General features: G+C 59.4%; 49 protein-coding genes, 3 tRNA genes and 4 rRNA genes (2 of these 56 running past the window's edge). 32 read left to right on the plus strand and 24 right to left on the minus strand.

What is annotated here, in order from left to right; translation table 11 throughout:
- Together QZH45_RS01520 and QZH45_RS01525 are read right to left on the minus strand one after the other, a co-directional pair.
- Window positions 1–477 carry the 5' portion of a carbonic anhydrase gene (locus QZH45_RS01520; RefSeq protein ID WP_024778462.1) on the minus strand. The gene continues 255 nt to the left of window position 1, outside the view, so the window shows 477 of its 732 coding nt (coding positions 1–477); it begins with the start codon at window positions 475–477; its stop codon lies off the left edge, out of view.
- Between the two features lie 196 nt (window positions 478–673).
- Window positions 674–1,732 (minus strand): PA0069 family radical SAM protein, encoded by a 1,059-nt coding sequence (locus QZH45_RS01525; RefSeq protein ID WP_024778463.1) that lies wholly within the window; start codon window positions 1,730–1,732, stop codon window positions 674–676.
- 196 nt (window positions 1,733–1,928) lie between these two features.
- Here QZH45_RS01525 and QZH45_RS01530 point away from each other — a divergent pair, with 196 nt between their 5' ends.
- Window positions 1,929–2,609 carry a phosphatase domain-containing protein gene (locus QZH45_RS01530; protein ID WP_055135863.1) on the plus strand — a complete coding sequence of 227 codons (681 nt, stop codon included), beginning with the start codon at window positions 1,929–1,931 and terminating at the stop codon, window positions 2,607–2,609.
- Here QZH45_RS01530 and QZH45_RS01535 read toward each other — a convergent pair.
- The 3 genes from QZH45_RS01535 to prlC all read right to left on the minus strand — a co-directional run bounded on the left by QZH45_RS01535 (window position 2,590) and on the right by prlC (window position 7,026).
- Window positions 2,590–4,587, minus strand: coding sequence for a M3 family metallopeptidase (locus QZH45_RS01535; RefSeq protein WP_055135862.1), 1,998 nt, complete (start codon window positions 4,585–4,587; stop codon window positions 2,590–2,592). The genes QZH45_RS01530 and QZH45_RS01535 overlap by 20 nt on opposite strands.
- Before the next feature lie 112 nt (window positions 4,588–4,699).
- Window positions 4,700–4,978, minus strand: coding sequence for a YheV family putative zinc ribbon protein (locus QZH45_RS01540; protein WP_024778466.1), 279 nt, complete (start codon window positions 4,976–4,978; stop codon window positions 4,700–4,702).
- The gene (gene prlC / locus QZH45_RS01545; protein ID WP_055135866.1) at window positions 4,975–7,026 is read right to left on the minus strand and encodes an oligopeptidase A; all 2,052 of its coding nucleotides are present in this window, start codon (window positions 7,024–7,026) and stop codon (window positions 4,975–4,977) included. Before prlC ends, QZH45_RS01540 begins: the two co-directional genes overlap by 4 nt.
- 99 nt (window positions 7,027–7,125) lie before the next feature.
- On the opposite strand from prlC, the gene QZH45_RS01550 reads away from it, so the two are divergent.
- The 3 genes from QZH45_RS01550 to QZH45_RS01560 all read left to right on the plus strand — a co-directional run bounded on the left by QZH45_RS01550 (window position 7,126) and on the right by QZH45_RS01560 (window position 9,160).
- Window positions 7,126–7,671, plus strand: coding sequence for a gamma carbonic anhydrase family protein (locus QZH45_RS01550; RefSeq protein WP_024778468.1), 546 nt, complete (start codon window positions 7,126–7,128; stop codon window positions 7,669–7,671).
- A 192-nt stretch (window positions 7,672–7,863) separates the two neighbouring features.
- Window positions 7,864–8,514, plus strand: coding sequence for an HAD family hydrolase (locus tag QZH45_RS01555; RefSeq protein ID WP_055135861.1), 651 nt, complete (start codon window positions 7,864–7,866; stop codon window positions 8,512–8,514).
- A gap of 187 nt (window positions 8,515–8,701) precedes the next feature.
- Window positions 8,702–9,160, plus strand: coding sequence for an REP-associated tyrosine transposase (locus QZH45_RS01560; RefSeq protein WP_024778470.1), 459 nt, complete (start codon window positions 8,702–8,704; stop codon window positions 9,158–9,160).
- Between the two features lie 136 nt (window positions 9,161–9,296).
- Here QZH45_RS01560 and QZH45_RS01565 read toward each other — a convergent pair whose 3' ends face one another.
- On the minus strand, window positions 9,297–10,373 hold the full coding sequence (locus QZH45_RS01565; protein ID WP_055135859.1) for an aminopeptidase: 1,077 nt from the start codon (window positions 10,371–10,373) through the stop codon (window positions 9,297–9,299).
- 60 nt (window positions 10,374–10,433) lie between these two features.
- On the opposite strand from QZH45_RS01565, the gene QZH45_RS01570 reads away from it, so the two are divergent.
- Complete coding sequence (locus QZH45_RS01570; protein WP_024778472.1) at window positions 10,434–10,847, plus strand: hypothetical protein; 414 nt, start codon at window positions 10,434–10,436, stop codon at window positions 10,845–10,847.
- Between the two features lie 39 nt (window positions 10,848–10,886).
- Window positions 10,887–11,312 (plus strand): hypothetical protein, encoded by a 426-nt coding sequence (locus QZH45_RS01575; RefSeq protein ID WP_024778473.1) that lies wholly within the window; start codon window positions 10,887–10,889, stop codon window positions 11,310–11,312.
- Here QZH45_RS01575 and QZH45_RS01580 read toward each other — a convergent pair.
- Together QZH45_RS01580 and QZH45_RS01585 are read right to left on the minus strand one after the other, a co-directional pair.
- Window positions 11,309–11,542, minus strand: coding sequence for a DUF1161 domain-containing protein (locus QZH45_RS01580; RefSeq protein ID WP_024778474.1), 234 nt, complete (start codon window positions 11,540–11,542; stop codon window positions 11,309–11,311). The two genes, QZH45_RS01575 and QZH45_RS01580, sit on opposite strands and share 4 nt — an antisense overlap.
- Window positions 11,543–11,672: 130 nt before the next feature.
- Window positions 11,673–12,104 (minus strand): OsmC family protein, encoded by a 432-nt coding sequence (locus QZH45_RS01585; RefSeq protein ID WP_024778475.1) that lies wholly within the window; start codon window positions 12,102–12,104, stop codon window positions 11,673–11,675.
- A gap of 233 nt (window positions 12,105–12,337) precedes the next feature.
- Between QZH45_RS01585 and QZH45_RS01590 the strand changes: the two genes are divergently transcribed.
- On the plus strand, window positions 12,338–13,339 hold the full coding sequence (locus QZH45_RS01590) for an LLM class flavin-dependent oxidoreductase (RefSeq protein WP_024778476.1): 1,002 nt from the start codon (window positions 12,338–12,340) through the stop codon (window positions 13,337–13,339).
- A 52-nt stretch (window positions 13,340–13,391) separates the two neighbouring features.
- On the opposite strand, the gene QZH45_RS01595 is transcribed toward QZH45_RS01590, so the two are convergent.
- Window positions 13,392–13,613: a DUF1161 domain-containing protein gene (locus tag QZH45_RS01595; RefSeq protein WP_024778477.1), complete on the minus strand. Its 222-nt coding sequence runs from the start codon at window positions 13,611–13,613 to the stop codon at window positions 13,392–13,394.
- A 115-nt stretch (window positions 13,614–13,728) separates the two neighbouring features.
- On the minus strand, window positions 13,729–13,944 hold the full coding sequence (locus tag QZH45_RS01600; RefSeq protein WP_024778478.1) for a dodecin: 216 nt from the start codon (window positions 13,942–13,944) through the stop codon (window positions 13,729–13,731).
- A 170-nt stretch (window positions 13,945–14,114) separates the two neighbouring features.
- On the opposite strand from QZH45_RS01600, the gene QZH45_RS01605 reads away from it, so the two are divergent.
- Window positions 14,115–14,441: a DUF883 family protein gene (locus QZH45_RS01605; RefSeq protein ID WP_024778479.1), complete on the plus strand. Its 327-nt coding sequence runs from the start codon at window positions 14,115–14,117 to the stop codon at window positions 14,439–14,441.
- Here QZH45_RS01605 and QZH45_RS01610 read toward each other — a convergent pair.
- Window positions 14,438–15,331, minus strand: a complete 894-nt coding sequence (locus QZH45_RS01610; RefSeq protein ID WP_055135858.1) for a LysR family transcriptional regulator — start codon at window positions 15,329–15,331, stop codon at window positions 14,438–14,440. The two genes, QZH45_RS01605 and QZH45_RS01610, sit on opposite strands and share 4 nt — an antisense overlap.
- A 112-nt stretch (window positions 15,332–15,443) precedes the next feature.
- Here QZH45_RS01610 and trpB point away from each other — a divergent pair, with 112 nt between their 5' ends.
- Together trpB and trpA are read left to right on the plus strand one after the other, a co-directional pair.
- Window positions 15,444–16,676: a tryptophan synthase subunit beta gene (trpB, locus tag QZH45_RS01615; protein WP_024778481.1), complete on the plus strand. Its 1,233-nt coding sequence runs from the start codon at window positions 15,444–15,446 to the stop codon at window positions 16,674–16,676.
- Complete coding sequence (gene trpA / locus QZH45_RS01620) at window positions 16,676–17,488, plus strand: tryptophan synthase subunit alpha (RefSeq protein ID WP_024778482.1); 813 nt, start codon at window positions 16,676–16,678, stop codon at window positions 17,486–17,488. Before trpB ends, trpA begins: the two co-directional genes overlap by 1 nt.
- 60 nt (window positions 17,489–17,548) lie before the next feature.
- Here the strand turns inward: trpA and QZH45_RS01625 are convergent, their stop codons facing one another.
- The 10 genes from QZH45_RS01625 to QZH45_RS01670 form a co-directional block, all read right to left on the minus strand.
- The gene (locus tag QZH45_RS01625; RefSeq protein WP_024778483.1) at window positions 17,549–19,510 is read right to left on the minus strand and encodes a DUF4105 domain-containing protein; all 1,962 of its coding nucleotides are present in this window, start codon (window positions 19,508–19,510) and stop codon (window positions 17,549–17,551) included.
- A complete protein-coding gene (locus QZH45_RS01630) occupies window positions 19,507–19,827 on the minus strand; it encodes a DUF2388 domain-containing protein (RefSeq protein WP_003187020.1) in 321 nt (106 codons plus the stop codon). Before QZH45_RS01630 ends, QZH45_RS01625 begins: the two co-directional genes overlap by 4 nt.
- A 26-nt stretch (window positions 19,828–19,853) precedes the next feature.
- On the minus strand, window positions 19,854–20,162 hold the full coding sequence (locus QZH45_RS01635; protein WP_053191898.1) for a DUF2388 domain-containing protein: 309 nt from the start codon (window positions 20,160–20,162) through the stop codon (window positions 19,854–19,856).
- Between the two features lie 107 nt (window positions 20,163–20,269).
- The gene (locus QZH45_RS01640; RefSeq protein ID WP_024778485.1) at window positions 20,270–20,587 is read right to left on the minus strand and encodes a DUF2388 domain-containing protein; all 318 of its coding nucleotides are present in this window, start codon (window positions 20,585–20,587) and stop codon (window positions 20,270–20,272) included.
- Window positions 20,588–20,914: 327 nt separating this feature from the next.
- Window positions 20,915–21,130, minus strand: a complete 216-nt coding sequence (locus QZH45_RS01645; protein ID WP_024778486.1) for a DUF1127 domain-containing protein — start codon at window positions 21,128–21,130, stop codon at window positions 20,915–20,917.
- A 324-nt stretch (window positions 21,131–21,454) separates the two neighbouring features.
- Window positions 21,455–22,948: an acetyl-CoA hydrolase/transferase family protein gene (locus tag QZH45_RS01650; RefSeq protein ID WP_055135857.1), complete on the minus strand. Its 1,494-nt coding sequence runs from the start codon at window positions 22,946–22,948 to the stop codon at window positions 21,455–21,457.
- Between the two features lie 198 nt (window positions 22,949–23,146).
- Entirely contained in the window at window positions 23,147–24,583 is a 1,437-nt protein-coding gene (locus QZH45_RS01655; RefSeq protein WP_024778488.1) for an NAD(P)(+) transhydrogenase (Re/Si-specific) subunit beta, read from the minus strand.
- A complete protein-coding gene (locus QZH45_RS01660; RefSeq protein ID WP_003220416.1) occupies window positions 24,583–24,903 on the minus strand; it encodes an NAD(P) transhydrogenase subunit alpha in 321 nt (106 codons plus the stop codon). The genes QZH45_RS01655 and QZH45_RS01660 overlap by 1 nt, the downstream gene beginning before the upstream one ends.
- A 15-nt stretch (window positions 24,904–24,918) precedes the next feature.
- Window positions 24,919–26,040: a Re/Si-specific NAD(P)(+) transhydrogenase subunit alpha gene (locus QZH45_RS01665; protein ID WP_024778489.1), complete on the minus strand. Its 1,122-nt coding sequence runs from the start codon at window positions 26,038–26,040 to the stop codon at window positions 24,919–24,921.
- 435 nt (window positions 26,041–26,475) lie between these two features.
- On the minus strand, window positions 26,476–27,372 hold the full coding sequence (locus QZH45_RS01670) for a LysR family transcriptional regulator (protein WP_024778490.1): 897 nt from the start codon (window positions 27,370–27,372) through the stop codon (window positions 26,476–26,478).
- Between the two features lie 157 nt (window positions 27,373–27,529).
- Here QZH45_RS01670 and QZH45_RS01675 point away from each other — a divergent pair, with 157 nt between their 5' ends.
- From QZH45_RS01675 to pgaD, 14 genes are all read left to right on the plus strand, one after another.
- The gene (locus QZH45_RS01675; RefSeq protein ID WP_024778491.1) at window positions 27,530–28,711 is read left to right on the plus strand and encodes an acyl-CoA dehydrogenase; all 1,182 of its coding nucleotides are present in this window, start codon (window positions 27,530–27,532) and stop codon (window positions 28,709–28,711) included.
- 13 nt (window positions 28,712–28,724) lie between these two features.
- A complete protein-coding gene (locus QZH45_RS01680; protein ID WP_024778492.1) occupies window positions 28,725–29,945 on the plus strand; it encodes a CaiB/BaiF CoA transferase family protein in 1,221 nt (406 codons plus the stop codon).
- 641 nt (window positions 29,946–30,586) lie between these two features.
- A 16S ribosomal RNA gene (locus tag QZH45_RS01685) occupies window positions 30,587–32,123 on the plus strand.
- A 65-nt stretch (window positions 32,124–32,188) separates the two neighbouring features.
- Window positions 32,189–32,265, plus strand: a tRNA-Ile gene (locus QZH45_RS01690).
- 26 nt (window positions 32,266–32,291) lie between these two features.
- Window positions 32,292–32,367: transfer RNA gene (locus QZH45_RS01695), tRNA-Ala, on the plus strand.
- 252 nt (window positions 32,368–32,619) lie between these two features.
- Window positions 32,620–35,511: ribosomal RNA gene (locus tag QZH45_RS01700) — 23S ribosomal RNA — on the plus strand.
- A gap of 170 nt (window positions 35,512–35,681) precedes the next feature.
- A 5S ribosomal RNA gene (gene rrf / locus QZH45_RS01705) occupies window positions 35,682–35,797 on the plus strand.
- 107 nt (window positions 35,798–35,904) lie between these two features.
- Window positions 35,905–36,020: ribosomal RNA gene (rrf, locus tag QZH45_RS01710) — 5S ribosomal RNA — on the plus strand.
- The 16S, 23S and 5S rRNA genes sit together here with 2 tRNA genes alongside, the layout of an rRNA operon.
- Window positions 36,021–36,215: 195 nt before the next feature.
- Entirely contained in the window at window positions 36,216–36,851 is a 636-nt protein-coding gene (locus QZH45_RS01715; protein WP_024780378.1) for a hypothetical protein, read from the plus strand.
- Window positions 36,852–37,010: 159 nt separating this feature from the next.
- Window positions 37,011–38,516: a YdgA family protein gene (locus QZH45_RS01720; protein ID WP_069018373.1), complete on the plus strand. Its 1,506-nt coding sequence runs from the start codon at window positions 37,011–37,013 to the stop codon at window positions 38,514–38,516.
- Window positions 38,517–38,752: 236 nt separating this feature from the next.
- A complete protein-coding gene (pgaA, locus tag QZH45_RS01725; protein ID WP_055135925.1) occupies window positions 38,753–41,233 on the plus strand; it encodes a poly-beta-1,6 N-acetyl-D-glucosamine export porin PgaA in 2,481 nt (826 codons plus the stop codon).
- A gap of 12 nt (window positions 41,234–41,245) precedes the next feature.
- On the plus strand, window positions 41,246–43,243 hold the full coding sequence (gene pgaB, locus QZH45_RS01730) for a poly-beta-1,6-N-acetyl-D-glucosamine N-deacetylase PgaB (protein WP_055135926.1): 1,998 nt from the start codon (window positions 41,246–41,248) through the stop codon (window positions 43,241–43,243).
- Between the two features lies 1 nt (window position 43,244).
- Window positions 43,245–44,600 carry a poly-beta-1,6-N-acetyl-D-glucosamine synthase gene (gene pgaC / locus QZH45_RS01735; protein WP_024780374.1) on the plus strand — a complete coding sequence of 452 codons (1,356 nt, stop codon included), beginning with the start codon at window positions 43,245–43,247 and terminating at the stop codon, window positions 44,598–44,600.
- Window positions 44,597–45,100, plus strand: a complete 504-nt coding sequence (gene pgaD, locus QZH45_RS01740) for a poly-beta-1,6-N-acetyl-D-glucosamine biosynthesis protein PgaD (protein WP_024780373.1) — start codon at window positions 44,597–44,599, stop codon at window positions 45,098–45,100. Before pgaC ends, pgaD begins: the two co-directional genes overlap by 4 nt.
- A gap of 105 nt (window positions 45,101–45,205) precedes the next feature.
- Here the strand turns inward: pgaD and QZH45_RS01745 are convergent, their stop codons facing one another.
- Entirely contained in the window at window positions 45,206–46,741 is a 1,536-nt protein-coding gene (locus QZH45_RS01745) for an FAD-dependent oxidoreductase (RefSeq protein WP_024780372.1), read from the minus strand.
- A 138-nt stretch (window positions 46,742–46,879) separates the two neighbouring features.
- On the opposite strand from QZH45_RS01745, the gene QZH45_RS01750 reads away from it, so the two are divergent.
- Both QZH45_RS01750 and QZH45_RS01755 read left to right on the plus strand, forming a co-directional pair.
- Complete coding sequence (locus QZH45_RS01750; RefSeq protein WP_024780371.1) at window positions 46,880–47,440, plus strand: YbhB/YbcL family Raf kinase inhibitor-like protein; 561 nt, start codon at window positions 46,880–46,882, stop codon at window positions 47,438–47,440.
- A gap of 175 nt (window positions 47,441–47,615) precedes the next feature.
- Window positions 47,616–48,929: an MFS transporter gene (locus QZH45_RS01755; RefSeq protein WP_055135927.1), complete on the plus strand. Its 1,314-nt coding sequence runs from the start codon at window positions 47,616–47,618 to the stop codon at window positions 48,927–48,929.
- 38 nt (window positions 48,930–48,967) lie between these two features.
- Here the strand turns inward: QZH45_RS01755 and QZH45_RS01760 are convergent, their stop codons facing one another.
- Window positions 48,968–49,846: a LysR family transcriptional regulator gene (locus QZH45_RS01760; protein WP_024780369.1), complete on the minus strand. Its 879-nt coding sequence runs from the start codon at window positions 49,844–49,846 to the stop codon at window positions 48,968–48,970.
- Between the two features lie 107 nt (window positions 49,847–49,953).
- On the opposite strand from QZH45_RS01760, the gene QZH45_RS01765 reads away from it, so the two are divergent.
- From QZH45_RS01765 to QZH45_RS01780, 4 genes are all read left to right on the plus strand, one after another.
- Window positions 49,954–50,955 carry a zinc-dependent alcohol dehydrogenase family protein gene (locus QZH45_RS01765; protein ID WP_024780368.1) on the plus strand — a complete coding sequence of 334 codons (1,002 nt, stop codon included), beginning with the start codon at window positions 49,954–49,956 and terminating at the stop codon, window positions 50,953–50,955.
- A 180-nt stretch (window positions 50,956–51,135) separates the two neighbouring features.
- The gene (locus tag QZH45_RS01770; protein ID WP_024780367.1) at window positions 51,136–52,815 is read left to right on the plus strand and encodes a vWA domain-containing protein; all 1,680 of its coding nucleotides are present in this window, start codon (window positions 51,136–51,138) and stop codon (window positions 52,813–52,815) included.
- Between the two features lie 238 nt (window positions 52,816–53,053).
- Window positions 53,054–53,626, plus strand: coding sequence for an RNA polymerase sigma factor (locus tag QZH45_RS01775; protein ID WP_024780366.1), 573 nt, complete (start codon window positions 53,054–53,056; stop codon window positions 53,624–53,626).
- Window positions 53,623–54,237, plus strand: coding sequence for a hypothetical protein (locus tag QZH45_RS01780; RefSeq protein ID WP_024780365.1), 615 nt, complete (start codon window positions 53,623–53,625; stop codon window positions 54,235–54,237). The genes QZH45_RS01775 and QZH45_RS01780 overlap by 4 nt, the downstream gene beginning before the upstream one ends.
- Window positions 54,238–54,299: 62 nt before the next feature.
- Here the strand turns inward: QZH45_RS01780 and QZH45_RS01785 are convergent.
- Window positions 54,300–54,376, minus strand: a tRNA-Arg gene (locus QZH45_RS01785).
- A gap of 349 nt (window positions 54,377–54,725) precedes the next feature.
- On the opposite strand from QZH45_RS01785, the gene gabD reads away from it, so the two are divergent.
- A complete protein-coding gene (gene gabD, locus QZH45_RS01790) occupies window positions 54,726–56,168 on the plus strand; it encodes an NADP-dependent succinate-semialdehyde dehydrogenase (protein WP_053190479.1) in 1,443 nt (480 codons plus the stop codon).
- Between the two features lie 177 nt (window positions 56,169–56,345).
- On the plus strand, window positions 56,346–56,622 hold the start of the coding sequence (gabT, locus tag QZH45_RS01795) for a 4-aminobutyrate--2-oxoglutarate transaminase (RefSeq protein WP_024780857.1). It continues 1,001 nt past the right edge of the window; the window shows 277 of its 1,278 coding nt (coding positions 1–277); its start codon is at window positions 56,346–56,348; its stop codon lies beyond the right edge, outside the window.

Consider the following 56,622-nt stretch of genomic DNA (forward strand, 5'->3'; position numbering starts at 1 on the left):
GTGGACCATGGTCTTGGCCACCTCGGCGTGGCGCAACCAGGCTTTGACCGTGGGCATTTTTTCCAGGGTTTGGGGATTGAGCACCGCGCGCATGGCACCGCAGTCGGAGTGGCCGCACACAATGATGTGCTGCACCCCAAGGGCCAGCACGGCGTATTCGATGGCGGTGGAGACGCCGCCATTCATTTGTCCATAAGGCGGAACGACGTTGCCGACGTTGCGGGTCACGAACAAGTCGCCTGGAGAGCTGTGGGTGATCAGCTCGGGCACGATGCGCGAATCGGCGCAGGTGATGAACATTGCCCTGGGCGATTGGGCGGTGGCGAGTTTCTTGAAGAGTTCTTCCTGCTGCGGGAAGACTTCGTGATGGAAATGCAAAAAGCCGTCAACAATATGCTGCAGCGCTGCATCGGCGGTTTCCGCCTCGGGTTGGGCTGAAGCCGACGCAGCCAACGGCTGTTTATCCTTGTCACTCATGATTCATCCTCATAACGCCAGTGGCTGGTTAAAAAACATCCAGGTCGAAGGGGTCGACCCGTCAGTCACTCGATGAGCAAGGTAGCGGTCGAAACTTAACTCAAACTGAATCGAAGGCTCTAGGACAACGATTACGGACATGACCTAAAGTGCAGGTGCCATCCTGTCCGGCTTGTGCTGCCGGGGTCTGCTTCGATCAAATCAACGACATCTGTCGGCCTGGCGGACAAAAGGCTTCGCAGTCGAGATGGTAGCCATCGCGCCGGTCGAGCCCCAAGCGCTTGATCGCCTTGGTGAAGCGCTGGGCCAGCAAGTCGGCAAAGGGACCTTCGCCGCGCATGCGTTTGCCGAACTGGCTGTCGTACAACTCCCCACCACGGCTCTGGCGGACCAGGCTCAGCACGTGGGCGGCGCGCTGGGGGTAGTGGGCCTGCAACCACTCCTCGAACAGCGGCGCGACTTCCAGCGGCAGGCGCAACATGATGTAGGAGGCACTTTGGGCTCCGGCGGCATGGGCTTCGCTCAGCAGGCTTTCGATTTCGCTGTCGTTGATCATCGGAATCATCGGCGCGCACAACACACCCACGGGAATGCCTGCCTCCCGCATCACCCTGATCGCTCGCAGCCGTGCCTTGGGTGCCGCAGCGCGGGGTTCGAGAATACGCTTGAGCTCGTCGTCCAGGGTGGTGAGGCTGATCATCACCGCCACCAGTCGTTGTCGGGCCAGCTCGGTGAGCAGGTCCAGGTCCCGCAGAATCAGCGAGCCTTTGGTCACGATGGTCACCGGATGGCGATATCGCAGCAGCACCTCCAGGATCCGGCGGGTGATGCGCTGTTCGCGTTCGATGGGTTGGTAAGGGTCGGTATTGGAGCCCAGGTTGATCGGCGCGCATTGATAGCCGCGCTTGGACAACTGCTCCTCCAGCACATCGGCGGCGTTGCTTTTGGCGATCAGCCTGGTCTCGAAATCCAGCCCTGGCGACATGTCCCAGTACGCATGGCTGGGCCGGGCATAGCAGTAGATACAGCCGTGTTCACAGCCCCGATAAGGATTGATCGAGCGATCAAAAGGGATATCCGGCGAGGTATTGCGGGTGATGATGGTCTTCGCCGTTTCGAAGCGTACTTCGGTGCTTTGGGTCAGTGGTACTTCCTGGTACCAGCCGTCATCTTCGACCACCGAGCGATTTGGGGCGAAGCGGTTGTGCGGGTTGGCAGCGGTGCCACGGCCGCGAGGCGGAAGGGAGGCCGACATGAGGAATGCTCCATAGCTGTATGCGTATACAGTATCTCCGGTATTCGGATTGAACCAGTGCCATTCAGCGCCTGAGCGGAGGTGGCACATGTGCCGGTGATAATTCACAACACTTTGACGTCCTTGTTACGGCTTTTTTACCGGTACGAGTCGAAACTGCTCCACCTCCAACCCTTCTGTTTCCGGTCATCCGTGCATGCTCAAGCTCCGCTCCCGTTCACTGTGTTGTCTGGCCTTGCTGATAGGGCTGGCCGGATCCTGCGCCCAGGCCGCTGATGTCGTACAGACGAGGCCCGCTGAGTGGGCCCAGCCGGTGGAAATGGATTACAACCTCTATCGGATGTCCCCCACCCTTTACCGCAGCTCCTTACCGGATGGTGGAGCCCTGCCCCTGCTGACGAAACTCAAGATCGGCACGGTCATTACCTTCCTGCCGGAATCGGATGCGCGCTGGCTTTCCACCCCCGGCGTCGAGCAGGTACGGTTGCCTTATCGCACCAATCATGTCGACGACAGCGACATTCTCCGGGCCTTGCGTGCCGTCCAGGCCGCCGAAGCCAAGGGCCCCGTGTTGATGCACTGCAAGCACGGCTCGGACCGCACCGGACTGGTGGCGGCGATGTACAGGGTGGTGGTGCAGGGCTGGAGTAAAGAGGACGCGTTGAACGAAATGACCGAAGGCGGTTTCGGTGACAGCCATCACTTCAAGGACGGGATCCGTTACATGATGCAGGCCGATGTGGAAAAGCTCCGTCTTGCGTTGGCGAATGGTGAATGCAGCACCAGTGTGTTTGCCCTTTGCTCCTTGAAGAGCTGGGTCAATTCGACCACTACAGCCCATCACCTTGAGCCGCAGCTCACCCTGCCGGGGAGCTGATCGGTGGCGTGCCTGAGAAGGCGGCGATGGAGACCGACAGCGGTCGCGAGTCACCCGGCGCAAAAACAGTTTCACGCAACGCGCGACCGGTTGCCGGGTTGAACACCCCGTCGCGTTTGAATCGCTGGAACACAGTCACAGCCAACTCCTTTGACCAGACGTAGGCGTAGATAGTCGCCCCATAACCGGTCACCAGGTAGTCCAGGCCATTGGGCCAGCGCTCGTTCGCGAATACAGGCAGATGCCCGACCTGTGCGCTGGCCTGGTCAAATACCTGCTGGACGGTTCGCCCATCACCGTGGGTGCGATGTAACTCCATGTCGAATAACGCGTTGCGCAACAACGCCGCGGTTTCCCAACTGGTCTGGGTCCCGGCAAAGGTCAACAGTTGAGTGGCGACCTCGTCAGGCATCTTTCTTCCGGTCTGGTAGTGCTTCGAGATCCGCACCAGGCATTGTCGGGAAAAGCACCATTGTTCGAGCAGGATTCCGGCAAACTCGGCGGCATCGTGAGACAGGCTATTGATGCCTGACAGGTCGCGATATTCGGCGCGGGTCAGGACATGCTGCAGGCAATGGCCGAACTCATGGAAAAGGACTCGCAGCTGCCGGTGATCGAGCAGGACCGGGTCTGCACCTTCACTGCGCGGCAACCACGCATGCAACGTTGCGATGGGATGCCAAGGGCGTCCCTCGGCGGTGATATGGCGGCTTCGCAGGGTGGTGGTACTGGGAAAACCGTCTCGGTTTTGATCCGAAAACGGATCGAAATAAATGTAGCCAATGACCGCGCCCCACTCGCTGACTTCGAACAGTCGCACGTCCGGGTGCCAGGTCACCACATCCTGGCGTTCGACGAAGTCGACGCCGAACAACTCCGTCGCCATCCGCAATAGTTGGGCAAACGTCGGTTCCAATGCAAACCAGACACTCAGCGCTTCCTTGGAGACCCCTGCCGCTTGCTGGCGAAGTTGATTCACCAGGTAGGGGTAGTCCCAGGGCTGGAGGTCGCTGAGACCTTGCTGCGTGGCAAAGGCCTTGAGTTGGTCGGCGTCCCGCTTGAAGTGGCGCTGCTGTCGTTCTAGCTGTGCCCGCAGGAACGTCATGACTTCCTCAGTGGAGGCGGCTTGCTCAGGCTCGATCGCCAGTTGGGCAAAGTTCGGATAGCCCAGGGAGGTGGCGTACTGATGACGGTCTTCGAGCAATTGCCTGAGTACGTCGGCATTGTCGAACCGGCCTGCTTGTGGGCCTTGATCTGACGCGCGCGTGCTGTAGGCCTCGTACACCTGTTGGCGCAGAAGACGGTCGTCAGCGTTGTGGGTGACGATGCCAAACGATTCATCGCTGAGCGTCAGCAACCAACCCGTGCGCCCGGCTTCCCGCGCCTGGCGGGCCATCTGTTGCTTGAACCGCGACGGCAACCCGCTCAGCCGGGCTTCATCGTCGAACGTTTTGTGCCAGGCCTGGTTGGCCATTTGCAGGTTTTCCAGGAATAACCCCTGGACCTCCTTGATGCGCAGCTTCAGCAGGCTCAGGCCTGCCGGCATGTTCTGGTGAAACTGGCGCAGGATTTTCTTCAGGACCCGGGTGCGAGTCGGTGCGAAATGCCTGGCGATCTGGCTGTCCGCCAAGCGCTGATAGAGCTCGAACAGCGTGGGGTGTTGTTTCAGCGAGGCCTGGAAATCATGCAATCGTTCACTGCAATCCAGGGAGGCCCGCGCCCAGGCGTCCTCTGTTCTGGTCGTGGTCAGAAGGTGCAGCAGGTAACCGAAGCCTTCCAGTCGTGTGTGGATTTCATCCATGGCCAACACGAGGTCATCCCAGGTAGGGAAGGGCGTCTGGGTCTGGATGATGTGGGCCACCTGATTGCGACTTTCGGCAAGCAGTCGGTCGAGGGCGGGTAAGAAATGTTCGGCTTGAATCTGCGAAAAAGGCGGCAGGTCATACACCTGCAGCAGCGGATTATCGTCGTGGGGCATGAGGAGCCTTCCTGTCTGTCTGGGCGACCAGTCTGGGGAGGAAGGCGTGAAGCCTGGCGGTATATATGTATCGCTTCCGGGCCGGGTGGCCCGGAAGGTGATGCCGGACATGTCAGTCGGTTTTTTTCTTCAACTTGGGGTTGGGAAAGAACTGCACTGCCTGGACCTTGGCGTCCGGCACTTTAAGCGCCGACGTATTGACCCGGGTGCCCAGTTCCTTGGGCACTGACAGGCCTTGTTCGTTGAGCGTGTCGGAATACCCGCAGGCGACGCACTCGCGGTGCGGCACGCCGTCTTCGTTCCACATCATCAACTTGTCCGGCTCGCTGCACGCCGGGCAGACCGCCCCGGCGATAAAGCGTTTTTTCGTGATCACAGGCCCCTCGCTCATGCTGCCGCGTCCTCGCTCAGGCCGCTATGGCGCAAGAGTGCGTCAATCGACGGCTCACGGCCACGGAAGTCGACGAACAGCACCATCGGTTCCTGGGAACCGCCACGGGCCAGGATCGCCTCGCGGAAAGCGCGACCGGTATCGGCGTTGAGCACGCCGTCTTCCTCGAACTTCGAGAACGCGTCGGCCGACAGCACTTCCGCCCACTTATAACTGTAGTAGCCCGCCGCGTAGCCGCCGGCGAAAATGTGGGCAAAGCTGTTGGGGAAGCGGTTGTAGGCCGGTGGACGCATGACCGACACCTCGTCGCGCACACCTTCGAGCACTTGCAGCACGCTGCGGCCGTCGCCATGGGTGGCGTGCAGTTCGAAGTCGAACAGCGAGAATTCCAGCTGGCGGACCATCATCAGGCCGGACTGGAAGTTTTTCGCCGCGAGCATCTTCTCCAGCAGGTCCTGGGGCAGCGGTTCGCCGGTCTCGTAGTGACCGGAGATCAGCGCCAGGCCTTCAGGCTCCCAGCACCAGTTCTCCATGAACTGGCTTGGCAGCTCCACGGCATCCCAGGCCACGCCGTTGATGCCGGATACGCCGGCGTGCTCGACGCGGGTCAACAGGTGGTGCAGGCCATGGCCGAACTCGTGGAACAGCGTGGTGACTTCGTCGTGGGTCAGCAGGGCCGGTTTGCCACTGTCGGCCGGGGTGAAGTTGCACACCAGGTTGGCGACCGGGCTTTGCAGCACGCCATCGATCGTGCGACGACGGTCCCGGGCGCCGTCCATCCAGGCGCCACCACGCTTGTTGGCGCGGGCATAGAGATCGAAGAAGAAGCGTCCGACGTGCTGGCCGTTCTCCTTGATCTCGAACAGGCGCACGTCCGGGTGCCAGGCGTCGAAGCCTTTCAGCTCGGTGATCTCGATGCCGTAGAGGCGTTGCACGATGGCGAACAGACCGCTCAGTACCTTGTCGATCGGGAAGTACGCGCGCAGGGCTTCCTGGGCGACGCTGTAGCGTTGCTGGCGCAGTTTTTCACCGTAGAAACCGCTGTCCCAGCTTTGCAGGTCGGGGCAGCCTTGCTCGGCGGCGAAGGCTTTCAGTTGTTCCAGATCCTGGGCGGCAAACGGTTTGCTGCGCTTGGCCAGGTCACGCAGGAAGCTGAGGACCTGGTCGCTGGACTCGGCCATCTTGGTCGCCAGGCTCAACTCGGCGAAATTGGCGAAGCCCAGCAATTGGGCCAGCTCCTGGCGCAGGTCGAGGATCTGTTCCATCACCGGGCCGTTATCGTTCTGACCGGCATTCGGGCCTTGGTCCGACGCGCGGGTGCAGTAGGCCGCGTAGACTTCTTCACGCAGGGCGCGGTCTTCGGCGTAGGTCATCACCGCGTAGTAGCTAGGGAATTCCAGGTTGATCAGCCAGCCGTCCAGCTCTTTGGCCTGGGCGGCCGCGGCCATTTGTGCCTTGGCCGAATCGGTCAGGCCGGCGAGAGCCGCTTCGTCGGTGACGTGCTTGGTCCAGGCCTGGGTGGCGTCCAGCAGTTGGTTGGAGAACCGGCTGCCCAGCTCGGACAACTTGCTTTGCACCTCGGCGTAGCGTTTCTGCTGCTCCGGCGGCAGGTCGATACCCGACAGACGGAAGTCCCGCAGGGAGTGTTCCAGGATGGTTTTTTGCGCCACGTCGAAACCGGCGGCCTCGGGGCTGTTCGCCAAGGCTTCGAAGGCCTGGAACAACTCACGGTTCTGGCCCAACTCGGTAGAGTAGGCGCTCAGAGCTGGCAGGCAGGCTTCATAGGCTTCACGCAGTTCAGGGCTGTTGCGCACCGCGTTCAAGTGGCTCACCGGGCTCCAGGCGGCGCCCAGGCGATCGTTGAGCTCGTCCATCGCCAGCACCAGGCCCGCCCAGCTTGGCTGTTGGCCTTGGGTCTTGAGGATCTGCGCGATGGCGGCACGGTTGTCAGCCAGGATCTGCTCGATGGCCGGTTGCACGTGCTCGGCACGGATCGCCGAGAATGGCGGCAGGTCATAGGGCTGTAAAAGAGGGTTGTTCACGCTCACGGTTGGCACCTTGGCTGGAAGAAACATCGGCCCATCTTAATTACAATCGACCTTCACCGCAGCTAGCAGCGACTATCAGTAGAAAAGAGAGAGCCTATCGTGACCCTTCGCACGTATCAGAACCACACCCCACGGCTTGCCCGAGGCGCTTTTGTCGACAGCACTGCGGTGGTGATCGGCGACGTTGAAATCGGCGAAGACAGCTCCGTCTGGCCATTGACGGTCATTCGCGGTGACATGCACCGCATCCGCATCGGCGCCCGTACCAGCGTCCAGGACGGCTGTGTGCTGCACATTACCCACGCCGGCCCTTTCAATCCCGATGGCTTTCCATTGCTGATCGGCGATGACGTGACCATCGCCCACAAGGTCATGCTCCATGGCTGCTCCGTAGGCAGCCGGGTGCTGATCGGCATGGGCAGCATCGTCATGGACGGCGCCGTGGTCGAGGATGATGTGATCATTGGTGCCGGCAGCCTCGTACCGCCGGGCAAACGCCTGGAGAGTGGCTTCCTGTATGTGGGCAGCCCGGTGAAACAGGCCCGGCCGCTGACTGACAAGGAGCGCGCCTTCTTCACCTACAGCGCGGCGAACTATGTGAAGCTCAAGGACCTGCATCTGGCCGAAGGTTACGACCAGCCCTGAAACATCTGTTGAATCACTGTGGCGAGGGGATTTATCCCCGCTGGGCTGCGCAGCAGCCCCAATGAAGCAGATTGCAATCCTTCCTGACATACCGCGACTTTTGGTTTGGGGCTGCTACGCAACCCCGCGGGGATAAATCCCCTCGCCACAGATGACCCCCTTGCTACTGATTCATTCACCTCGGGAGCTTGCATGCACTACCAAACCGTACTGTTCGACCTCGACGGTACCCTCACCGACCCGCGTGAAGGCATCACCCGTTCGATCCAGTTCGCCTTGAGCCAACTGGGCATCGACGAGCCCGACCTGACCCGCCTCGAACCTTTCATCGGCCCGCCGCTGCTGCAGGCCTTCATGCAGTTCTATGGCTTCGACGAAGCGAAGGCCTGGGAGGCGGTGAATTTCTACCGCGAGCGCTTCAAAGTCACCGGCCTGTACGAAAACCGCGTTTTCGAGGGGGTGATGCCGCTGCTGGATACCCTGGTGGGGCAGGGGCGGCAGTTGTACATCGCCACTTCCAAGCCTTGGGTCTTTGCCCGGGAAATCGCCCGGCATTTTGATTTTGCGCGGCACTTCAAGGTGATCTACGGCAGCGAGCTGGACGGCACCCGCACCGACAAGGTCGAATTGATCGCCCACCTGCTGGCTGAAGAAGGCCTCGACCCGGCGAAGACCCTGATGATCGGCGACCGTAAACATGACCTGATCGGCGCGCGCAGCAATAGCCTGGATGCGGCGGCGGTGGGGTATGGGTTTGGCAGTCGTGAGGAGCTCATCGCCGAGAATCCGGCGCATCACTTTCAGACGGTGGATGAGCTGCATCAGGCGTTTTTGCGGGGTTAGTTCAATAGTCGTCGCGGGCAAGCCTTGCTCCCACAGATTCCATCCGGCATGAGGGAATTGTCGGTTCTGTGGGAGCAAGGCTTGCCCGCGATGAGGCCACCCAGACACATCCTGCTCCAACTTTTCAGATCAGATCCGCTTCTGCTGTCTAGCCTTAGGACAAAGACAGATCAAGGAGGATCCCCCATTGAAAACCCAGGCACATTCCAATCGATTGCGTTTCGGGCGTTATTCGCAATCCGGACAAATATATCTATTGACGGTAGTAGCGCTCCGTCGCGATCCGGTTTTCAATCGCTTCGAGACAGGACGTTTGGTAGTGGACGCCTTTCGAAAAGCTCAGCAAGAACAATTCGCCCGTTCCCTGGCCTGGGTTGTCATGCCGGACCATTTTCATTGGCTGATTGAATTGCAGGATATAGGGCTTTCGAAATTGATTGCGCGCACGAAGTCCCGGACCACCGTAGCCTTCAATCGACAGATGCAGCGTCAAGGACCGCTTTGGCAAGAAGGTTTCCACGACCGGGCCATTCGCAAGGAAGAAGATTTGCAAACCGTGGCGCGTTATATCGTGGCAAACCCTCTGCGAGCAGGGTTGGTTAAGCGGATAGGGGATTATCCGTTGTGGGATGCAGCATGGATCTGAGTCGGCTTATGCGGTGTTCATAACGGCCTCATCGCGGGCAAGCCTTGCTCCCACAGAATCCATCCGGCATGAGGGAATTGTCGGTTCTGTGGGAGCAAGGCTTGCCCGCGATGAGGCCGGTCCAATTACCCGAAATCTATGACCCTGCCAACGCCTTCAACGCCGCCTTACGCTCATCCATTGACAGCTTGCCCAGTTTTTCCACCGCGGCATAAAACGCCACCCAGTCACCCGATTCCTGTCGGAACAAGGCCGCAAACGCCGGCACCCATTGGTCATACAAGCCAAACGGTAGTAATCGCGCATTGTTCAGTGGCGCATAGACCCAGGCGTCATAACGTTTGTCGCCGGCCCACTGGCTGTCACGTAGCTGCGCATATTCGGCGCGCAGGCGTTCGAATGCCTGGGCCTTTTGCTGACGCATCTGTTCGATCGGCAAGGGCTGTGCGTAGAGCTTTTCCAGTCGTTGACGGGTGTCGAGGATCAGCTGGATGAACTGGTCGCGCTGAAGTATCTGCTTGCCATCATCCGGTGCCAGCCCGCGGCTGGCGCGCCATTGCCGGGTGCCTTCCTGTTCGACGAAGGTGGCGAAGGACTCGTTGAACTCGGTGTCGTCCTGTACATAGAACCGCTGGTGCGCCAGTTCATGAAAAATCAGCGTGGCCAGGCGTTCGTCGCCCCAGTGCATCATTGAGCTCAGGATCGGGTCGTTGAACCAGCCCAGCGTCGAATAAGCCTCTACCCCGCCAATCGACACATCCATGCCACGCAAACGTTGCAAGGCGGCTTCGCCACGGGCGGCACTCTGGCTGTAGAAGCCGCGATACGCCACGCAACCGGCGATGGGAAAGCAGTGGTTTTGCGGGGCCAGGGAAAATTCCGGCGTGGCGAAGACATTCCAGACTACGTAAGGCCGGCCAATGTCCGCATACAGGCGGTAACTTTTGTTATCCGGCAGATGCAGGTGAGCGCTGGCGAATGTTCGCGCCTCACGCGCCTTGGCCAAATGCTCCCGCAACCGGGCGTCGCGAGTGGGGTCGGCAATCACCTGGTCGACCGGCTCCCGAGCCTGCAACAGCCGCAGCTGTCCGCTGACGAGCTGGCCGTAATAACCGACGTTGGAACAACCGTTGAGTAACAAAAGCAGGAGGCCCGGAAACAAAAGCCTGAAAACACGGTCGAGTAACCGATGGCTGGAACGCGGCCTGATCAATTGGAATCACCTTGGGAAAAGTCTGCCCACAAGACTATCCCGCCTGCCCGGAGCTTCGCTATGCGCATGTTGCTGCTGACGAGTGGCCTGTTGCTGTTGACCGGTTGTGCCAGCTTGCCCGACCCTGATCCTGCGCAAGCGTGGATCGATCTTGGCAACCATCAGGACACGGCGTTGCAAGCGCTGGAAGTCGATGACAAGACGTCCGTGGACAAACGTTATTTCGAAGTACAGCCCGGTGCCCATGAGCTGACCGTGCGTTATCAATTTGCCGTTGAGCCTGGAAACATTGGCCCGGATGCCGAGCCGCTGTGGCGCGATTGTCGGTTGAATGTGAAATTCAAGGACTTCAACGCAGGCCAGCGTTACCAGTTGCAGGCCGGCAGCATCGGTTTCCGACCATGGGCGAAGCTCTATGACCAGCGGCGCAAAGTCGTGGGCCAAGGTACACCGGCGGGCTGCCAGCAGAGTTGATTGGCGCTATGCTCAAACCCTGACTTCAGGAAATCCACCATGCGTCTTCATATCCTGTTACTGGCTTTTGTCTCGGTGAGCGGTTGTGCATCAAGTCCGCTGCCCCCGGTCGATCCGAATATGGCCTGGGTCGATTTTGCGACCCCCATGCCGGGTGGCAAGATGCTCATGGCCGAGGGCCTGGATGGGCAACGTCTGCGAGATGGGCGGTTCTTCCAGGTTTCGCCGGGCAGCCATGAGCTGAAAGTGCGCTTCGACTTCGAGGTCATGAGCGGTGGTGGACTGGGTATGCAAGCCGAACCGCAGGAGCGGTTGTGCTACATGATCGTGCGCTACGATCATTTCGAGGCCGGCCAGCGTTATCGTCTGGAAGCCCGCAACCTGGCATTTACTCCAAGCGCCCGGCTCTACAATGCCAAGCGTGAAATTGTCGCCGAGGAACGGCAGGTCAACTGCATTCCTTAGCTGTCATTCCTCTGGTAGATGATTTTCTTCGTACCGTTTTCGCAGGTGCCGACCACCATGTTCTGATCGTGGACGTCTTCGTTCGTGACGATTTCCAACGTGTAGGACGACACCTTATTCGCCTGGATCTTCGCCTCGATTTCCGCTTTCAGTTCTTCGCAGGATTTTGGCGCCGCCAGGGCCGACGTGGTCAAGGCGCAACCGATGATGACCAGAGCAAACCGTTTCATGCTCGAACTCCTCGCTGCAGCACGTACCGCATATACGTTGAAACTGCCTACTGCATTCGATCACACATTGCTTGCCGGGTAACAGAGGAAAGATCGCAGCCTTCGGCGACTGCGATCCTGATGCGGGGCGTCAATTCAGCAGCGTGGCATCCAGGGTGATCCTGGCGTTCAGCACCTTGGAAACGGGGCATCCTTCCTTGGCCTTGTTACTCAGTTCTTCAAACTGCTGCTGACTGGCGCCGGGAATCTTCGCCTTGAGGATCAGGTTCACCGCAGTGATGGCAAAGCCGCCGTCGACTTGGTCGAGGGTCACTTCGGCATGGGTATCGATACTGTCGGCCTTGAGCCCGGCATCCCCCAGGATCATCGAAAACGCCATGGAGAAGCACCCGGCATGGGCCGCTCCGATCAGTTCTTCGGGGTTGGTGCCGCGGCCGCCTTCGAAACGGGCCTTGAAACCATAAGGTGCTTCGCGCAGCACGCCGGTTTCGGTGGAGATGGAGCCGATACCGGTTTTCAGGTCGCCTTCCCAGTGAGCCGATGCTTTCTTAATGATAGCCATATGTATGCCTCCTCAAGATCCGGCGCGAGGGTATGCGCCGGGTGTTTTTTAACTGTCAGGCTTGTGAGGATAGACCGCTCGATAAAGTTCACCTCATCGATTAGTCGACTAATTTAGTAGGAAAATTTGTTGTAGCTATTGAAACTCGGGTATATGCCCACATTGCAGGGAACACACCTACTGAAAACGGCAGGCTTTTGCCCGCAGGAAAGCCCCGTTGGAGACGCCGGCCCATGAAACAGCTGTCCGAAGTGAAATTCTCAACCCTCGACCTCGTGCCTGTACGCGCGGATGGCAACGCCGCCCGCTCCTTGCGTAACTCGCTGGATCTGGCGCAGCACGTGGAAAAATTCGGCTACACCCGTTTCTGGGTGGCTGAGCACCACAACATGGATGGCATTGCCAGCTCCGCGACGGCGGTGTTGCTGAGTTATCTGGCCGGTGGTACTTCGACCATTCGTGTCGGCTCCGGCGGGGTGATGTTGCCCAACCATGCGCCGTTGATCATCGCCGAGCAGTTCGGCACCCTGGAAAGCCTCTTCCCGGGTCGGATCGATCTGGGACTGGGTCGTGCACCCGGTTCCGATCAACTGACCGCCCGGGCCTTGCGTCGTGAGCGCTCCGGTAGCGCCGACGACTTCCCTGACGACGTGGCCGAGCTGATGCGCTATCTCGGCCCGCGCACGCCTGATCAGCGCATCATCGCCATGCCCGGCACTGGGACCAACGTACCGGTGTGGTTGCTGGGCTCCAGCCTGTTCAGTGCGCAACTGGCCGGTGAACGCGGTTTGCCCTACGCCTTTGCCTCCCATTTCGCGCCGCGCTATATGCATGAGGCGATTCGCATCTATCGCAACCATTTCAAACCGTCGGCGGTACTCGACAAACCCTACGTGATGCTCGGCGTGCCGTTGGTGGCAGCGGATACCGATGAGCAGGCTGATTATCTGGCGACCTCGGTGTATCAGCGGATCCTTGCGCTGATGCGCGGCCAGAGTCTGGTGCAGCGTCCGCCCGTCGAAACCATGAACGGTCTCTGGTTGCCTCATGAGAAAGAAGCGGTGGGCGATTTCCTTGGCCTGGCGATGGTCGGTGGTCCGCAGAAGATCCGCGCCCGCCTCGAGGTGCTGATCGAGCAGACTCAGGCCGATGAGCTGATTTTCACCAGCGATCTGTATGAGCATGCCGACCGTTTGCGTTCATATGAATTGTTGGCGCAGGTCATGAAGGGCTGAATCGTGCCCATGAAAAGCCGACGCATGCGTCGGCTTTGACATTCGAGCAGCATCAGCGCTTGTAGACGATTTCCTTCGTACCACCCTCACATGTACCGACGACCTTCCCATCACTCGCCGTACCTTTATCGACTATTTCCAGCGAATAACCTGACACCTGCTTGGCATCAAGCTTCGCTGCAATTTCGTTTTTCAACTCCTCGCAGGGCTTGCCGGCGGCAAATACAGAACCGGCAAGGCTCAGCAAACCTACAGCAACCATCAACTTTTTCATCGCTCGCACTCCTTGGTCGGATCAATCAGGCTGGTATCAAACAGGAGGGATGCGCTTACCGGATAGCGCATCGCCATTCCTATGGCACTCCGCCAGCCTGCAAGTTCCAGGCACCTCAGCTATTTGCGATCCGGAACCCGACCTTTAGGGTCACCTGAAAGTGCGCGGCCCGGCCGTTTTCAATATGCCCGCGGGTTTCGGTGACTTCGAACCATTCCAGGTGCTTGAGGCTTTTGCTGGCTTCGGCCAGGGCGTTATTGATGGCGTCTTCTATGCTGGTGGAGGACGAGCCGACCAGCTCGACCTTTTTGTATGTGTGATGATCTGTCATGACGTTCTCCAGGGTTATCTCTGGCCGCTTGGTTATCAAAAAGCCTAGCAGTGATTTTTCGCCTTACATGTGGTGCCGTTCATGCGCTGAAGTTCAGATTTACTGCACTTTCAGAAACGGTGGCAGTCCCAACTTTCACACGCACTCAACCACTGCAGGAGAGAACCATCATGGCCAGCAATTCATTACGCAAAGCCTCGTTGCAAAGCATGGAAGCGGAAATCGAGAATCTGCTCAAGTCGCTGGAAAGCCTGAAGGACGACGCTTCGGACGAGTCGCGTAAGACCCTCAAATCGCTCAAGGCAAACGCCGAAAATGCATTGAAGCATTCCCGTCATCTGCTCAGCGATGCGTATGAAGAGGTCAAGGTGAAAACCCGCGAAACCGGGCTCGCCACACGCGATTACGCTCAAGAGCACCCTTGGACGACCGCCGGTGTCGCGGTCGGGGCTCTTGGTCTGTTGGCCGCTTATCTGCTGTGCAAGCGCGGTGATTAAGCCGGTTGGCTCAGCTCATGCCTGAGCCACTGGGCCAGTTGCCGGGCGCGGCCGTCCGCGGCGCGCTTGGGTAGCCACAACGCCAGTCGCGCCGGGGTTTCGCCGAAGCCCCATGGCGCGACGAGGCGTCCGGCACGCACATCCTCGGCCACCAATGGCTCGGGAGCGATGGCCACACCCAGCCCAGCTACCGCGGCCTCCAACAAATAATACAAATGCTCGAAACCCTGGCCGAATTTCAACGCCTGGGGATCGAGGTTGTTCTGCCGTGCCCAGGTCGGCCAAGCTTGAGGACGCGACGTGGTATGCAGCAACGACTCGCCCAGCAGCGCATCGACCGGGGCGCCGTTCAGGTCGACGAAACCGGCGTAACGCGGGCTCATGACCGGGCCGATCCGCTCGCTGACCAACTCGTACACCTGCATGTCTGCCGGCCAGGGCGGCTCGGCAAATACCAGCAAAGCGTCCAGCCCTGGGCGCCTGGGGTCCAGATCGCCTTCGCCGGCGGACAGATGCAAGCGCAAGTCCGGCAGATCGGCATTGAGCCGGCCCAGGCGAGGAATAAACCAGCGTGCCAACAGGCTACCCGAACAGCCCAGTACAAACGGAGCATCCGCCGTGCGTTGGGTCAGCTCGGCGCAGACAGTGCGTAGCCGCTCGAAAGCCTCGGCGCTGGCATCGCGTAGGCGCAGGCCCGCATCTGTGAGTTTCAGGCCGCGTCCATCCTTGACGAACAGGCTGACACCCAAATGCTCCTCCAGCAACTTCAACTGTCGGCTGACCGCGCCATGGGTGACGTGAAGCTGTTCGGCCGCCTGGCTTACGCTGTTCAGGCGAGCAGTGGCTTCGAAGGCACGCAAGGCGTTGAGCGGGGGAAGATCATGGCTCATGGTATCTGTGAGTTTTCCTGACAGGTTGCGGCGATCTTATCGGTTTTCAGGGCGAGATGTCAGGGGTAGAGTGAGCCTCATTGTCTTCTCATGCATTTGCCTGGAGCGTTCCATGACCCAGTCTACGACCCCTTTCAACCTGCGCAGCGGTCCCGACGCCAACGGCCTGTTCGGTGCGTTCGGCGGCCGCTATGTGGCCGAAACCCTCATGCCGTTGATCCTCGATCTGGCCCGTGAATACGAAGTCGCGAAGGAAGATCCGGCGTTCCTCGAGGAATTGGCCTACTTCCAGCGGGACTACGTCGGTCGTCCGAGCCCGCTCTACTTCGCTGAACGTCTGACTGAATACTGTGGTGGCGCGAAGATCTATCTCAAGCGTGAAGAGCTGAACCACACTGGCGCGCACAAGATCAACAATTGCATTGGTCAGATTCTGCTGGCGCGGCGCATGGGCAAAAAACGCATCATCGCCGAGACCGGCGCCGGCATGCATGGCGTGGCCACTGCCACCGTGGCCGCACGTTTCGGCCTGGATTGTGTAATCTACATGGGCACCACCGACATCGAGCGCCAACAGGCCAACGTGTTCCGCATGAAATTGCTTGGCGCCGAGGTCATTCCGGTGGTCGCCGGTACCGGGACCCTGAAGGATGCCATGAACGAGGCGCTGCGCGACTGGGTCACTAACGTCGACAGCACGTTCTACCTGATCGGCACCGTGGCTGGCCCGCACCCGTATCCGGCCATGGTTCGTGACTTCCAGGCAGTGATCGGCAAGGAAACCCGCGATCAACTGCAAGCACAAGAAGGTCGCCTGCCGGACAGCCTGGTGGCGTGCATTGGCGGCGGCTCCAATGCGATGGGCCTGTTCCACCCGTTCCTGGATGATAAGAGCGTCGACATCATCGGCGTCGAAGCGGCTGGTTATGGCATTGAAACCGGCAAGCACGCGGCGAGCCTGAACGGCGGTATCCCCGGTGTATTGCACGGCAATCGCACCTTCCTGTTGCAGGACGATGATGGCCAGATCATCGACGCTCATTCGATTTCCGCCGGCCTCGACTACCCGGGGATCGGTCCGGAACACGCCTGGTTGCACGACATCGGCCGTGTCCAGTACACCTCGATCACCGATACCGAGGCTCTGGACGCCTTCCACAAATGCTGCCGCCTGGAGGGCATCATTCCTGCGCTGGAAAGCTCCCATGCCCTGGCTGAAGTGTTCAAGCGTGCGCCGAACCTGCCCAAGGATCACCTGATGGTGGTCAACCTGTCCGGCCGTGGCGACAAAGACATGCAAACCGTGATGCACCACATGGAACAGTCCCAGCAGGAGAAACACTGATGAGCCGCCTGCAAACCCGCTTTGCCGAACTCAAGCAACAGAATCGCGCCGCCTTGGTGACTTTCGTGACCGCTGGCGACCCGAACTACGACACTTCGCTGGCGATCCTCAAGGGACTGCCTGCGGCCGGTGCCGATGTGATCGAACTGGGCATGCCGTTCACCGATCCGATGGCCGATGGCCCGGCGATCCAGTTGGCGAACATCCGTGCGTTGGGAGCCCAACAGAACCTGGCGAAAACCCTGCAGATGGTTCGCGAGTTCCGTAAAGGCAACACCGAAACACCGCTGGTGCTGATGGGCTACTTCAACCCGATCCATCGTTATGGGGTGCAGCGCTTCATTGGCGAGGCGCTGGATTCCGGCGTTGATGGTCTGATCGTGGTGGACATGCCGCCCGAGCACAACGGCGAACTGTGCGATCCGGCCCAGGCTGCGGGCCTGGACTTCATCCGCCTGACCACACCGACCACTGATGATGTGCGGTTGCCGACCGTGCTCAATGGCAGCTCGGGCTTTGTGTACTACGTGTCTGTGGCGGGTGTGACCGGCGCCGGTGCCGCGACGCTCGAGCATGTGGAAGAAGCCGTGGCGCGTCTGCGTCGCCATACCGATCTGCCGATCAGCATCGGTTTTGGTATCCGCACGCCGGAGCAGGCCGCCGCCATTGCTCGGTTGGCCGATGGCGTGGTGGTAGGCTCGGCGTTGATCGACCATATCGCCAGCGCCGAGACCTCGGAGCAGGCTGTCGATGGTGTGCTGAGCTTGTGCGCCGCCTTGGCTGACGGTGTGCGTAAGGCGCGCGTGAGCTGATTTATTGCTGAAAAAAAGGGTTCAGAACCAAGTTCTGAACCCTTTCTTATGCCTGGGACACTAGGGCAATTCCAACCCACCGCTCGCCTTGTGCAGCTTGCGCAAATGCTCACCAAGCTCCTTGACGTTGGCCTCGCTCGCGGCGATTTCAGCAGCGCGGCTAGGCTCGAGCAGCGCCCGGACTTCCTTGTCCAGATCTCCCGTCAGTGTTTGAAGCTGTTTCTGGCGCAGGCTGCTTTCCGATTCCAGTCGCTGCCACTCGCTGGGTTGTGGCAACCCGTAGCCGCTACTGCCCAGCAACTCCGCGGGGCGGCTCAGGAAACCGCTGTTGGCGAGGATCTGTTGCAGCGTCGCGTTGGCCCGTTCCATGCCTCCGTTCTGCAATTCCCGGGCACCGAGGTAACGTTGTTTGACTTCATCCTGGGCCAGCAGCAGTTGCCGGCGATAACTGGCCTGTTCCAGCAGCAGCAACGCTGCGCTGGTGCGCAGGTCGGCCTGTTCGAACCAGACACGACGCTCGGCGGCATCCAGGGCCAGCCAGTCCTCCACCGATTGTTGTTTGATCGGCAGGTACTTTTTCAGCACATTGAACATCGCCTGATATCGATCGCGAAATGAGTCGAAGCGGTAGCCCAGGCGCAGGGCTTCCTTGGGATCGTCCAACACGCTGGTATCCGCCAGGCCCCGCCCCTTGAGCACTTCCAACAATCCGTTGGGCATGATGCTGTCGAGGCCCTTGAGTTGCTCGTTATTGCTGCCGCTGCGCAGCAGCTTCAAGCTCTCTACCGCGCAGTTATTGGACAGGAAGTAATAGTTGCCGTCGTAGCTCCAATGCATTTCGGCGGCATGTTCGACCGTCTCCTCAATCTCGGTCCGTGACAGGTTCAGCGGCACGGACGCCAGGCTGCGCAGTTCAGTCTTGGTGTATTCGTCGATCACCTGGGCCAGCGGCAATACAAACAGGCGCGACGGGTACTTGCCCACCAGGCCATCCCAACTGGACAACTGCACATCACCCACGAAGGCGCGGTACGAGAGAACCAGGTGTTGGTCCAGATCCAATCGGCAATCCGGCCCACGTGGTCGGCCGGGTGCGCAGATCACCAACCGGAGCATGCTGTGCCCCCAGCGGCTGACCCAATTCTGGTTGGCTTCGGCCAATAGGTAATCGATGGCGTAGACCCGTTCCGGGTCGACCTTGCCCAGTGGGGTCCTGGCGAAGTCGTTGCCGGCATTGAGGAAGGCGAACGACTTGGCGCAGGTGTCCTTGGCGGGTGGAGCCCACCCAAAGTGTTCCTGGTAATAGCGGTACAGCGCGGGCCTTCGGCAGGCATAGCTCGGGTCGAGGAGAAAGTACTCCATATTGACCGCAACGAATTCCTTGGGGCTGCTGGTCTCGTAGAGATCCGGACTGCGGGCGACCTGGCGGTTGTGCTGCTCCCGTTCGCCGCGACGACCGACGTACTGCGGCCAGCCGGCCAGGTCCAGCAGGCGGGGATCGTCACTGAGGGTGAAGCGGCGGTCGTTCTGGCCCCGACACTCATCTGGAAGGCCGATCAGCCCGGCGCTGCTGTGGCGTCGCGTGCAGCGCTGGATCAACGCGCGCTCGGCATCCGGCCATAAACGCGCGCGGTCGTAGATGTGGGTCAGTTCATGCAGGACGGTGGCGAGCATTTCCCGCCGCACGGTGCCGTGGGGACGATGAGTCTTCTGGGTAGCGGCGCTGCCGTCCGTGAGGCTGTCGAGCAGATTGCTATTGAGATCGAGCTGCGACACCAGCGAGGCTTGGCCATAGGCGTTGGCGGGCATCTGGTCGGTCCAGCCGACATCGATACGACGGTTCAGTTGCTCGATGAAGCGTGGCGGCAAGGCTGCCATGGCTTCATCGAGCAGTGCCTGGCTGGCTTGCTGCTGCGCGGGGCTCAGGCCTTCGCCGTTGAGGTGCAGTCGCAGGCCGGCCTGGACAGTGCCGCCCATGAGCAGCAGGACTCCGGCCGCCAGCCAGGCGGCGAGCCGCCTCACAGTGCGAGGATGGCTTCGGCGAGGACCTGGTCACTGGCATCGCGGGCTTCCGGCACGCGGGTACGCAAGGTATCAAAGGCGGCTTCGAGGTGAGCTCCGCGGATTTCACCGTTGCTGGCGACGAAGCTGGCGGCATCGTCATGGGCTTCGCGGACGATTTTCGAATCACGGATGGAAGTGGTGGTGTCGGAGGTGAAATCGATCGTGCGCTGCGAGGCGCGAACGATGATGTTACTGGTGGCTACCAGGGTATGTGCCTGGGCCACATCGGCCAATACCAGCAGGCCTAGGGCGGCAGCAATCAGCGGGCTACGCATGGAACGACTCCGGAAAGTAGGGATAACTATTGGACGAGAATTGCCTGTGCCAGTTCAAGGTCGCTGACATGAAGTTTTGGCTGGGTCTGGCGTAGATAAGCCAAGGCCGACTCCAGTCGTGCGCCTCGCAACTGTCCGTCACTGGCAACGAACGCCGCTGCGTCATCGCGAGCGGCGACGATCAGTTTATGGTCGAAGGGCGCGGAGGTCACCATGCTCGTGGCATAACCGCTCACAACCACCTGTTGGGTGGATACATCGAAGGCATGAGCCGAAACGGACCAGCAGGAAGCGACCAGGAACAAAGCGATAGGCAGATCTGAAATAAAACGCATGGCACTCGACGGTTGATGGCGAACCTGAAGGCTAGCGCAAACCGTCGGGCCAGAGCCAGCGCTGAAACATCGGGATTACCTTCGGCAGCCCGATGTTTCATGTTGGATCAGATCACCAGGATCGCCTGGGCCAACTGTGCATCGGTGGCGTTCAATTGCGGTGCCTGCTGGCGGATCAGATCGAGGGCACTTTCCAGCTTTACGCCACGGATAGCGCCTTCGCTGGCGACGAAACTGGCGGCATCGTCACGGGCTGCCTGGACAATTTTGTTGTCCCGCAGCGACGAAGTCGCATCAGATGACGCGTCAGACGTGGCCTTGAGCGCCCCCACGATGGAGTCGGTGGTGACGATGAAGCTACTGGCATTGGCCTGGGCGGCTACGGCCAGCAAGGCTGCAACGCTGAGCAGACGAAGACGGATCATGATGAGGCTCCTTGGATGATGGGAATGCCGATTCTTGTTGCGGGAAAGGAGGCGCCTGTCCGACTCGCTTCGCCACGCTCGACTGGATAGTAAGTCAGATCGCGAAGCAGGACAGCTTCGATATGGACGTCCTTTCTTGCGCTTTTTGGATGCAGGTTGAACTGTACCTGCAATAATTCATCTTATGGAAACTGTACCTATTCTGGAGCCAGCACCGAAATCCAGGCTCCGAAACGACAAGACCCGTCGCGGTTTCCCGCGACGGGTCTTGTTTGTTCAATTCGGTGCTGGCGGTGGACCCGATGGGTCAGGGCCAGCGACGCTGAGTTAGCGCCAGAACGGCTTGCTCAGCTCTTCGTAGCGTTGTGCTTCGCTGATACCAGCGTCAGCCAGCAGGCGGGCATCCAGACGAGCCAGTTGATGGCGGCTGGCGATGCGGCGCTGCCACAACATCAGGTTGGCAATAACGCGAAGAGGCAGGGAAGCTTGGTTTTTTGCAGCGTTGTCTTCGAAAAACAGCTCGGAACTGAGTGTACGTTCCATGGTTGACATCCTTCCGCTTATGGCGGGATTAGGTAGTGGTTTAACTTTAACTGGTGCCCATGATCCTCTCGTTTGGCCAGACACTGTAGATACAGTTCTCTAGTATTGTGCGCGACCAGTTAACTGTTAAAGGGTGGTGTACTGGTCTATATCGAGGCAACTGTACCTATCTGCACTGTTGTGGTGCAATTTGTGAAGGGGTGGAGGGTTGAACAGTAAAAATGGCCAGGAAAACACCGGTACAGCAGTACAGTTTTTGTAGGATCTGGCTGCGAGTCTTTGACCGATCCAAACTGTACGTGCTGTAGCGTTGTTCCAGCTGTATCAAACGGCCAACATACGCCCGGTCTCTTCCAGGTTCAGGTGCCAACTCAATGCTTCGCGCAGGATGTGCGGCGTATGCCCACCCAAGGCGCACGCCGCGTCAAAATACTCCTTCAAGGCCTGACGATAGGTCGGGTGCACGCAATGGTCGATGATCACCCGTGCCCGTTCACGCGGTGCCAGACCTCGCAGGTCGGCCAAGCCGACCTCGGTGACCAGGATATCGACATCATGCTCGGTGTGGTCCACGTGGCTGACCATGGGGACGACGCTGGAGATGGCGCCTCCCTTCGCGATCGACTTGGTCACGAAGATCGCCAGGTGCGCATTGCGGGCAAAGTCTCCTGAGCCGCCGATGCCATTCATCATCCGTGTACCGCAGACATGGGTAGAGTTGACGTTGCCGTACAGGTCGAACTCCAGGGCGGTATTGATGGCGATGATGCCCAGGCGGCGGACGATTTCAGGATGATTGGAAATCTCTTGTGGTCGCAGGACCAGTTTGTCCTTGTACTTCTCCAGGTTGGCGAACACATCGGCATTGCGCCGGCTCGACAGCGTGATGGAGCTGCCTGAGGCGAAGCTCAGTTTGCCGGCGTCGATCAGGTCGAAAGTGGAGTCCTGCAGTACCTCGGAGTACATGGTCAGTTCTTCGAAGGGCGAATCGATCAAACCGCACATCACGGCATTGGCAATGTTGCCGATACCGGCCTGCAGGGGGCCAAGCTTGTTGGTCATGCGCCCGGCTGCGACTTCCCGCTTGAAGAATTCGATCAGGTGATCGGCAATGGCCTGGGTGTCGTTGTCCGGTGGTGTGACGGTCGACGGTGAGTCGCCTTGGTCGGTAATGACTATGGCAGCGATTTTTTCCGGAGGGATCGGGATGGCGGTACTGCCGATACGGTCGTCGACTTTTACCAGTGGAATCGGCGTGCGGGTCGGGCGATAGGTTGGGATATAGATGTCGTGCAATCCTTCCAGGTCCGGGTTGTGGGCCAGGTTGATTTCAACGATCACTTGTCGGGCGAAGATGGCAAAACTGGCGGAGTTACCTACTGATGTGGTCGGGACGATGTGGCCTTGCTCGGTGATGGCGACTGCTTCGATCACGGCAATGTCAGGTAGCTTGAGTTGGGCATTGCGCAACTGCTCGACGGTTTCCGAAAGATGCTGATCGATGAACATCACCTCGCCTGCATTGATCGCCTTGCGCAAGGTGCTGTCGACCTGGAACGGCATGCGTCGAGCCAGCACACCGGCTTGAGTGAGCTCCTTGTCGAGGTCGTTACCCAGGCTGGCGCCGGTCATCAGGCTGATTTTCAGCGGGCTGACCTTGGCGCGCTCGGCCAGGGCGTGGGGGACTGCTTTCGCTTCACCGGCGCGGGTGAAGCCGCTCATGCCGACGGTCATGCCGTCCTCGATCAACAACGCTGCGTCGGCAGCGCTCATCACTTTATCCAACAAGGAAGGCAGGCGAATGCGGTCACGGTACATGAAGTGTTTTCTCGGGCTGGGAGCATGGATGCGCAGTCTAGTGAATTCGCGCCGTACCCGACCCGCGACAAAAGTCGCATTTTAGGCGTCTATTACGAGGGTTTCAGGCAAAACATCATTACCGGATCGGTAACATCGGGCCTTGATACAAATCAAAACGCCCCGACAAGTCGGGGCGTTTCAGTGAAGCAGAGAGCGTTATTCCACCGCTTTGACCATGTCTTCGATGACTTTCTTGGCGTCACCGAACACCATCATGGTCTTGTCCAGATAGAACAGCTCGTTGTCCAGGCCGGCATAGCCGCTGGCCATGGAGCGCTTGTTGACGATGATGGTCTTGGCCTTGAAGGCTTCGAGGATCGGCATACCGGCAATCGGCGATTTCGGATCGTTCTTCGCTGCCGGGTTGACCACGTCGTTGGCGCCAAGCACCAGGACCACGTCGGCCTGGCCGAACTCGGAGTTGATGTCCTCCATCTCGAACACCTGGTCGTATGGCACCTCGGCCTCGGCCAGCAACACGTTCATGTGTCCGGGCATGCGACCGGCCACCGGGTGGATCGCGTACTTCACGGTCACGCCATGGTGAGTCAACTTCTCGGTCAGCTCTTTCAAGGCATGCTGCGCCCGGGCCACCGCCAAGCCATAGCCCGGCACGATGATCACGGTATCGGCGTTGGTCAGCAGGAACGTTGCGTCATCCGCGGAGCCCGACTTCACCGGACGCGCTTCTTTCGAACCAGCCGGGCCCGCCGCATCGGCGCTATTGCCGAAGCCGCCCAGCAGTACGTTGAAGAACGAACGGTTCATGGCCTTGCACATGATGTAGGAGAGGATCGCACCGCTGGAGCCCACCAGGGAGCCGGCGATGATCAGCATCGAGTTGTTCAGCGAGAAACCGATACCGGCCGCGGCCCAGCCCGAATAGCTGTTGAGCATCGACACCACCACCGGCATGTCCGCACCGCCGATGGGGATGATGATCAGCACGCCCAGCACGAATGCCAAGGCCAGCATCAGGGCGAACGCGCCGAGGTTGCCCGTGACCATGAACGTCACGCCCAGTCCCAGCGTGGCCAGGCCCAGGATCAGGTTGAGCTTGTGCTGGCCGCCGAACTGCACCGGCGCCCCCTGGAACAGGCGGAACTTGTATTTGCCGGACAGCTTGCCGAAGGCGATCACGGAACCTGAGAAGGTGATTGCGCCGATCGCCGCGCCGAGGAACAGCTCCAGGCGGTTACCGGCCGGAATCGAGTCGCCCAGTTGCTTGACGATGCCCAGGGATTGCGGCTCGACGACAGCAGCGATGGCAATGAACACGGCCGCCAGGCCGATCATGCTGTGCATGAACGCCACCAGCTCCGGCATCTTGGTCATCTCGACGCGTTTGGCCATGATCGAACCGGCGGTGCCGCCGATCAGCAGGCCGACGATGACATAACCGATGCCTGCGGTGGCAAGCTCGGCCCCCAGCTTATAGATGAGGCCCACGGTCGTGGCGATCGCCAGCGCCATGCCGAGCATGCCGAACAGGTTTCCGCGACGGGATGTGGTCGGGTGCGACAGGCCCTTGAGGGCCTGGATGAAACAGATCGACGCGATCAGGTACAGCGTCGTTACCAGGTTCATGCTCATTACTTGGGCGCCTCTTCTTTTGCTTTCGGGGCTTTTTTCTTGAACATCTCAAGCATGCGGCGCGTCACCAGGAAGCCACCGAATACGTTTACGGCAGCCAGGGCCACAGCCAGGGTGCCCATGGTCTTGCCCAGCGGCGTCACGGTCAGCGCGGCGGCGAGCATCGCGCCGACGATCACGATCGCCGAAATGGCGTTGGTCACCGCCATCAAGGGGGTGTGCAGTGCAGGCGTTACGTTCCAGACCACGTGATAACCGACATAAATCGCCAGCACGAAGATGATCAGGTTGTAGATACCGGGGGAGATAAGCTCTTCCATTGTCTGAATCCCTGCTTAGGCGTTTTTGCGGATGACTTGGCCGTCGCGGCACATCAGGCACGCGGCGACGATGTCGTCTTCCAGGTTCACGTCGAACTGACCTTCCTTGGTGAAGACCAGCTTCAGGAAGTCCAGCAGGTTACGGGCGTACAGCGCCGAAGCATCGGCTGCGACTTCGCCGGCCAGGTTGGTCGGGCCGACGATGGTCACGCCGTTCTCGACAACCACCTGATCGGCCACGGTCAGCGGGCAGTTGCCGCCCTGGGCTGCCGCGAGGTCAATCACCACCGAGCCGGGTTTCATCTGTGCCACGGTTTCGGCGCTCAGCAAGGTCGGTGCCTTGCGGCCGGGGATCAGCGCGGTGGTGATGACGATGTCAGCCTGCTTGGCGCGCTCGTGCACAGCCTGGGCCTGGCGTTGCATCCAGCTTGCGGGCATGGGGCGAGCATAACCGCCGACACCGACGGCGCATTCGCGTTCTTCGTCGGTTTCATAAGGCACGTCGACGAACTTGGCGCCGAGGGATTCGATTTGTTCCTTCACTGCCGGACGCACGTCCGAAGCCTCGATCACCGCACCCAGGCGTTTAGCCGTGGCAATCGCCTGCAACCCGGCCACGCCTGCGCCGAGAATCAGCACGCGCGCCGCTTTCACGGTGCCCGCCGCCGTCATCAGCATCGGCATAAAGCGTGGGTAGTAGTGCGCGGCCAGCAACACGGCCTTGTAGCCGGCGATGTTGGCTTGGGACGACAGCACATCCAGGCTCTGGGCGCGGGAGGTACGGGGCGCCGCCTCGAGGGCGAACGCGGTAATGCCGCATTCCGCCAGCTTGGCGATGGTTTCGTTGTTGAACGGATTGAGCATGCCCACCAGAACGGTGCCGCTCTTGATCAGCGCCAATTCGCTATCGCTGGGAGCAACCACCTTGAGAATCAGTTCGGCCCCGAACGCGTCGCTGGCGTTGCCAATGGTCGCGCCGGCGGCTTCATAGGCACTGTCGATAACGCTGGCTTTGAGGCCCGCGCCGCTTTGAACAGTCACTTTATGACCTTGGCCGATCAGCTTCTTGATGGTTTCCGGGGTAGCAGCAACCCGTGTTTCACCCGTCTGGGTTTCGAGAGGAACACCAATGTGCACGTCAAATCTCCTGCGTGATCTTATTGAGTAAACCCATGCACTTCGGATGGTGCGGCTGGGGCGGCGGATCAGCACGATCCCGCCGAATCAGGCGGGGCGCGGCATTTTGCAGGCGAAAATACAGCCCTTCAAGGGATTATGACGGGTGACGAAAAATTAACTACAAGTCACCCTGTGACCGAATGTCGCAATCATCGGCCCTCAACCCTTGCAGGCCTTGCCTTTCCCGGATTCAGGCTCAAATTGATAAATTTCCCCATCGGTCAGATGAATGAGCCGTAATGAGCGGGGCGATGTGGCTCAAAGCCACGTATTTGAACGCTTCTGAGACTACTGTACTGATTTATGAACAGATTGACTGATTGCGACAAAAACTTATATCTGTAGCGCTTTTTATTAGCTTACTACCAGACAGCGTTGTGAATGATTTCCTTATTAATCAAGTAGATACCCTCTAGCTTGGCTCACCAGCCAATCACGAAAAGCCCGCAGAGACGCGGATTCGACCTTTCGTTCCGGGATCATCAGGTAATAGGCCTTGATGCTCGATAACGCATTGCTGTTGGCAACGACCAAGCGTTTTTCTGCCAATTCCCGCTGTATCAGGAAGGGCGGAATCAAGGCTATTCCCATGTCGTGCATGGCGGCTTGGGCAAGCATGGAGAATAGTTCATAACGCGGACCTGTCAGGTCGCGCGCAATGTTGAGGTCTTGCGCGTTGAACCACTGCCGCCAGGCATATGGACGGGTGGTCTGCTGGAGCAGAGGCAACTCGGCAATGGCTTGCGGTGTCAGGTTATTGCGGTCGCCCAGCAGTGCGGGGCTGCACACTGGCATGGGGTTTTCGCCCATGAGTTTGTGGGATTCGGTACCGGACCAGTCGGCGTCGCCAAAGTAGATGGCGGCGTCAAAGTCCGTGTCCGCAAACAGAAAGGGGCGCGTGCGGTTGGTCAGGTTGACGGTGACCTCTGGATGTTGCTGCTGGAAATCCTTCAGGCGAGGTAACAGCCATTGGGTTCCAAACGTGGGAACCACGGCCAGCTCGATCACGTTCGCGCCGGTGTGCCCCATCACCGAAAGCGTATCTCGCTCGACAGCGTCCAGTTGGGTGGCAACACGGCGGCTATAGGAAAGTCCTGCTTCAGTCAGCTTGACGCCGCGCCGCGAGCGTCGGAACAACTCCACGCTGAGAAAGTCCTCCAGACTGGCGATCTGTCGGCAGATCGCCCCTTGCGTGAGAGAAAGCTCCTGCGCGGCCTTGGTGAAGCTCTCATGGCGAGCGGCGGCTTCAAAGCTAACCAGTGCGGCAGTGCTGGGGATCTTGCGGCGCATGTACGGTGACCTCACTGATCGTTGGCATAAACAGCGATTCTGACGTTTACGGAGTGAGAAATTAGCACAAGCACATGCGTAATCGTCGTTTGCCCTCGTAGGAAACCGCGCCTAGGATCAATCCACGATTTTTCATTTGATTGGCGAGGATTTTTTCATGGCCGGTAAAGCGAGCTTCAACTGGATCGATCCACTGTTGCTGGACCAGCAACTCACCGAAGAAGAACGCATGATCCGCGACACTGCCGAGCAGTTTGCCCAGCAGAAGCTTGCGCCGCGGGTGCTGGAAGCGTTCCGTCATGAAAAGACCGATCCAGCGATTTTTCGTGAGATGGGGGAGGTCGGGCTTCTGGGCGCCACCATCCCCGAACAGTACGGCGGCAGTGGCTTGAACTATGTCAGCTATGGCTTGATCGCCCGTGAAGTGGAACGTGTTGACTCCGGGTACCGCTCGATGATGAGCGTGCAGTCCTCGCTGGTCATGGTGCCTATCAACGAGTTTGGTACTGAGGCCCAGAAACAGAAGTACCTGCCAAAGCTAGCCTCCGGTGAGTGGATCGGATGTTTCGGTCTGACCGAGCCGAACCATGGTTCTGACCCGGGCGCGATGCTTACTCGTGCGCGCAAAGTCGAAGGTGGCTACAGCCTGACGGGCAGTAAGATGTGGATCACCAACAGTCCGATAGCCGATGTGTTTGTCGTATGGGGCAAGGACGACGCCGGTGATATCCGGGGCTTTGTATTGGAGAAGGGCTGGAAGGGCCTGAGCGCGCCGGCCATTCATGGCAAGGTCGGGCTGCGGGCTTCCATCACCGGCGAGATCGTCATGGACAACGTGTTTGTTCCAGAAGAGAACATCTTCCCGGATGTGCGTGGTCTGAAAGGTCCGTTTACTTGCCTGAACTCGGCACGTTACGGCATTTCCTGGGGCGCCCTGGGGGCTGCCGAATTCTGCTGGCACACCGCCCGCCAATACACCCTGGATCGCCAGCAGTTTGGTCGTCCACTGGCGGCCACTCAGTTGATCCAGAAGAAGCTGGCCGACATGCAGACTGAAATCACCCTTGCTCTGCAAGGATGCCTGCGTCTGGGGCGCATGAAGGATGAAGGCACGGCGGCGGTGGAGATCACTTCGATCATGAAGCGCAACTCTTGCGGCAAATCCCTGGATATCGCGCGTATGGCGCGGGACATGCTGGGTGGCAATGGTATCTCCGATGAGTTCGGCGTTGCCCGTCATCTGGTGAATCTGGAAGTGGTGAACACTTATGAAGGGACTCACGATGTGCATGCGCTGATCCTCGGTCGTGCGCAAACCGGTATCCAGGCGTTCTATTAATAGGAGGACGGCCATGGGCGCGCTTTCGCACCTGCGGGTACTGGATTTATCGAGAGTCCTGGCCGGGCCGTGGGCCGGCCAGATACTGGCGGACCTGGGGGCGGAGGTCATCAAGGTCGAGCGCCCGGGCAATGGTGATGACACGCGCGCCTGGGGGCCTCCCTTCCTGAAGGATGGTCGTGGAGAAAATACGACCGAGGCGGCTTATTACCTGTCAGCCAACCGCAACAAGCAATCGGTCACCATCGACTTCACCCGGCCCGAGGGACAGAACCTGGTGCGGGAGCTGGCGGCCAAGTCCGACATCCTGATCGAGAACTTCAAGGTCGGTGGGCTCGCGGCATATGGCCTGGACTACGACTCACTGAAGACGATCAACCCGCGTTTGATCTATTGCTCGATCACCGGGTTTGGCCAAACCGGTCCTTATGCAAAGCGCGCCGGTTATGACTTCATGATCCAGGGGTTGGGGGGCTTGATGAGTCTCACCGGGAGGCCTGAAGGAGAGGAGGGGGCTGGGCCGGTGAAGGTCGGGGTTGCGCTGACTGACATCCTTACGGGGCTTTATTCAACTGCGGCCATCCTGGCGGCGCTGGCTCACCGCGACCAGGCAGGTGATGGTCAGCACATCGACATGGCATTGCTGGACGTTCAAGTGGCTTGCCTGGCCAACCAGGCGATGAACTACCTGACGACAGGCAATGCGCCGAAACGATTGGGCAACGCTCACCCCAATATCGTGCCTTATCAGGATTTTCCTACGGCTGATGGCGACTTCATTCTTACCGTGGGTAACGACGGCCAGTTCCGCAAGTTTGCTGAAGTCGCTGGTCAACCGCAGTGGGCTGATGATCCTCGTTTTGTAACGAACAAGCAGCGGGTGGCGAACCGAGCGGTGCTGATCCCATTGATTCGCCAGGCGACGGTGTTCAAGACCACTGCCGAATGGGTGGCCCAGTTGGAGCAGGCCGGCGTGCCATGCGGGCCGATCAACGATCTGGAGCAGGTGTTTGCCGATCCACAGGTGCGGGCTCGTGGGTTGTCGATAGAACTGCCCCATGCGTTGGCCGGTAAGGTGCCACAGGTCGCCAGCCCGATTCGCTTGTCCAGGACGCCTGTGGAATACCATCGTGCGCCGCCTTTGTTGGGGGAGCACACGCTGGAGGTGCTGCAACGTGTGCTTGGCTTGGATGAAGCGGCTGTAACTGCCTTTAAGGAGGGGGGAGTCATTTGAAACTTTCTTCTATATAGATGGGAAGCTTTTGGCGGGTGCAGACGGCGTTTTATCGGGTGTGTCGCAACGTATTGATAGAAAAGCGAAATTAAGGGTTGACGGCAGATTCTGAGTCTCTATAATTCGCCCCACTTCCGGCGCAGTCGAAACGGAAAACTCCTTGAGTTTCAATGAGTTAGAAGGTTTCAGGCGAGGCAGGGCTTCAGTTCATCGAAGTCGCGGAAGGAGTTGACAGGGCAGGTTGTCTGGCTCGGTTGACGGTTCGATCTTCTCGGTCGAAAGCGGTGAAAAAGAGGTGTTGACAGCAGCGGCTAACGCTGTAGAATTCGCCTCCCGCTAACGAGAGATCGAAAGCGCAAGTGGTTGAAGTTGTTGAGGTTTTGAAAAGCAAAACTTTGAAAACTTCCAAAATAACCGCTTGACAGATACACGGGGCGCTGTAGAATGCGCGCCTCGGTTGAGACGAAAGGCTCAACCCACCGCTCTTTAACAACTGAATCAAGCAATTCGTGTGGGTGCTTGTGGAGTCAGACTGCTAGTCAACAGATTATCAGCATCACAAGTTACTCCGCGAGAAATCAAAGATGTAACCAACGATTGCTGAGCCAAGTTTAGGGTTTTCTCAAAACCCAAAGATGTTTGAACTGAAGAGTTTGATCATGGCTCAGATTGAACGCTGGCGGCAGGCCTAACACATGCAAGTCGAGCGGTAGAGAGGTGCTTGCACCTCTTGAGAGCGGCGGACGGGTGAGTAATGCCTAGGAATCTGCCTGGTAGTGGGGGATAACGCTCGGAAACGGACGCTAATACCGCATACGTCCTACGGGAGAAAGCAGGGGACCTTCGGGCCTTGCGCTATCAGATGAGCCTAGGTCGGATTAGCTAGTTGGTGAGGTAATGGCTCACCAAGGCGACGATCCGTAACTGGTCTGAGAGGATGATCAGTCACACTGGAACTGAGACACGGTCCAGACTCCTACGGGAGGCAGCAGTGGGGAATATTGGACAATGGGCGAAAGCCTGATCCAGCCATGCCGCGTGTGTGAAGAAGGTCTTCGGATTGTAAAGCACTTTAAGTTGGGAGGAAGGGCATTAACCTAATACGTTAGTGTTTTGACGTTACCGACAGAATAAGCACCGGCTAACTCTGTGCCAGCAGCCGCGGTAATACAGAGGGTGCAAGCGTTAATCGGAATTACTGGGCGTAAAGCGCGCGTAGGTGGTTTGTTAAGTTGGATGTGAAAGCCCCGGGCTCAACCTGGGAACTGCATTCAAAACTGACAAGCTAGAGTATGGTAGAGGGTGGTGGAATTTCCTGTGTAGCGGTGAAATGCGTAGATATAGGAAGGAACACCAGTGGCGAAGGCGACCACCTGGACTGATACTGACACTGAGGTGCGAAAGCGTGGGGAGCAAACAGGATTAGATACCCTGGTAGTCCACGCCGTAAACGATGTCAACTAGCCGTTGGGAGCCTTGAGCTCTTAGTGGCGCAGCTAACGCATTAAGTTGACCGCCTGGGGAGTACGGCCGCAAGGTTAAAACTCAAATGAATTGACGGGGGCCCGCACAAGCGGTGGAGCATGTGGTTTAATTCGAAGCAACGCGAAGAACCTTACCAGGCCTTGACATCCAATGAACTTTCCAGAGATGGATTGGTGCCTTCGGGAACATTGAGACAGGTGCTGCATGGCTGTCGTCAGCTCGTGTCGTGAGATGTTGGGTTAAGTCCCGTAACGAGCGCAACCCTTGTCCTTAGTTACCAGCACGTTATGGTGGGCACTCTAAGGAGACTGCCGGTGACAAACCGGAGGAAGGTGGGGATGACGTCAAGTCATCATGGCCCTTACGGCCTGGGCTACACACGTGCTACAATGGTCGGTACAGAGGGTTGCCAAGCCGCGAGGTGGAGCTAATCCCATAAAACCGATCGTAGTCCGGATCGCAGTCTGCAACTCGACTGCGTGAAGTCGGAATCGCTAGTAATCGCGAATCAGAATGTCGCGGTGAATACGTTCCCGGGCCTTGTACACACCGCCCGTCACACCATGGGAGTGGGTTGCACCAGAAGTAGCTAGTCTAACCTTCGGGGGGACGGTTACCACGGTGTGATTCATGACTGGGGTGAAGTCGTAACAAGGTAGCCGTAGGGGAACCTGCGGCTGGATCACCTCCTTAATCGACGACAGCAGCTGCTCCATGAGCTCCCACACGAATTGCTTGATTCATTGAAGAAGACGATTGGGTCTGTAGCTCAGTTGGTTAGAGCGCACCCCTGATAAGGGTGAGGTCGGCAGTTCGAATCTGCCCAGACCCACCAATTACTGGTGCACCCTGTAGCGATACGGGGCCATAGCTCAGCTGGGAGAGCGCCTGCCTTGCACGCAGGAGGTCAGCGGTTCGATCCCGCTTGGCTCCACCATTACCGATTGGTGACCCTCGTTTAAAGCTTAGAAATGAGCATTCCATCGACGCGATGATGAATGTTGATTTCTAGTCTTTTGATTAGATCGTTCTTTAAAAATTTGGGTATGTGATAGAAAGATAGACTGAACGTTACTTTCACTGGTAACGGATCAGGCTAAGGTAAAATTTGTGAGTTGCTCTCATGAGCAAGATCGAATTTTCGGCGAATGTCGTCTTCACAGTATAACCAGATTGCTTGGGGTTATATGGTCAAGTGAAGAAGCGCATACGGTGGATGCCTTGGCAGTCAGAGGCGATGAAAGACGTGGTAGCCTGCGAAAAGCTTCGGGGAGTCGGCAAACAGACTGTGATCCGGAGATGTCTGAATGGGGGAACCCAGCCATCACAAGATGGTTATCTTGCACTGAATACATAGGTGCAAGAGGCGAACCAGGGGAACTGAAACATCTAAGTACCCTGAGGAAAAGAAATCAACCGAGATTCCCTTAGTAGTGGCGAGCGAACGGGGACTAGCCCTTAAGCTTCTTTGATTTTAGCGGAACGCTCTGGAAAGTGCGGCCATAGTGGGTGATAGCCCTGTACGCGAAAGGATCTTAGAAGTGAAATCGAGTAGGACGGAGCACGAGAAACTTTGTCTGAATATGGGGGGACCATCCTCCAAGGCTAAATACTACTGACTGACCGATAGTGAACTAGTACCGTGAGGGAAAGGCGAAAAGAACCCCGGAGAGGGGAGTGAAATAGATCCTGAAACCGTATGCGTACAAGCAGTGGGAGCAGACTTTGTTCTGTGACTGCGTACCTTTTGTATAATGGGTCAGCGACTTATTTTCAGTGGCGAGCTTAACCGAATAGGGGAGGCGTAGCGAAAGCGAGTCTTAATAGGGCGTCTAGTCGCTGGGAATAGACCCGAAACCGGGCGATCTATCCATGGGCAGGTTGAAGGTTAGGTAACACTGACTGGAGGACCGAACCGACTACCGTTGAAAAGTTAGCGGATGACCTGTGGATCGGAGTGAAAGGCTAATCAAGCTCGGAGATAGCTGGTTCTCCTCGAAAGCTATTTAGGTAGCGCCTCATGTATCACTGTAGGGGGTAGAGCACTGTTTCGGCTAGGGGGTCATCCCGACTTACCAAACCGATGCAAACTCCGAATACCTACAAGTGCCGAGCATGGGAGACACACGGCGGGTGCTAACGTCCGTCGTGAAAAGGGAAACAACCCAGACCGTCAGCTAAGGTCCCAAAGTTATGGTTAAGTGGGAAACGATGTGGGAAGGCTTAGACAGCTAGGAGGTTGGCTTAGAAGCAGCCACCCTTTAAAGAAAGCGTAATAGCTCACTAGTCGAGTCGGCCTGCGCGGAAGATGTAACGGGGCTCAAACCATACACCGAAGCTACGGGTATCACGTAAGTGATGCGGTAGAGGAGCGTTCTGTAAGCCTGTGAAGGTGAGTTGAGAAGCTTGCTGGAGGTATCAGAAGTGCGAATGCTGACATGAGTAACGACAATGGGTGTGAAAAACACCCACGCCGAAAGACCAAGGTTTCCTGCGCAACGTTAATCGACGCAGGGTTAGTCGGTCCCTAAGGCGAGGCTGAAAAGCGTAGTCGATGGAAAACAGGTTAATATTCCTGTACTTCTGGTTATTGCGATGGAGGGACGGAGAAGGCTAGGCCAGCTTGGCGTTGGTTGTCCAAGTTTAAGGTGGTAGGCTGAGATCTTAGGTAAATCCGGGATCTTAAGGCCGAGAGCTGATGACGAGTTACCCTTTGGGTGACGAAGTGGTTGATGCCATGCTTCCAAGAAAAGCTTCTAAGCTTCAGATAACCAGGAACCGTACCCCAAACCGACACAGGTGGTTGGGTAGAGAATACCAAGGCGCTTGAGAGAACTCGGGTGAAGGAACTAGGCAAAATGGCACCGTAACTTCGGGAGAAGGTGCGCCGGTGAGGGTGAAGCACTTGCTGCGTAAGCCCACGCCGGTCGAAGATACCAGGCCGCTGCGACTGTTTATTAAAAACACAGCACTCTGCAAACACGAAAGTGGACGTATAGGGTGTGACGCCTGCCCGGTGCCGGAAGGTTAATTGATGGGGTTAGCTAACGCGAAGCTCTTGATCGAAGCCCCGGTAAACGGCGGCCGTAACTATAACGGTCCTAAGGTAGCGAAATTCCTTGTCGGGTAAGTTCCGACCTGCACGAATGGCGTAACGATGGCGGCGCTGTCTCCACCCGAGACTCAGTGAAATTGAAATCGCTGTGAAGATGCAGTGTATCCGCGGCTAGACGGAAAGACCCCGTGAACCTTTACTATAGCTTTGCACTGGACTTTGAATTTGCTTGTGTAGGATAGGTGGGAGGCTTTGAAGCGTGGACGCCAGTCTGCGTGGAGCCATCCTTGAAATACCACCCTGGCAACTTTGAGGTTCTAACTCAGGTCCGTTATCCGGATCGAGGACAGTGTATGGTGGGTAGTTTGACTGGGGCGGTCTCCTCCTAAAGAGTAACGGAGGAGTACGAAGGTGCGCTCAGACCGGTCGGAAATCGGTCGTAGAGTATAAAGGCAAAAGCGCGCTTGACTGCGAGACAGACACGTCGAGCAGGTACGAAAGTAGGTCTTAGTGATCCGGTGGTTCTGTATGGAAGGGCCATCGCTCAACGGATAAAAGGTACTCCGGGGATAACAGGCTGATACCGCCCAAGAGTTCATATCGACGGCGGTGTTTGGCACCTCGATGTCGGCTCATCACATCCTGGGGCTGAAGCCGGTCCCAAGGGTATGGCTGTTCGCCATTTAAAGTGGTACGCGAGCTGGGTTTAGAACGTCGTGAGACAGTTCGGTCCCTATCTGCCGTGGACGTTTGAGATTTGAGAGGGGCTGCTCCTAGTACGAGAGGACCGGAGTGGACGAACCTCTGGTGTTCCGGTTGTCACGCCAGTGGCATTGCCGGGTAGCTATGTTCGGAAAAGATAACCGCTGAAAGCATCTAAGCGGGAAACTTGCCTCAAGATGAGATCTCACTGGAGCCTTGAGCTCCCTGAAGGGCCGTCGAAGACTACGACGTTGATAGGCAGGGTGTGTAAGCGCTGTGAGGCGTTGAGCTAACCTGTACTAATTGCCCGTGAGGCTTGACCATATAACACCCAAGCAATTTGCTTGCTCCGAGCTGAAAAGCACAGGGCGCCAGATTGCGGTGTGTGAAGACGAAACGAACCGAAAGTTCGAACTGACTCAGCAGCAACACACAAACTATCGCATACCCATTCGCTGGAACGTTGCCCATGCAACGCGCTGGCTACAGAATTTCTTGACGACCATAGAGCGTTGGAACCACCTGATCCCATCCCGAACTCAGAAGTGAAACGATGCATCGCCGATGGTAGTGTGGGGTTTCCCCATGTGAGAGTAGGTCATCGTCAAGATTAAATTCCGAAACCCCTATCTGCTGACGCAGGTAGGGGTTTTGTTTTAGTAGAAGTTCTCGATTTTTGCCGGCACGTTGCTGTTGAACGGGCTGGCTGCCGAATTTCTTGACGACCATAGAGCGTTGGAACCACCTGATCCCATCCCGAACTCAGAAGTGAAACGATGCATCGCCGATGGTAGTGTGGGGTTTCCCCATGTGAGAGTAGGTCATCGTCAAGATCGAATTCCCAAAACCCCTGTCTGCTGACGCAGACAGGGGTTTTGTCGTTTTGGGCCGGTAATCGGATCGCACCCTGTTTTGCTGTCGTCACCCCAGCAAACCCCGGGGCCGTTGCTATGCTGTGAGTGTCGGGGACTGACGAAAAAAACGGAGCCCGCGACGTCAATGCGTCACTGGTCATGGGGATTCCAATAATGAAAAACCCTTATGCTCCCGGTTTCTGGTGTGCCATCGCGGCCTTGGTGCTGCTCTCGGCCACTTATTTCTATGGCGTCATGCTGACTCACCAGATCGAAAAAGCGCTGATATTTCTGGACAGTGCGTCTGCGCTGATCGGCGTGATATCCATCGCCATCGTGGCCTGGGCATCGCTGCAAGGGCAACGCATCAAGAAGAAACATTTAGGGCAAGGTAAAACCCTGGTGCTGATCTGGGATACCAAGGTCGCGTTGAGACGGGTCGAGACGGTGTTTGACCGTTATTTCTGGGGCAGCTACTGGCAACCTGGGCGCACCTTCCAGGAGGTCATGGGCGAACTCACAGGCACTCCGCTGGAAAAAAGCCTCGAAGCCCTGAAGATCCAATGCGCCGCTTTGGACAAACAGGTTGCCCAGGACGGCTGGCATTGGCTCAACAATGCCCGTGAGCTGTGCGATGTTGCCAATGCCATGGCCCGTGAACGTTATCAACTGGACTTCTGCGACCCCCGTGCTGAATCATCGGGCGCAGCGGTCATCAACCGCGATTTCGAGGTGTTGGTATACACTTGGACGGCGCGGCTCAGGACTTTCGACCATCAACTGGACGAAATTGAAGTCCAATATTCGTAGACCGTCTCTCAAGAGTTTTCTTTCCCCCCTTTAAACATTGGGCCTCCAAGGGTGCCTGATGGTAATCTCCCTCCACCTTTTTACGGCGTCAAGCCACACCCTTCGCGGTGTCAGGGAAGACGACGGCTTTTTCAACCATGGATATCGATCGGGTCACTCATGAATAAATCAGCAAGCGTACTCTTGGGAATCGTTGTAGCAGTCGGAGCTGTCAGTGCGGGCGGCGCCTGGTACACCGGGACCAAACTCGAGGGCGTGCTGCAAACTGCCATTGCCGAAAGTAACAAGCAGATGGTGACTGCCTTGGCCGGCTCCAACAGCTCGTCCTCTATCGAACTGGTTTCGCTGGATCGTGGGATCTTCAGCAGCACCGCTCATTATCGCCTCAAGGGTGAAGGCGATATGTTCGGTGGCGAAGCGGTGGAGCTGCTGGTCGTGGACAATATCGAACACGGTCCGCTGCCTTTTTCGCGTCTGATGACCCTCAAGTGGCTGCCGGTCATGGCCACCAGTCATGCCGAAATCGAACGGACCCCACTGACCGAAAAATGGTTCGCTGCCGCCAAGGACAAATCGCCTGTCAAAGGTGTGTTCAACCTGGGTTACGACCAATCGGTCAACGGCACGCTGGAATTGCTGCCGCTGGACGCCAAGCTGGATGAGCAGTCCCAGGTCGTCTTCTCCGGTCTGAAACTCGACCTGGCCGCCAATGCCCAGGCACAGAAGATCAAGGCGGACGGCTACATGGACAGCCTCAAGCTGACCAGCGTCGCGGAAGATCAGAGCCCGGTGCTGGTTGAGCTGAATGGCCTGACCCTTGCCAGCAACCTGAACAAGAGCACCTACGGCTATTACATGGGCGATAACGCCCTGATTCTGAACAGCCTCAAGGCCAGCTTCGGTGAGCAGAAGTCGGTGGTGGGTCTGAAGAATATCGAGATGAAGAACAGCAGTACCGAAAGCGGCACCAGCGCTTCGGGGCGTGCCGATTACAAGATCGGTGAGTTGTCGTTCAACGATAAGACCATTGGCGCCGCGCAGATGGCAATCAGCGCTAAGAACCTCGACATCCCCGCCACCATGTCGCTGATGCAGGTTTATCAGGCCAAGCTGCAGCCCTATGAAAAAGCCGCTGCCGAAGCCGCCGAAGCTGGCGAACCTGCTCCAGAGCTGAACCTGACCGAGGCCGAAGAGGCTCAGGTCAAGGCCGACCTGGAGAAACTCCTGGCTGCTGGCCCGCAGATCGCGTTGGAGAATCTGTCGTTCAGTACCGCCAGCGGTGAAAGCCGTGCGAGCCTGGTCGTCAATCTGGCCAAGCCGCAATCGATGGACCTGCCGCCTGATGAGCTGGGCCGTCAGTTGCTCGCCTTGCTGGACTTCAACGTGAAAGTCTCCAAGCCGATGCTGGTGGACCTGGCGACTGTGCAAGCCCAGATGGAAGGTCAGACTGACGCCAAACTGATCGCGGATCAGGCCCTTGCCACCAGCGACATGTTCAGCGCCATGGCAGTGGGTACGCAGCTGGCGACCCTGGAAGGCAACGATGTAGTCACCAAGCTGCGCTACGCCAACAATCAGGTTGATTTCAACGGTAAGAAAATGACCGTCGAAGAATTCATGACGTTTGTGATGAACAAGGTGGGTGGTGGCGTCGCCGTTCAGTAACCGCTTTGGCAACATCCAGAACCGGTCCGTGCATTACGCACGGGCCGGTTTTTTTTGCCCTTGGAGCAGGGCTGAATCTGTACCGATTCTGAAGAATTGTGGCGTTCTCGAAGATGCCCCGCCGCGCAATGCAAGACTAGGCCCATTAGAGCTTGGCTGGATTCCTTTGATCCGGCTTCCTGTTTGATGGGCAAGGGGGCACTGCGACCCGGCTGGCCATGTAAGGATGCTGACGAATGCCGCGTACTGTGGGTCCTCTTATTCAATGCGGTTTGCGCCCGTTGTTTGGCGTCATGTTGTGCAGCCAGTTGTGCTGGCCGGCCTTCGCATTTGCCGATACCGCCTATGATCAGATGGTGTTCGACGCCCGTGCGGGCCATTACACGCCTGCGTTGACCCTGTTGCGTCAGCTACCGGCTGGACAGGCCAGTGTCACCCAGACCAGTGACTATCTGCAGATTGCCAGTTGGGCCGGCCTTGATACCGAAGTGGTGAAGGTCTATGAAACCCAGAGTCGCTATCGCGATCTGCCGGTGCAAGCGCTGAGCGCTACGGCTCGCGCCTACCGCAACCTCAAGCGTTGGGATTCTGCTGCCGAGCTGTACCGGCAGGCGCTGCTGATCGATCCCGAGAATCCCGACCTGCAACTCGGCCTGGCCTTGACCCAGGCCGATGCCGGCAAGCCTGATGAAGCCGTCAATCGTGCAAGGGCCATGGTCGCTGCGAAGCCTGAAGACCCGACGCGTCGGATGGCTTTGGGCTATGCCTTGACCCGTGCCGGGAGCCCTCACGAAGCGCTGTTCGAATATGACCAGGCGTTCTCCCGCGCTGGCAGCAGGCCCGAAATCGCCGCGGAATACATCAATGCCCTGCAGCGCGCCCGCCTGCCAGAGCCAGCATTGCGCCTGGCTCGTCTTCAGCCGGGTCTGATTGACCGTGGTGTGCAACGGCGATTGGAGGGCGACGTGGCGGCCGAGCGGGTTCGCCTGGCGGACATGGCCAGTCGCAGCGAAAAGGAACGCTTTGTCATCGCTGATCGTGCCCTGGCCGATTACGATAAATTGCTCGCCACCTGGACCCCAGTAGCCGAGGCTTATGATGACGTACTCCGCTGGCGAATCGACCGCATGGGCGCGCTCAACGCCCGGGCGCGTCGGACGGAAGTGATTGCCGAGTACCAGAAGTTGATCGCCGAAGGCGTGAGTATTCCCACCTATGCCTTGCGTTGGGTGGCGTCCTCCTACCTGGAGCAGCGTGAGCCGGAGATCGCCGTCGACTTGTACCGACGGGTACTGAGCGCACCGGACGCCGATGTCGCGGATCGCTTCGAGGACAGTACCGCGCTCTATTATGCGTTGCTGGAAAGCGAAAGATCCGAAGAGGCCCGTGCCTTGGCCGAGGACCTGGCGAAGTCCCAGCATCCACGGGTCGAGCTCAAGGGCTTGCCAATCGGCAACCCCAACGACGAATGGATGGATGCTCAACTGCTCGCCGCCCAGTCCGGGACCTATGGTGCCGATCTGCCTACCGCGGAGGCGCGCCTGGAAACGCTGGTCAATCAAGGGCCCGGCAATATCGGCCTGCGGCTGGCCCAGGCAGATCTGTATCAGGCCCGGGATTGGCCGCGCCGTTCGGAAAACCTGCTCAAGGAAGTCGAGGCGACCACCCCGCGCAACCGGGACCTGGAAATCGCCCAGGCCCGCGCCGCCCTGGATTTGCAGGAATGGCGGCAGTTGGATGTCCTGACCGACGATGTCGTTGCTCGTTACCCGGAAAACGCCCACGTCAAACGCTTGCAGCGCCTGCGCGATGTGCACGACATGGCTGAACTGCGCATCGAGGCCTATACCGGCAAAAGTTATGGCGGCAGCAACGGCGATGCCGGTGCGGTGACCGGCAGTCGGGACTTCGGTATCGAAACGTTGCTCTATAGCCCACCCGTCGACGAAGACTGGCGGCTGTTCGGCGGCGTCGGTTACGCCACGGGCGACTTCGAGGAAGGCACCGGCCATCATCGCTGGCAGCGCCTGGGTGTGGAGCGTCGCAGCCGTGACATGACCCTGGAAGCGGAAGTTTCCAACCATGCCTATGGTTCCGGTGACAAACAGGGCGCGCGCGTGGCGTTGGCCCTGGATATCGATGATCACTGGCAGTACGGCGGCAGCCTGGATTACCTCTCGGCCAACACGCCGCTGCGTGCCCTCAACAGCGGCATTCGCGCCAATGGCGGCAGCGGTTTCATCCGCTGGCGAGCCCATGAAAGTCGCGAGTGGCGATTGACGGTCAGTCCGTCCCATTTCAGTGATGGCAACAACCGTCTCGAAACCCTGCTGACCGGCCGCGAAGGTCTCTACAGCACCCCGCGCCTGCAGGTGGAAATGGGTCTGGAGGTAGCGGTCAGCCGCAACAGTGGCTCCAACGAAGTGCCCTATTTCAACCCCAAGTCGGACCTCGGCGTCATGCCGATCGTCACGGCCAACCATGTGTTGTATCGCCGGTACGAAACCGCATGGAGCCAGCAATTCCAGGTCGGTGCCGGCAGCTACAGCCAGCGCGACCACGGCACCGGCGCCATGGGGCTGCTCGGTTACGGCCAGCGTTTCCTCTGGAACGACGTGCTCGAGGCCGGCGCCACGCTGAGCTGGCTCAACCGCCCTTACGACGGCGATCGTGAAAGCGATCTGCGCCTGCTTGTCGACCTCACCTACCGCTTCTAGAAGAGTTTGAAGATGCCTGTCATTTCGCGATTCATCCTTCTGCTGGGGGTCTTGCTGATCAGCGCGTGTGCCCAGCAGGCCCCGGCGTTCACGCCGCCCTCGCAACGGCCCCTGGCGGCCAATGACGAGCCGTGGCCGAAGAACCATGTGCTCGGCATCGCCTATCACGACGTCGAGGACCTTGATCCGGACCAGGCACTGGTGGCCGTGCGCACCGAGCGACTGATCGAGCAACTGGCGTGGCTGCGGGAAAACAACTACCAACCGGTCACCGTGGACCAGATCATCAACGCCCGTAATGGCGGCCCCGAGCTGCCGTCGCGTGCGGTGTTGCTGAGCTTCGACGACGGTTATGCGAGTTTCTACACCCGTGTAATGCCGATCCTGCGTGCCTATAACTGGCCGGCGATCCTGGCGCCAGTGGGCAGTTGGATCGATACGCCGCTGAACCAACCGGTGGATTTTGCCGGGGTAGCGCGCAAGCGCTCCGATTTCCTGACCTGGGAGCAGATTCGCGAGGTGTCGAAGTCGGGTCTGGTGGAGATCGCTGCACACACCGACGCCAATCACAAAGGCATACTCGCCAACCCGCAGGGCAACCAGCAACCCGCGGCCACCACCCGGCGCTACGATCCCGCCACCGGCCGCTATGAAACCGAGGCCGATTTCCAGGCGCGCTTGCGCAAGGACGTGGCGTCGATCTCCGAGAAAATCCGCAACGTCACCGGCTACCGTCCGCGAATTTGGGTCTGGCCATACGGGGAAGCCGATGGCACCGCGCTGCAGGTGATCGGCAGCGAGGGTTATCAGATGGCCCTGACCCTGGAGGACGGTCTCGACAGCCTCGATAACCTGATGAGCGGGCCGCGGTTTTTGGTTGCCTCCGATCCGGACGGCGCACATTTCGCCGAAAGCATCGTTTCCGTACAGGCGAGCGACCCGATGCGCGTGGTCCATGTCGACCTGGATTATGTCTACGATCCGGACCCTGTGCAGCAGGAAGCCAACGTCGGCAAGTTGATCCAGCGCATCTATGACCTGGGCGCCAACACGGTATTCCTGCAGGCGTTCGCCGATCCAAAAGGCGATGGCTTGGTGCGTTCGCTGTACTTCCCCAACCGTCACCTGCCGGTACGGGCCGACCTGTTCGATCGGGTTGCGTGGCAATTGCGTACGCGGACCAATGCCAAGGTCTATGCCTGGATGCCGGTGCTCAGCTTTGCCCTGGATGCGAAGCTGCCGCGAGTGCAGCGCTGGGATCCGGAAACCGGCAAGACCGGCGTCGCCCCGGACCAGTACGTGCGCTTGTCGCCGTTCGATCCGAACGTGCGCAAAGTCATCGGTGAAATCTACGAAGACCTGGCGCGGATGAGCTCGTTGGACGGGGTTCTATACCACGACGACGCCGTGTTCTCCGACTTCGAGGATGCCGGTCCCGCGGCCCTGAAAGTCTATGCGGCCAACGGCCTGCCGACGTCCATCGCCGCCTTGCGCGAGGACCCGGCAGCGATGCAACGCTGGACCCGCTTCAAGAGCCGCTACCTGATCGACTTCACCCGTGAGCTCACCGCCAAGGTCCGGGCGATTCGTGGCCCGCAGGTGCTGACGGCGCGCAATATCTTTGCCGAACCGATGCTCAATCCCGAAAGCGAAGCCTGGTTCGCCCAGAACCTCGATGACTTCCTCGGAGCTTATGACTGGACGGCACCGATGGCCATGCCGTTGATGGAGAAACAGACCCCTGCGCAATCCGGCCCGTGGCTGGAGCGCCTGGTCCAGACCGTCAAGGCCCGCCCCGGTGCTCTCAAGCGCACGGTGTTCGAATTGCAGGCCCGTGACTGGGACAGCAAGCCGGCCAGTGATATCGAGGGTGAGCAATTGGCCGACTGGATGGGACGCCTCAAGCGCCAGGGTGTGACCAGTTTCGGCTATTACCCGGACAATTTCATCGAAGACCAGCCGGCGGTGAAAACCGTGCGGCCGGCGCTCTCCAACAAGTGGAATCCTTGACATGCTCGACAGACTGCTCGCTCTGCTGGTGCTGGCGATCGTCCTTGGAGTGCCCCTGGGCCTGATCTTCCTGGTCACCGGGCAATTCCTGATGGACTTCGTGTTCTTCTACCCGCTGTTCATGTCCGGCCTGTGGATTGCCGGTGGCCTGTATTTCTGGCTGCACTGGGAGCGCCACTGGCCGTGGAAGGACGACACGTTGCCGCCGCCCCTGGCCGGCGAGCCGCTGATCAGCATCCTGGTGCCCTGTTTCAACGAAGGCGATAACGTCGCCGATACCATTCACGCGGCGCTGGGACAGCACTACCCCAACATCGAAGTCATCGCCATCAACGATGGCTCCAAGGACAACACCGGGCAGGTCCTCGATCTGTTGGCGCTGGAAGATCCGCGCCTGCGGGTGCTACACCTGGCGGAGAACCAGGGCAAGGCCGTGGCCCTGCGCATGGGCGCCATCGCGGCCCGTAGCGAATATCTGGTGTGCATCGATGGCGATGCACTGCTGGCGCCCAATACCTGTGCCTATCTGGTCGCGCCGATGCTGGAGAATGCCCGTCTTGGTGCGGTGACCGGCAACCCGCGTATCCGCACCCGCTCGACATTGGTGGGTCGGGTCCAGGTCGGCGAGTTCTCTTCCATCATTGGCCTGATCAAGCGCACCCAGCGGGTCTTCGGGCGGATCTTTACCGTCTCCGGGGTGATCGTCGCCTTCCGTCGCACGGCCCTGCACCGGGTCGGCTATTGGAGCCCGGACATGATCACCGAAGACATCGATATCAGCTGGAAGCTGCAACTGGACCACTGGAGCATCTTCTACGAGCCCCGTGCGCTGTGCTGGATCCTCATGCCCGAAACCCTGCGCGGCCTGTGGCGTCAGCGGCTGCGCTGGGCCCAGGGCGGTGCCGAGGTGCTGTTCAAGAATATCCGTGGCATCTGGCAGTACCGCCATCGCTACCTGTGGCCGCTGCTGTTCGAATATTGCCTGTCCACAGGCTGGGCGTTCACGTTCCTGCTGTCGGTGGTGTTCTGGGGCGCGGGGAAATTCGTCGAGATGCCGGCGGCCATTGCGGTCGAGCATCTCATGCCGCCGGCTTTTACCGGACTGTTGCTGGCGGTGGTGTGCCTGTTCCAGTTCGCGGTGAGCATCCTGATTGATCGCCGTTACGAAAAAGGCCTGTGGCACATCATGTTCTGGGTGGTCTGGTACCCGTTGGTGTTCTGGCTGATCAGCCTGTTCACCACCCTGGTGAGTTTTCCGAAGGTCTTGTTCGGGCAGCATCAGCAGCGTGCGCGCTGGGTCAGCCCGGATCGGGGTATCAAACCGTTTGGTGATGAAGAAGAGGAAGTGATCCGATGAAAATTATCAGGACCCGGCAAAGGCCTTTTCTGGTGTTCATCGATGTGTTCTTCACGGTGCTGGCTTGGGTTGGGCTGCTGTACCTGTTGATCAATGGGCTCTGGCCGCTGTTTGGCAGTCACGCCGGGCCGCGCTTCGGCGGCACATGGCTGGATACGCTCGGGACGTTGCAGATCTACGGTTGGGTGGCATTGGTCAACGCGGTCATCCTGATTGCCTGGGCGCGTTATCAGCAGCGCAAGAGTCGAAGCTTCTCCCAGCGTCGATTGCCAGCGCCGGTCGTCGACGATCAGGGTTTGAGCGATAGTTTCAAACTGACTGACGAGCGCCTGGACACCCTGCGCCGGCCGGGCTCAAAGATCATCCACAACAACCAGGAGGGTGACATCAGCCATGTCGTGCCGCACTTTCATGTGCTGAGCAAGGAACTGCAACCGCCGCCCCTGGCGCCGTTGGAGCCGGCGCGGGTTATCCAGCTGCCGGCCGATCATTCGATGTAGAGGCCGCCGACGCCTTCGCGAGCAGGCTCGCTCCCACAGGGATTGGTGTGAGCCCAAGTTTGTAGGCAACGCAGCGTGTGCGAGCCTGCGCGCGAAGGCGATAGGTCAGGCGCTTGAAAAATCCCGGATCAACCGCCACGCCTCATCCACCGGCAGCGGTTGCTTCATGCGTTGGGCCAGCGCCGCCATGGCCCGGCCTTCATCGCAGGCCACAGCCGCGGCAACCAGGCCATCCTTGCCCAACAGGCCAATGAAGGGCGGATGCTCGGGAGTGCCCTTGAATTGCACCTCGTCCCATTGCTCGGCATGGCCGAGGTAGTCGTAGCGTTTGCCGAAGTGATAGGTCCAGAAAAACGGCACATCCAAGTAATGTTCCTCACCGCCGAGCATATTCGCTGCTGCGATTCGGGCCTGTTGTTGGGCCAGGCGCCAGTGTTCGATTCGCCGGGGCTGGCCGCTGAGGGGAAATGTCGCGATATCACCGACGGCCCATACCCCGTCGGCCACGCGCATGCCGGCGTCGACGGTTATTGACTGGTCCTCTTCCCGCGGCAAATCGGCAAATGGTTCGGTGGCTGGACGAACGCCGATCCCGACAATCACAAGGTCCGCCGCAAAGCGCTGGCCATTATCCAGCACCACGGCCTCCACCTTACCGGCACCTTCGATGCGCGCCGCTTCGCCATCGGTGTGATAAACCACGCCGTTGGCTCGATGCCGGGCCAGGATGGCCTGGCCGACACTGTCGCCCAACTGAGCCGCGAACGGCACGGGGTGACGGGCCAGGACAGTGACGCTCAGCTCCCGTTTGCGCAGCGACGAGGCCACTTCCATGGCAATGAAACTGTCACCGATAATCACCGCTCGTTGCCCGGGCCGGGCGCAGTCGAGGATGTGCCTTGTGTGTTCCATCGAGCGCAGCACGAAGACCTGCGGCAGATCGATGCCCGGCAGGTCCGGAGTCCTGGGCGTTGCGCCAGTGGCGATCAGCGCTGCGTCGTAGTCCAGTGTCCGCCCGTCGGCCAGGCGAATCTGCCGCGAGGTGCTATCCAGGCCCACAACTTCGCCGTGAATCCGATCGATACGTTGCTGGGTGAAGTAAGTTTCATCCCGCAACGCGGGTGTCTCATCGACTGTCATGTCGCCGGCCAGGACGTATTTGCTCAGCACCGTGCGGTCATATCCTGCGTCGGTTTCGCGATCGATCAGCTGAATCCGGCCGCCGAAGCCTTTATCGCGCAATGCCGCAGCGCATGCGGTGCCGGCTGCCCCGGCACCGATGATGACAAAGGTGCGTGGGTCGTCGGCCGGCGGGATCTTCTCGGCGGGCAACGGTTGGTCATCGACCCAGATGTCGCCGTCGCGCACCTCGACGTGATAGCGCTCCAGGCTATCGAGGGCCGGAGGTTCGCACAGGGCGCCGTCTTCGGCCCGAAATGCAGCCTTGTGCCAGGGACAGATCAGCCTTCCGTGACACACCGCACCCTTGGCCAACGGCGCGCCGGCGTGCGGGCATTTACCTTGGAAGGCGCGTATCTGGTCGCCCGCGCGAAGCAGCAGGAGGGTCGTTTCGTTGATCTTGACTTCGAGGCCGCGGTCTTCACGTACATCCGTGAAGCGGGCGACTTTATGCAGGGGCATGGTCAGTCTCCGGCAGGCGTTTCTCCTTAGAGTCGGCTGACTGGAGCGAGGTTCAGCATAATTGTCACTGCAACCCGGGCGGAGCTGGGGCTATAGTGCGCAGGCCGTCCATGGCTTGACCCGCATAAGGTGCCCGGTATGACCCGATTGACCTCCCTCACCCCCTGGCTGGCAGCCTTCACCCTGGTGCTGTGCGCCCAAGGGGCTGTTCAGGCCGAGGAGCGTTTCACCCTCAACATCCCCGGCGTGTCGGATAACCGCCTTTTCACCGCTGCGGCTGCCAGTGATGCCAACAAATGCGGTGGCAAGAACATTTCCCCGGCCTTGAGCTGGAACGCCGGCCCGCCGGGTACCCTCAGCTACGCCATCGTCATGCTGGACCCGGATGGCCAAAGGGGCCAGGGCGTCGACCACTGGGTCCATTACGGTATCAAGGCCACCACGCGGCAGATACCAATGGGGGCGGGCAGCAAGACCACGCTGGAAGGCGTGAGCGGTATCAACAGCAAGAACACCCACGGTTATATCGGTCCCTGCCCACCCATCGGCGATAGCGCTCATCACTATCTGATCCAGCTCTTCGCCCTGGACCTGCCGCCGAATGCGTTGCCCGCAGGGCTGACCCGTGCCCAACTGATGGAAAAGATCAACGGCCACGTGTTGCGCAACAGCAGCGTCGTGCGGCGTTACCATCGCTGACTCAGCATATGAACCCTGCTGGACTTTGTAGGAGCTGGCGAAGCCTGCGATCTTTCGCTTTCGACCTTTCGCTCTCGACTCAGTCGGCAGTGGAAAGATCGCAGCCTCGTTGCACTCGGCAGCTCCTGCAAGGTGCGGCCCCCGCCACTCAATAACCTGATATTCAAATTTGCCCATGACAGCCATCACCCATCCGCCAGGCGACCGGTTCAGCCGGTCCGACTACAAGACCCTGGGGCTTGCCGCCTTGGGCGGGGCGCTGGAGATCTACGATTTCATCATCTTCGTCTTCTTCGCCCTGACCCTCAGCCAGTTGTTCTTCCCACCGGAAATGCCCGACTGGCTGCGCTTGCTGCAAAGCTTCGGGATTTTCGCCACTGGTTACCTGGCACGGCCGCTGGGCGGCATCCTCATGGCGCACTTCGCTGATCGGCTGGGGCGCAAACGGGTATTCAGCCTGAGCATCCTGATGATGGCCTTGCCCTGCCTGCTCATCGGCGTGATGCCGACCTATGCGCAAATCGGCTATTTCGCACCGTTGTTGCTGTTGGCGCTGCGTATCCTGCAGGGCGCGGCGGTGGGTGGTGAGGTGCCGAGTGCCTGGGTATTCGTGGCCGAGCATGCCCCGCTCCACCATCGCGGCTATGCCCTGGGCTTCCTTCAGGCCGGCCTGACCTTCGGCTACTTGCTCGGCGCGCTGACCGCCACGGCGCTGGCCCGTATCTACACCCCAACGGAAATTCTCGATTACGCCTGGCGCATGCCCTTCCTGCTGGGTGGCGTCTTCGGTGTCATCGGCGTCTGGCTGCGTCGCTGGCTGAGCGAAACACCGATCTTCATGGCCTTGCAAGCCAACCGCGAAGACGCTGCGGAACTGCCGCTGCGCACGGTGCTGCGGGACCATCGCCATGCCTTGCTGCCCGCCGCCATTCTGACCTGCGTGCTGACCTCCGCCGTGGTGGTGTTCGTGGTCATTACCCCGACCGTGATGCAGAAAAGCTTCGGCATGACGCCCGGCCAGACCTTCGCCTTGAGCAGCCTGGGCATCGTCTTCCTGAACATCGGCTGTGTCCTGGCCGGCCTCATCGTCGACCGCATCGGTGCCTGGCGTACCGTGATGCTCTACAGCGTGTTGCTGCCCCTGGGCATCTCCGTGCTCTACGCCAGCCTGATCAATGGCGGTACCTGGCTGGGCCTGGCCTACGCCGTGGCCGGCCTGGGTTGCGGGGTGGTCGGCGCGGTGCCTTCGGTGATGGTCAACCTGTTCCCGCCAAAGATTCGCGTCTCCGGCATCTCGTTCACCTACAACATTGCCTACGCGTTGTGGGCCAGTGTCACGCCGCTGGTGCTGATCGCGCTGGTGCCGTGGAGTCCTTGGGTGTGCGTGGGGTATAGCGTGGTGATGGGGGCGGTGGGAGTCGCGGCGGCGATGTTTTTTTCGCGACGCCCCGTGAAGTCGGCGCAGCCTTCGTTGGCGTGTGACGCCTAGTTCCGCTCAGGCGCCTCTGCGGGGTCGGTGGCCGGTCTTCAAAGGCGTTCGCGCAAGAAGTCCACAAAAGCCCGGGTGCGTGCCGAGCGGCGTCGGTCCTGGCTGAATACCGCGTGAAGGGGTAATGCTGTCGGCTGGTATGGAGCGAGCACGCTGGTCACGGTTCCCTGGCGAACATCGGCGGCGAACAGCCACTGTGGCGAAAGCGAAATACCTAACCCGCAAAGCACCATTTCCCGGATCGCTTCGCTGCTGTTGCTGGTGACGTTGCCTTTGATCGTCACGTGATGTTTGTCGCCATGGCAGTCGAACTGCCAAACGTCATAGTGCTCCAGCAGGGTAAACCCCAGGCAGTTGTGACGGGACAGGTCAGACGGTTCGAGTGGTGTGCCGTGTCGTTGCAAGTACGTGGGGGAGGCATATACCTGGCGCGTGCTCTCGCCGAGCTTCAAAGCTACCAGTCCTTCGTTCTGGACCCCGCCGATACGAATGGCCACGTCGATATTTTCCTTCAGCACATCCTCATGTTGATCGCTTAGTCTCAGGTCTATCCGAACCTGTGGATGACGTGCCAGGAAGTCACCTACCAGAGGCGCAATACACAACCGCCCGAAACTTACCGGAGCCGCTACGCGCAGAGGACCGGCGACCTGTTCCTGGCCGCTGGCGAAACTGAGTCGGGCAGTGTCCAGGCTGGCGAGAATTTCCTTGCTCTGGGCATAGAAGCGCTGGCCTTGGTCGGTCAACGCCAGATGGCGGGTGCTGCGGGCAAACAGCGCTCCGCCCAGATGTTTCTCCAACCCGCGGATCTGCTTGCTCACCGCCGGTTGGCCCAGGTTCAGTTCCCTGGCGACGGCCGAGAACGAACCGCGTTCCACCACCCGTACGAACACCTGCATTGCATCGAACAGATCCATAGGGATTTGGCCTGTGTGGGGAATAAATCCTATCCATTGTTGCTTACTTATCGGAATACGTCGTTGCTCGCAATATGAACCTGCCCACTCATTGGAGGTTTACCGTCATGACCATCACCATGTCCGCTGCTATCGCTGAAGCTGCTCAGGCTCCACTGGTTGTCCGCCCCATTCCCCGGCCGGTTCCCGGTAAGGGACAAGTTTTGATCAAGGTCCACGCTGTAGGAGTCAACCCGCTGGATACCAAGATTGCGGCAGGTGGCGGTGCCCATGCTCGTCAGCCCCTGCCCGCCGTATTGGGAATTGACCTGGCGGGGACCGTCGTTGCGTTGGGTGAGGGTGTGAATGATTTTGCCCCCGGCGAGGAGGTATTCGGCATGGCGGGCGGTATCGGCGGCGCCCAGGGTGCACTTGCCGAGTACATTGCCGTCGATGCTCGTCTGATCGCCCCCAAGCCCGCTTCACTGAGCATGCGGGAAGCGGCGGCGTTGCCGCTGGTCTTCATCACGGCCTGGGAAGGGCTGGTGGATCGTGCCAATGTCCGGGCCGGCCAGCAAGTGCTGATCCATGGTGGTGCGGGCGGTGTCGGTCAAATGGCCGTGCAGATCGCCAGGGCTCGAGGCGCCGAGGTCTATGCCACCGGCTCGATCGGCAGCTTGGATTTCATTCGCGAACTGGGCGCGACGGCCATTGACTACCGATCCGAAGACACCGACAGCTACGTACGCCTGCACACCGATGGCGAGGGCTTCGACATCGTTTATGACACGGTCGGCGGCCCGACCCTGGACGCGTCGTTCAACGCCGTGAAGACCTACACCGGACATGTCCTCAGTTGCTTGGGCTGGGGACAGCACAGTCTGGCGCCATTGTCGTTTCGTGGCGCGAGTTATTCCGGCGTATTTACCTTGATGCCCTTGCTGACCGGCAAGGGGCGAGAGCGCCATGGCCAGATCCTGCGGGAGGCGGCAGGGCTGGTTGAGGCCGGGAAACTGCGGATCAAGGTCGATCCACGGCGGTTTGGCCTGGGCGAGGTCAATGACGCGTTTGGCCAAGTGGCAGATGGGCGCGGGCAAGGGAAAACGGTGGTGGAAATCGGGATCGAATGATTGGATTTCCCCGTTGCGAGTCATGTGTCGTCTCGCTGGCCGCCTTTTGCGCCTGGACATCCACGGTGACCAGGCGCTGCTGTTTCAGCGCCTCCAAAAAATTTTTGCTGTCGTTAACCCGAACCGCAGATCCTCCTCGTCTGAGCTTGTGAACGGATCATCCACTCACGAGGTCAGCCCATGTCCCGCCCGCTCCCATTCCTACGCCCTGCTGCCCAGGGCTTCGCCGTGACCCTACTGGTGGCGCTGGCCGGTTGTAGCCAGCCATACGGGGAAACCGCCAAGCCGGGCGAGCCGGTAGCTGCGGCGCCCAGCTCCGAACTCAAGGGCGAAGTGGCCTATGTGGCCCAGCCTGCGGTACAGCCCATGAGTGCGCCGGCACCGATGGCCTCGTCGAAGGTGATGAACGACTCGATCGTTGGGGACTACCGCTCCGAGCCGCGGGAACAATATGAAAAACTGCCGGACAATCCCATCCACAGCGTTGCCGAAACACCGGTGTCGACTTTCAGCGTGGATGTCGACACCGGCAGCTACGCCAATGTGCGACGTTTCCTCAACCAGGGTAGCCTGCCGCCCGAAGGGGCTGTGCGGCTGGAGGAAATGGTCAACTACTTTCCCTACACCTACGCACTGCCCACCGATGGTTCGCCTTTTGGCGTGACCACCGAAGTGGCGCCGTCACCGTGGAACCCTCACACCCGGTTGCTGCGTATCGGCATCAAGGCTTCCGACCGCGCCGTGGCGGACCTGGCGCCGGCCAACCTGGTGTTCCTGGTGGACGTTTCCGGTTCGATGGACCGTCGCGAAGGCCTGCCGCTGGTCAAGGGCACGTTGAAATTGCTGGTTGACCAATTGCGCGATCAGGACCGGGTGTCCCTGGTGGCCTACGCCGGTGAGTCGCGGGTGGTGCTCAAGCCGACCTCGGGTCGCGACAAGGTGAAAATCCGCAATGCCATCGATCAGCTCGATGCCGGAGGTTCCACCGCAGGTGCCTCGGGTATCGAACTGGCCTACCAGATGGCCCGGGAAAGCTTCATCGACAAAGGCATCAACCGCATCCTGCTGGCCACCGACGGCGACTTCAACGTCGGCGTCAGTGACTTCGACAGCCTCAAGCAGATGGCGGTGGACCAGCGTAAAAGTGGCGTCTCCCTGACGACCCTGGGTTTCGGTGTGGATAACTACAACGAACACCTGATGGAACAACTGGCCGATGCCGGCGACGGCAACTACGCCTATATCGACAACCTGCTCGAAGCACGCAAGGTGTTGGTGGACCAGCTCAGCTCGACCCTGGCGGTGGTGGCGCGGGATGTGAAGTTGCAAGTGGAGTTCAACCCCGCCCAGGTCAGCGAGTATCGCCTGTTGGGTTATGAGAACCGCGGGCTGAAACGTGAGGATTTCAGCAACGACAAGATCGACGCCGGCGAAATCGGTGCCGGGCACACGGTGACGGCGTTGTATGAAATCGTGCCGAAAGGGGAGCAGGGTTGGCTGGAGCCGCTGCGCTATGCCAGCCCGCAGCCCAAGCAAGAGGGCAAGGCCGGTGAGCTGGCAATGGTGCGGGTACGCTACAAACCCGCTGAAGGTGGCAGCAGCCGACTGATCGAACATCCGATAGCCAGTGCGCAGGGCGAAGGCAAGGCCAGCGATGACCTGCGTTTCTCGGCGGCGGTGGCGGCCTTTGCGCAGCAGCTCAAGGGCGAGGGGCGCTACACTGGGTCGATGAGTTTGAAGGACACCGCTCAGTTGGCCCGTTCTGCGCGGGGCGATGACCCGTTCGGGCTGCGTGCCGAGTTCGTGCAGATGGTCGAGCTGGCACAGAGCCTCAAGCCCGAGGCCAAACACGGTTCCTGAAGATTAATGGGATCAAAATGTGGGAGCCGGGCTTGTGGGAGCAAGGCTTGCCCGCGATGGCGGTAAGTCAGTCAGCAACAATGTTGACCGGTCCATCGCTATCGCGAGCAAGCTTTGCTCCCGCAGGTGTTGCGCCGTTTGATCCTTAACTGACCGGCATCAGAACAAGCCCGGCTCCCACAGTGGATCGATGTTGTTTGCAGAATCGCATTTCTCTTGGAAGGAGTCCGCCGCCCAAATGCCCACCCCGATTGACTCCGTCAGCGACGAAACGCTGCTGGCCCGCTACCGCGACGGTGATGGCGCCAGTTTTGAAATCCTCTATGCGCGGCATCGGCAGGGGCTTTATCGTTTCCTCGTGTCTTTGAGCAACAAGGCTGAGCTGGCCGAGGAAATCTTCCAGGACACTTGGCTCAGCCTGATCCGCAGCAGCACCCAGCCACAAGGACGGGCGAGTTTTCGCACCTGGCTGTTCCAGATTGCCCGCAACCGTTTGATTGATCACTGGCGCCGGCACGGTGTTCACAATCCATTGCATGACAGCTACGACGAACAACTTCATGTCCAGTCCGACGATTCCAGTAGCCCGGAGCAACAGTTGAGCCTGAGCCGCGATCAGGGCCGGCTGGACGTCGCCTTGCAAGCCTTGCCCGAAGACCAGCGCGAAGTCTTCCTGCTGCGCCTGCACGGCGACCTGGAGCTGCCACAGATCGCCGCCCTGACCGGCGTCCCGCTGGAAGCAGTAAAAAGCCGTTTGCGTTACGCCCAGCAGAAGTTGCACCGGCTGCTGGCCGAGGAGGTACCCGCATGATTGACTCCCGACAGACCCCGGATCCCGCTGACGAAGCGCTGATCGAGCATTTCCGCCAACACGCCAGCGGCGAGCCCCCCGCCTCCCTGGACGCCTTCATCCTGGCCACCGCCCGCCGCGAAGCGCCGGCGCCCAAACCGAGCCTGTGGAGCCGCTGGTTGCAGGCCTGCCAACGGCCGCGCTGGCAAATGGCATTCGCCACGGTGGCGGGCGTGGCGCTGATGATCGGCCTGGTGCTGCGTTCGCCGGCCCCAAAGGACGAACTGGCTGCACCGGCAGCGCTGGATTATTCCGCGGCCCGGCAGGAGCTTGCCGTTGCCCCCGCGCCGGCAGCCCCTGCTGCCCCGGCGCCGATGGCGCGCATGGCGCCCCTGGGCGAACTGAGCCGGGAACCGGAGCAGCCTGTGCAAGTCCAGGCGGATGAGCCCATGGCGAAAAAGAGCAAGGCCGTGTCCGCCGCCCCCTCTTCGCTGGAGCAGGGGTTGCTGGAAATCCTGCGGTTGCGCCAGGCGGGGGAGACCAAGGCGGCGGATGAGAAGTTGCTTGGTCTGCACAAGCGGTTTCCCAAGGAAGACTTGCCGGCGCGGCTGGAGGCGTTGCGCAAGCGTTGAGTGAATCAATGGCCCACAAAAAAGCCCCAAGTCTCGCGACTTGGGGCTTTTGATCATCTGTATGGCGCACCAGGCGGGATTCGAACCCACGACCCCTGCCTTCGGAGGGCAGTACTCTATCCAGCTGAGCTACTGGTGCAACGCGGCGCCATGATACTCATATGCATCGCGGGCGTCCATGCTGCTGATTTGCCGTTGTTTTCCGGCCTTGGGGCAGGTGCTGGCTACGCTGATCAGAAAAAACGGTCAATTTCGTCTTTTTCGTTCTTTTTTTCGAACAGCCTATTGTCCTTCACCCCCATCGGCCCTAGGATTCGTTTGAGATTTCAAACGCTCTTGTCTGGGTGCTGAACCGCACGTCTATGCTTGTTGTGCGTTATTTCTGTGCTTCAGCCCAGTGAATGATTTCCCTGACGGCAGCCCATAAGGCGCCTTTCTACAACTCTAATTCGCTCCGCGTGCGCGCGGTGCTGTTAAGGAAAGCCGACATGCAGCTTAAAGACACCCAGTTGTTCCGCCAGCAAGCCTTCATCGATGGCGCTTGGGTCGATGCGGACAATGGTCAGACGATCAAGGTCACCAACCCGGCCACGGGCGAAGTGTTGGGTACCGTGCCGAAAATGGGCGCTGCCGAAACCCGCCGTGCGATCGAAGCCGCCGACAAGGCGCTGCCGGCCTGGCGTGCGTTGACCGCCAAGGAGCGCGCCAACAAGCTGCGCCGCTGGTATGAATTGCTGATCGAAAACCAGGACGACCTCGGTCGCCTGATGACCCTGGAGCAGGGCAAGCCACTGGCCGAAGCCAAGGGCGAGATCGTCTATGCTGCGTCGTTCATTGAGTGGTTCGCCGAAGAAGCCAAGCGCATCTACGGTGACGTGATTCCCGGCCACCAGCCCGACAAGCGCCTGATCGTGATCAAACAGCCGATCGGCGTGACCGCCGCCATTACCCCGTGGAACTTCCCGGCCGCGATGATCACCCGCAAGGCCGGTCCAGCCCTGGCCGCCGGTTGCACCATGGTCATCAAGCCGGCCTCGCAAACCCCGTTCTCGGCCCTGGCCCTGGTGGAACTGGCGCACCGTGCCGGCATCCCGCAAGGCGTGCTGAGCGTGGTCACCGGCAGCGCCGGCGACATCGGCGGCGAGCTGACCAGCAACCCGATCGTGCGCAAGCTGTCCTTCACCGGTTCGACCGAGATCGGTCGTCAACTGATGGCCGAATGTGCCAAGGACATCAAGAAAGTCTCCCTGGAACTGGGCGGCAACGCGCCGTTCATCGTGTTCGACGACGCGGACCTGGATAAGGCCGTCGAAGGCGCGATCATTTCCAAGTACCGCAACAACGGCCAGACCTGCGTCTGTGCCAACCGTCTGTACATCCAGGATTCGGTGTACGACGCGTTCGCGGAGAAACTCAAGGCTGCGGTCGCCAAGCTCAAGATTGGCAACGGTCTGGAGGACGGCACCACCACCGGTCCGCTGATCGACGAGAAAGCCGTCGCCAAGGTCCAGGAACACATCGCCGATGCCGTCGGCAAAGGCGCGACCGTGCTGGCCGGTGGCAAACCGATGCAAGGCAACTTCTTCGAGCCGACCATCCTGACCAACGTCCCGAAAACCGCTGCTGTAGCCAAGGAAGAGACCTTCGGCCCGCTGGCGCCGCTGTTCCGCTTCAAAGACGAAGCCGAAGTGATCGCGATGTCCAACGACACCGAGTTCGGCCTGGCCTCGTACTTCTATGCCCGTGACCTGGGCCGTGTGTTCCGCGTGGCTGAAGCCCTGGAATACGGCATGGTCGGCGTCAACACCGGTTTGATTTCCAACGAAGTCGCGCCGTTCGGCGGCATCAAGGCCTCGGGCCTGGGCCGTGAAGGCTCCAAGTACGGCATCGAGGACTACCTGGAAATCAAATACCTCTGCCTGGGTATCTGATCCTGTTGCAAGCGCAAAGGGCACGAGAGCGCTGTCCCTTTGCGCCGTTTCAAAACTGCACTTTTTCCTGCGGCCGGTAACGCCGTGGCAGTCGATCATCGCATGCTGCCGCCGTTGAATGCCCGCCGTGCAAATCCTTGAGCCACGCCGACCGATGAGCGGCGAATGAGGACTGTAATGAGCAAGACTAACGCTGATCTGATGGCCCGCCGTACCGCTGCCGTTCCACGTGGCGTCGGCCAGATTCACCCGATCTTCGCTGAATCGGCGAAGAACGCAACGGTAACCGACGTTGAAGGCCGTGAATTCATCGACTTCGCCGGCGGCATCGCCGTACTGAACACCGGCCACGTGCACCCGAAAATCATCGCCGCCGTGACCGAGCAACTGAACAAGCTGACCCACACCTGCTTCCAGGTCCTGGCCTACGAGCCGTACGTGGAACTGTGCGAAA

The sequence above is a fragment of the Pseudomonas corrugata genome (assembly GCF_050920615.1).
Classification (GTDB): Bacteria; Pseudomonadota; Gammaproteobacteria; order Pseudomonadales; family Pseudomonadaceae; genus Aquipseudomonas; species Aquipseudomonas corrugata.

Excerpts from the sequence above, each read along its gene's own strand:
- QZH45_RS01670 (WP_024778490.1), bottom strand. The coding sequence starts at position 27,372 with ATGCGCCGCAAGATCCCCAGCACTGCCGCACTGGTTAGCTTTGAAGCC.
- QZH45_RS01650 (WP_055135857.1), bottom strand. The coding sequence starts at position 22,948 with ATGTACCGTGACCGCATTCGCCTGCCTTCCTTGTTGGATAAAGTGATG.
- QZH45_RS01575 (WP_024778473.1), top strand. The coding sequence starts at position 10,887 with ATGCGTCTTCATATCCTGTTACTGGCTTTTGTCTCGGTGAGCGGTTGT.
- QZH45_RS01745 (WP_024780372.1), bottom strand. The coding sequence starts at position 46,741 with ATGCCCCTGCATAAAGTCGCCCGCTTCACGGATGTACGTGAAGACCGC.
- QZH45_RS01530 (WP_055135863.1), top strand. The coding sequence starts at position 1,929 with ATGCTCAAGCTCCGCTCCCGTTCACTGTGTTGTCTGGCCTTGCTGATA.
- trpB (WP_024778481.1), top strand. The coding sequence starts at position 15,444 with ATGACCCAGTCTACGACCCCTTTCAACCTGCGCAGCGGTCCCGACGCC.
- pgaD (WP_024780373.1), top strand. The coding sequence starts at position 44,597 with ATGAAAATTATCAGGACCCGGCAAAGGCCTTTTCTGGTGTTCATCGAT.
- gabD (WP_053190479.1), top strand. The coding sequence starts at position 54,726 with ATGCAGCTTAAAGACACCCAGTTGTTCCGCCAGCAAGCCTTCATCGAT.
- pgaA (WP_055135925.1), top strand. The coding sequence starts at position 38,753 with ATGCCGCGTACTGTGGGTCCTCTTATTCAATGCGGTTTGCGCCCGTTG.
- QZH45_RS01600 (WP_024778478.1), bottom strand. The coding sequence starts at position 13,944 with ATGACAGATCATCACACATACAAAAAGGTCGAGCTGGTCGGCTCGTCC.
- QZH45_RS01765 (WP_024780368.1), top strand. The coding sequence starts at position 49,954 with ATGACCATCACCATGTCCGCTGCTATCGCTGAAGCTGCTCAGGCTCCA.
- QZH45_RS01630 (WP_003187020.1), bottom strand. The coding sequence starts at position 19,827 with ATGCGTAGCCCGCTGATTGCTGCCGCCCTAGGCCTGCTGGTATTGGCC.
- QZH45_RS01720 (WP_069018373.1), top strand. The coding sequence starts at position 37,011 with ATGAATAAATCAGCAAGCGTACTCTTGGGAATCGTTGTAGCAGTCGGA.
- QZH45_RS01770 (WP_024780367.1), top strand. The coding sequence starts at position 51,136 with ATGTCCCGCCCGCTCCCATTCCTACGCCCTGCTGCCCAGGGCTTCGCC.
- trpA (WP_024778482.1), top strand. The coding sequence starts at position 16,676 with ATGAGCCGCCTGCAAACCCGCTTTGCCGAACTCAAGCAACAGAATCGC.
- QZH45_RS01585 (WP_024778475.1), bottom strand. The coding sequence starts at position 12,104 with ATGGCTATCATTAAGAAAGCATCGGCTCACTGGGAAGGCGACCTGAAA.
- QZH45_RS01590 (WP_024778476.1), top strand. The coding sequence starts at position 12,338 with ATGAAACAGCTGTCCGAAGTGAAATTCTCAACCCTCGACCTCGTGCCT.
- QZH45_RS01595 (WP_024778477.1), bottom strand. The coding sequence starts at position 13,613 with ATGAAAAAGTTGATGGTTGCTGTAGGTTTGCTGAGCCTTGCCGGTTCT.
- pgaC (WP_024780374.1), top strand. The coding sequence starts at position 43,245 with ATGCTCGACAGACTGCTCGCTCTGCTGGTGCTGGCGATCGTCCTTGGA.
- QZH45_RS01780 (WP_024780365.1), top strand. The coding sequence starts at position 53,623 with ATGATTGACTCCCGACAGACCCCGGATCCCGCTGACGAAGCGCTGATC.
- QZH45_RS01555 (WP_055135861.1), top strand. The coding sequence starts at position 7,864 with ATGCACTACCAAACCGTACTGTTCGACCTCGACGGTACCCTCACCGAC.
- QZH45_RS01775 (WP_024780366.1), top strand. The coding sequence starts at position 53,054 with ATGCCCACCCCGATTGACTCCGTCAGCGACGAAACGCTGCTGGCCCGC.
- QZH45_RS01655 (WP_024778488.1), bottom strand. The coding sequence starts at position 24,583 with ATGAGCATGAACCTGGTAACGACGCTGTACCTGATCGCGTCGATCTGT.
- QZH45_RS01570 (WP_024778472.1), top strand. The coding sequence starts at position 10,434 with ATGCGCATGTTGCTGCTGACGAGTGGCCTGTTGCTGTTGACCGGTTGT.
- QZH45_RS01680 (WP_024778492.1), top strand. The coding sequence starts at position 28,725 with ATGGGCGCGCTTTCGCACCTGCGGGTACTGGATTTATCGAGAGTCCTG.
- QZH45_RS01675 (WP_024778491.1), top strand. The coding sequence starts at position 27,530 with ATGGCCGGTAAAGCGAGCTTCAACTGGATCGATCCACTGTTGCTGGAC.
- QZH45_RS01635 (WP_053191898.1), bottom strand. The coding sequence starts at position 20,162 with ATGCGTTTTATTTCAGATCTGCCTATCGCTTTGTTCCTGGTCGCTTCC.
- QZH45_RS01660 (WP_003220416.1), bottom strand. The coding sequence starts at position 24,903 with ATGGAAGAGCTTATCTCCCCCGGTATCTACAACCTGATCATCTTCGTG.
- QZH45_RS01605 (WP_024778479.1), top strand. The coding sequence starts at position 14,115 with ATGGCCAGCAATTCATTACGCAAAGCCTCGTTGCAAAGCATGGAAGCG.
- QZH45_RS01610 (WP_055135858.1), bottom strand. The coding sequence starts at position 15,331 with ATGAGCCATGATCTTCCCCCGCTCAACGCCTTGCGTGCCTTCGAAGCC.
- QZH45_RS01715 (WP_024780378.1), top strand. The coding sequence starts at position 36,216 with ATGAAAAACCCTTATGCTCCCGGTTTCTGGTGTGCCATCGCGGCCTTG.
- QZH45_RS01755 (WP_055135927.1), top strand. The coding sequence starts at position 47,616 with ATGACAGCCATCACCCATCCGCCAGGCGACCGGTTCAGCCGGTCCGAC.
- QZH45_RS01535 (WP_055135862.1), bottom strand. The coding sequence starts at position 4,587 with ATGCCCCACGACGATAATCCGCTGCTGCAGGTGTATGACCTGCCGCCT.
- pgaB (WP_055135926.1), top strand. The coding sequence starts at position 41,246 with ATGCCTGTCATTTCGCGATTCATCCTTCTGCTGGGGGTCTTGCTGATC.
- QZH45_RS01645 (WP_024778486.1), bottom strand. The coding sequence starts at position 21,130 with ATGGAACGTACACTCAGTTCCGAGCTGTTTTTCGAAGACAACGCTGCA.
- QZH45_RS01525 (WP_024778463.1), bottom strand. The coding sequence starts at position 1,732 with ATGTCGGCCTCCCTTCCGCCTCGCGGCCGTGGCACCGCTGCCAACCCG.
- QZH45_RS01580 (WP_024778474.1), bottom strand. The coding sequence starts at position 11,542 with ATGAAACGGTTTGCTCTGGTCATCATCGGTTGCGCCTTGACCACGTCG.
- QZH45_RS01540 (WP_024778466.1), bottom strand. The coding sequence starts at position 4,978 with ATGAGCGAGGGGCCTGTGATCACGAAAAAACGCTTTATCGCCGGGGCG.
- QZH45_RS01760 (WP_024780369.1), bottom strand. The coding sequence starts at position 49,846 with ATGGATCTGTTCGATGCAATGCAGGTGTTCGTACGGGTGGTGGAACGC.
- QZH45_RS01750 (WP_024780371.1), top strand. The coding sequence starts at position 46,880 with ATGACCCGATTGACCTCCCTCACCCCCTGGCTGGCAGCCTTCACCCTG.
- QZH45_RS01640 (WP_024778485.1), bottom strand. The coding sequence starts at position 20,587 with ATGATCCGTCTTCGTCTGCTCAGCGTTGCAGCCTTGCTGGCCGTAGCC.